We start from the raw sequence: 56,519 nt of genomic DNA, 5'->3' as shown, positions 1-56,519 counted from the left end.
GGCCGTGGGCACCGCAACTCCGGCAGCGCCGTCGTCGAGCACGGACACGCCTCCATTTAGTCGTATGCAAACCAGCGCGCAAGCTTAGCCAACTGATTTTCCCCGTGCAGTTCAATCTCGCATGATTGAGGTTTTGGTACCCTTTGATGGGCGGTAAAGCGCGAAGCGACTTTCCGTGAGTGAATACATAGCAATTAGTTCTCCTACAGCAGATGCAAAAACAGTGCGCAGAACATGTACAACGCGGTGGCCAGGCGTACCCCGGACGACTGGTCGATCCGATAATTCGGTCGGCCCCGACGCCAACGGAGATTCGCCCGGTCCGACCTAGGCTGGCGGGCCTGCTGCTTGATGCCGCAGCCACTCACCTTGACATGCGGCGTCAGCGCTTGCTGCAACCGTGCGATGGGGACGGGCGCCTTTGACTGCTGCCGACATGCTCGCACCACACCTGACGCCCGGCGGACACCTGCTCGCGGTGCCGGAGGACGCCGCGCAAATCTTGGCAGATGAAACGCGACTGCGGCTGGGAAATTCCTTTGCGCTTGGCGCGGGGCATGGCCTGCTGCATCTGGGCGCGGCGGAAATCGACCGCATTTTGCCCCCCGCATGGGCCTGGTGGCGTGATTTTGCCGCGCGCTATGTCACCGCCTTGTGCGCTACGCCCGAAGGCGGTGAGATCGAGGTCGCAACGCCTGCTGCCCAAGACCTTTATGCCCTGATCGACGATGCGCCGCCAATGATGGGCGGCGAGTATCTCACGCCCGATGTGCTGGCCACGCTGTGGGGCGAGATGGATACTGCCTTGCATCAGGAACTGGCGGCCGCCAATGTCTCGCTTCAGGATTTCCTCAAAATGCGCCACCCGGCGTGGAATCTTGTCGGCCGTGTGCATTTCAATCTCGCTGAGAACCGCAGGGATCCGGAGTCACCGTTCGCCTTCCTTGCGACGTACACCTCGCGCCTGTCGGCCCTTGGCAAAGCGCAACATCAGCCACTGTCGCAAGCCCTGGCGGAATTTTCAGGAGCCAGGAGCAAGGCGCAACTGCTGTCGTTACTGCTGCCGGTGCAGCGCGCCGCGGAACACTGCGATTGGCTTCGCGAGATGGTGGATACCGGCGAGATATACCATCCGCTGCGCTGGACGCCGCTCGATGCCTATCGCTTTCTCTCGGACCTGTCCCAACTCGAAGCCGCCGGGATTGTCGTACGCACCCCAGGCAGTTGGCAATCGGGCCGCCCTGCCCGTCCCGTTGTGAAAGCCAGCGTCGGCGCACAACCGCCTTCGCTCCTGGGCAAGGACGCGTTACTCGATTTCAACATGGAAGTCTCGCTCGACGGCGAGCGTCTCAGCGCCGCCGAGGTCAGGGATCTGCTCAAAGGCGCCGACGGCTTGCAACTCATCCGGGGCCGCTGGGTTGAGGTGGACAAGAACAAGCTCGGTCGCCTCCTGAAGCGATTCGAGGCCATGGAAAAGGCGGCACAAACCGGCCTACCCTTTAATGAGGCGCTTCGTCTTCTGGCGGGTGTTTCGCTCGACGATAGCGCCGATCCCGCTGACCGCGACTGGTCGCAGCTGGTGGCAGGGCCCTGGCTGGCCGACATCCTGCAGGAGTTGCGTCAGCCGGAGGGGTTGGCGCAGATCAGCCCGGGGCCGGAACTCAAGGCTAACCTGCGGCCCTACCAACAGGCCGGCGTGCGGTGGTTGTACCTGCTCACCCGGCTCGGACTGGGCGCATGCCTGGCCGATGATATGGGCCTAGGCAAGACCATGCAGGTACTCTCGCTGCTGCTCGTGCTGAAGCGCGAAAGCGCCGAGGTGCGGCCCAGCCTGCTGGTCGCCCCCGCATCGCTGCTGGCCAACTGGGCGGCAGAGGCCGAGCGCTTTGCCCCCAGCTTGCGCCTCCTGATCGCCCATCCGTCGGTCATGCCGGCGGCCGAATTGCGTGCGCTGGACCCCGCGCGGCTTGCGGACACCGATCTCGTCATCACCAGCTTTGGCTCGCTGCTGCGCCAGCCGGTATTGGGCACCATCCCATGGCGCGTTGCCATTGTCGACGAAGCCCAGGCGATCAAGAATCCGGGCGCCAAGCAAACGCGACAGGTCAAGCAACTCCAGGCACAATCGCGCATCGCGCTGACCGGAACCCCCGTAGAAAACCGTCTGTCCGACCTGTGGTCCATTTTCGATTTCACCCACCCCGGTTTGCTGGGCTCAGACAAAGTCTTTGCCAACTTTACCAGGCGGCTGGCGCAGGCCGAGCACTTCGGTCCGCTGCGAACGCTGGTACGGCCCTACATTCTGCGCCGCCTGAAGACCGACAAGCGGGTCATCGACGATCTTCCGGACAAGACCGAACTCAAGGCCTGGTGCCACCTGAGCCCGAGCCAGGCGGCACTTTATCAGCGTGCGGTGAAGGATCTGGCCACCGCGCTTGAAGACGCCGAAGGCATTGGTCGCAAGGGTGTAGTGCTGAGCTTCCTAATGCGCTTCAAACAGATCTGCAACCATCCGTCGCAGTGGTTGGGCGACGCGGCCTGGCACCCGGAAGACAGCGGCAAGTTCGCCCGCCTGCGCCAACTGGCCGAAGTCATTGCCGCCAAGCAGGAAAAGGTGCTGGTCTTCACCCAGTTCCGCGAGACCACTGAGCCACTGGCGGCATTTCTGGGGTCGATCTTTGGCCGCGAAGGTCTTGTGCTCCATGGCGGCACCCCGGTAGCCAAGCGCCGCGAACTGGTCAAGCGATTCCAGGAAGATGAGCTGATCCCCTTCTTCGTGCTCTCGCTCAAGGCCGGTGGGGCCGGTCTGAATCTCACCGCCGCTTCGCATGTGATCCACTACGACCGCTGGTGGAATCCGGCCGTGGAAAATCAGGCGACTGATCGAGCATTCCGTATCGGCCAGCAGAGGAACGTCCTGGTGCATAAATTTATCTGCCGTGGCACGATCGAGGACCGTATCGACCAGTTGATCGAAGCGAAGCAGCAATTGGTGAAGGATGTGCTGGAGGGCGGCGCAGAACTCCTGCTCACCGAGATGAGCGATCGCGAATTGCTCGATCTCGTGAAGCTCGACGTTCATGCCGCGCAGGAAAACTGATCGTCAGAGGAACCGCAATGGATTACGGTTACGGGGAATGGAAGCCCTATGTCTCGGCCGCCGAGCGCAGAAAAAAGGCGGAGGTGGCCGCCGCGAAGGCGAAGAAGGCTGGTGCGGTCCTGTCGCCCATTGCGTCGTATCGCGGTGCCATCGCCAAGACCTTCTGGGGCAAGGCCTGGTGCGACAACCTGGAAGGCTACAGCGACTATGCTAACCGCCTGCCGCGCGGCCGTACCTATGTGCGCAACGGTTCCGTGATCGACCTTCAGATTGCCGCCGGCGAAGTCCGCGCGCAGGTCATGGGTTCTAGCCTCTACACGGTTGCTGTGACCGTGACGGCGTGTCCTGCCAAGCAATGGCGAGCGATCGGAGCCGATTGTGCGGGGTCGATCGATTCGATCGTCGAACTCTTGCAGGGCAAGCTCTCGACAGCCGTGATGGAGCGCATCTGCCAACCTGGCACCGGTCTTTTCCCGGTACCGAAAGAAATCAGGTTCAGTTGCACTTGTCCGGACTGGGCGTCAATGTGCAAGCACGTTGCGGCCGTACTTTACGGCGTCGGCGCGCGGCTCGACCAACAGCCGGAATTGCTCTTCACCTTGCGTCGCGTCGAGGCCACTGATCTCGTCAGGCAGGCCGGCGCTGGCCTACCCAAATCCACCAGACCCACTTCCAGCAAGGTGCTCGACGACGCGCTGGTGGCCGATATGTTTGGCATCGAAATGGCCGACGCTTACCCACCGCCGAAGCCTGCTGCCGGGCGTAACAAGCCACCGGCAGGTAATGTGACAGCGAAGAAGGCGACCAGGTCGGCTGTCTCGAAAATCCGCAAGCCCCCTGCGAACGCGAAGACTGCGGAGGACAATAAATCGGTCACAAAGAAGTTACCGGTCAAGCGATCTGCTGGGCCACGCAAATCAACCTCTGGCAACGTTGTTGCCGGTAAAGCGAACGTGGCGAACTCGTCTGCAACCCCGAAAGAGACGGCAACAAGCAAGCGCGTCAGTACTCGACGGGTGAAAGGTAGCTCCCGTTAAACCCCGATTGGATCTCGCAGGGTTACTGTAGGAAACCGGAATTAGCTGGACTGCCGTGCAATTCCCCCCGAAGCTGAGCCAGGACCTGACGGTCGGCACACAGTTCAAACTCTGCTGACTAAAGCAGTGAGTGGGTCAAGATGTCGGCGAGGCGGCCGTCAATACGGGGCAACTCCATTTCCTGTCTGCGCCATGCGTAACTCCCGATCCGAAAACAGCACCAAGCTATCCTAGCCCCGGACCACGACGCTGGCGGCCGCGGGTGCAAGGAGGGTTTGACGTTGAAGGTCTCATTCGGGCATGCGTTCCGGATGCCGCCACTTGCGATCCAAGCGTTGTGGTCGACGCGATTCGGGAGTGATTCGATAGTTTCGATGACGGCATTCCGACATAGCGGCTGGCGTCGCGAGATCGATAAAAAGGCCCGCACCGGGGGCTACCACACTTGGCCCGCCGCCGCGACCGAGACAGCCTCACCGCCGCCAGCGTCGGCAACCGGCCATCTTCAGCCGTACGCCTTCGCGCTCGGACAGCCATTCAAGCGGCCGCTCCGCTCAAACAACGGACCTCCGTACTGGGGTCGTGTCGACGGGTCATCGGCCGTTTCTGCCGCTCGTCCAATCCCACGTGCAAGCGCCCGCATCGCACAAGCCTTAAGATAGATGGACCGTCGTCGGACAAGAAATGGCCGCTCATGGAAACGACCATTTCAGCCCGCTGAAGCTAGACGCCTGTAAGCACTTCTACGAGCCCCTGTAGCCGAGGCGCTTCGAAACCGCCTGCGCACAAGCATCCAATGCTTTGGCCACCGGCCCCTCCCAATCGGTATCAACAGTGCCGGTCGGTCCCATGATGGTGATCGTCAGCGCAATGTTTCCCGAATAATCGAACACCGGCGCAGAAAAGGCGACGATCCCTGGCGTGGGATGGTTGATGCTGCGAGACATGTGGCGCGCCCGCGCTTCCTTGATCATTTCCTCGACCACGGCGGCGTCCAGCGGATGCGCAATATCGGGGCCGAGCCGTATGCGATCGTCCAGCAACAGCCTTTCGGTGAACTGACGTGGGAGGAATGCCGAGAAAACCCTGCCGGTCGCCGTATTGGCGAGCGACATGACCGTGCCGGTGCGGATGTTCGTGTGGATGGGATAGGACGCATCGATCAGCCGCACGATGACCGGCCCAAGGTTTCCCCACACAGCGAGCGCGACCGCGTGCGACGTTTCTTCCGAAAGCGCTTCGGCGAACGGCGTGGCCTCGCGGATCGGATTCAGCGTCTGCAGGCTGGTCAGCCCGAGCTGGATGGCCATCGGGCCGAGCAGATAGTGACCCGTGACCGGGTCTTGGGCGACGAGCCCGATCTTGCCAAAGCTCACCAGATACGGATGGATCTTGCCGGACGGCATGTTCGCCGCCTTCACGAGATCGCGTAGCGCCATCGGCCTGGCCTCGGAGGCCAGTACCTTCAGGATTTCTCCTCCCACTTCAATCGACTGGATGCCGCGGCGCTCTCGCTCGGGTGCCTGGTCGGTCTGGTCCACGGTATGTCCCTGCTATGAGATGGATAGTGCGCGCAGTATAGCACTAGGCATTATCTAATAAACAAGTGTAGGGTTAACATGTAGATATTTTCAATCGCGCTAGTACTAATCTAGCAAACATGGTGGCACCGCTCTTGGCGTCCGTACCGCCCGCACTTGAATGGAGAAGTCGATGTCTACACTGCAACAGGAAAAATGTGATGTTCTGGTCATCGGATCAGGCGTCGCCGGCATGTCCGCGGCCATTACCGCCGCCAGCCGGGGGCTGAAGGTCATCGTGGCCGAGAAGGCAAACTATTACGGCGGCACGACGGCCCGCTCAGGCGGCTGGCTCTGGGTGCCGAACACCCATCTGGGCAAGGCATACGGCCATCACGAACTACCGGACCTGGCGCTGACCTATATCCGGAACCAGGCCGGCGCCGGGTTCGATGAGGCGCGTGTACGCGCCTTTCTGGCGAACGGCCCGAAAGCGATCGAGTTCTTCATGACAAAGACCGCCGTCCAGTTCGACATGCCGCTCACGTTCCCGGACTACCACGCCGAGGCGCCCGGCGCCGCACAGGGCGGCCGCTCGATGGTGACGCGTCCATACGACGCGCGCGAACTCGGCCCGTTGCTCAAATCCCTCGGCCCTGTGCTGCCGGAACTGACGGTCTTCGGCGTGACGATCGGCTCCGGCAAGGAGATCGTCCATTTCATGCGGGTGACGCGATCGCTGCAGTCCGCGTGGTATGTCACCAAACGCCTGACCAAACATTTCCTGGAGGTAATGAAGTACGGGCGGGGCATGACGCTGACTAACGGCAATGCGCTGGCCGCGCGGCTCGCGAAGTCGGCAGCCGACCTGTCGATCCCGGTATGGCTGTCGTCGCCTGCCGTGCAGTTGTTGCAGGAGGGGGGGCGCGTCACCGGCGCGGTGCTTGAGCGCGACGGCCAGCGGGTCAGCGTGAAGGCGCGTCACGGTGTGGTGCTGGCCAGCGGCGGATTCCCGCACAACCTCGAGCGGCGCAAGGAGACTTACCCGCACGTGAAGGCCGGGCACGGCCACTTCTCGCCAACGCCGCAGACCAATGTGGGCGACGGCATGCGAATGGCCGAAGAGGTGGGCGGTGTGTTCGACAAGACCCTGTCGAATGCCGCCGCGTGGACGCCCATGTCGCTCGTGCCGCGCAAGGACGGCACGACCGGCATCATGCCCCACTTCATCGACCGGGCGAAACCAGGCGTGATTGCCGTCAGCCTGGATGGCAAGCGATTCGCCAACGAGGCGAACTCGTACCACGATCTCGTGCAGGCAATGATCGCCGCCTCGAAGGGCAAGCCGGAGACGGCGTGCTGGCTGATCGCCGACCATGCGGCGATCCGGCACTACGGCCTCGGCTTCGTGAAGCCGTTCCCAATGCCGCTCGGGCCGCATCTGCGCAACGGCTACCTCAAGCGCGGCAAGACGATCGAGGACCTTGCGAAGCAGATCGGTGTCGATCCGGCGACACTCGCCGCCACCGTTCGCCGGTACAACGAAACAGCGCAGTACGGCCGCGATCCCGAGTTTGGGCGCGGCAGCAAAGCCTACAACCGCTATCAGGGCGACGCGCTGCACACGCCCAATCCCTGCGTCGCGCCGCTGGCCAACGGTCCGTTCTATGCGCTCAAGCTCGTACCGGGCGACCTTGGCTCATTCATGGGCATCCGTACGAACGAGCACGCCCAAGTCGTCTCCCGGGACGGCGATCCGATCCCCGGCCTCTACGCAGCGGGCAACGATGCGGCAAGCATCATGGGCGGCGAGTACAGCGGTGCGGGCATCACGCTCGGCCCGGGTCTGACCTTTGGCTATGTCGCGGGCAACCACATCGCCGATCACGTTCAGGCCACGCCCCCGAAAGCGAGCGCGGCCGCCCCGCGCGAGCCTCTGGCCATGCACTGAATTCCCTAATCGATTTTTGTCACCCACGCGGCCGCATTGCGGCGGCCGCGTGGCGGCGTTCACCCTGAATTTCCCTCGATTGCAATCATGATGATTCCTAAACTCCTGACCGGGAAGGTCGCTTTCATAACTGGCGCGGGCCAGGGCAACGGCCGGGCCATCGCCATCGGCCTCGCAGAAGCCGGCGCGACGGTCGTCGTGACCGACATGAACGAAGCCAATGCCGACGAGACGGCGGCGATGATCGATGCCCGTGGACATGCGGCACGCGCCTGCGCGCTGGACGTGACCGATGCCGCGCAATGCGGCGCCGTCGCCGAAGAGATCACCGCCTGCGTCGGCCCCGTCGACGTGCTGGTGAACAACGCCGGCATCCTCATTCGCGAGGGCATCGACAGCGAGAATGCGCTGGCCAACCTGCAGCGGGTGATGAAGGTCAACCACGAAGGGACTTTCAACGTCTGCCACGCGTGGTTGCCGGCCCTGCGGCAGACCCGTGGCGCCATTGTCAACGTTGCGTCCATCGCGTCGCTTTCGGGCCAGCCGAACACGCTCGGCTACTCGCCCTCGAAGGGCGCGGTGAAGATGCTGACCCAGTCGCTGGCAGCCGACCTCGCGCGCGACGGTGTGCGCGTCAATGCCATTGCACCGGGCGTCATCGAAACGCCCATGACCGTTTCCACGCGCACGGACCCGGCGAAGCTCGAACGCTTCATGTCCCGCATCCCGATGAACCGGGTTGGGCAACCCGAAGAGCTGGTGGGCGCGGTGCTGTTTCTCGCCTCGTCGATGTCCACCTATGTGACCGGCGTGACCCTGCCCGTGGACGGCGGGTACCTCGCCGCCTGACCCTCACAAACGAGGCAAGCGCGCACAGCGCGCTTGCCCCCCCATCCAGGAGACAACGATGAAACAGGCATCCCGCACGATCGACGTGCAGTCCTTCATCGACGCCGAACGCTTTTCCCCTTGCCAGTGGCTGGTCCTCGCCTTCTGCTTCCTCGTCGTGGCGGCCGACGGCTACGACACGGCGGCAATCGGTTTTATCGCACCGTCGCTGGCGCACGAGTGGGGCATCGGCCGCGGCGAACTCGGTGTCGTCATGAGCGCAGCACTGGCTGGCCTGAGCCTGGGCGCGATCTTCGCGGGACCCGCGGCGGATCGCATTGGCCGGAAGACGGTACTGGTGGCGGCTGTCACGTGCTTCGGAGGATGGACACTCGTTGCCGCCCATGCACAGACCGTCGGCACATTGACCGTCCTGCGCTTCCTGACCGGACTCGGGCTCGGTGCGGCCATGCCGACGACCATCACGATGATGTCGGAATACGCGCCGTCGCGTCTGCGCTCCCTTGCGGTGAATGCCATGTACTGCGGCTTCTCCGGTGGGCTGGTGGCGGGCGGCGCGGCATCGGCCTGGCTGATTCCTCATTTCGGCTGGCGAAGCGTGTTGACGGCTGGCGGCATCGCGCCGCTGATACTCGCCTTACTGCTCCTTGCGCTGCTTCCGGAGTCGGCCCAGTTCCTGGCGGTGCGCGCCGGGGCGCCCGAGCGGATCGCGCGCATCCTGAAGCGCATTGCACCTCGGCAATCGCTCGAACACTGCGTGTTCGTCGCGCCGATGGCTTCGGCAGGCAAGGCGGGAAAGGCTTCGGCTCTTGCACTCATCCTGTCGGCCGGATACCGGCGGCGCACGTTCCTGCTCTGGCTGTCGTGCTTCATGGGTCTGGTGATCTATTACCTGATGACGAACTGGATGCCGACGCTGTTCCGTGAAGCCGGATTCAGCGTGGAACGTGGCGCGTTGCTGGCCTCCCTCTTTCCCCTTGGCGGCTTGCTCGGCAATCTTGTTGCGGGCTGGCTCATGGACCGCTTCAATGCCAACCGTACCATCGTCGTAGCGTACCTGCTGGCCGCTGTGCTCGTCATCGTGGTGGGACGCGGTGTCGAACATCCGGAGTTCCTCGGCATCTCGCTTTTCCTTTGTGGCACCCTGGTCACGAGCGCGGCAACTTCGATGTCCACCTATGCCGCAGGCCTCTATCCGACCGAGGCGCGTACGACGGGCGTGGCGTGGATGCAGGGCATCGGGCGGATCGGTGGCATGGCCGGCGCCTTCATCGGCGCAGGCCTTCTCGGTCTTGGCTGGGGCTTCGGCGATGTATTCGGCCTGCTCGCCGTGCCGGCGCTGCTCGCGGCAGGGTCGGTCTTCATGATCGCGAAGCCCCGGCACGCCTATCCGATGGCAAGGGTGGCGGAGTGAGGCGGTTCGGCGCTCTCGCCATTGCGGCGGTCATGAGCATGGCGTCCATGCGCGCCTGTGACGCCTTGCTTCCGGCACTGTCGTCGGGCTTCGATGTACCCATTGGCATGGCGGCGTGGTCCATCTCCGCGTTCGCGCTGGCCTATGGCCTGATGCAGCTCGTATATGGACCGCTCGGCGACCGCTTCGGCAAACTCCGCGTCGTCACCCTTGCGCTGACAGGCTGTGCCGTTGCGAACGTCATGGCCGCCGTGGCCCCGACCATGCCCGCCCTCGCGCTGGCCCGGGGACTCTCGGGCGCAGCCGCGGCGGGTGTCATCCCCATGAGCATGGCGATGATCGGCGATACGGTTCCGGTCAGGGACCGGCAGCAGGTACTTGCCCGCTTCTTCCTCGCGACCATCGGCGGGATGATCGGTGGCCAGTGGATGTCCGGGCTGATCGCCGACTGGCTGCACTGGCGCATTGTCTTCTGGGTGCTAGCGGCGGGCTCCGGCGTCGCGGCGCTCGTCGTGCGGATGCAGGGATCGGGCATGGTCTCCGACCTGATTGCCAGGCGTTCATTCGGGGAGCAGTTCCGCAGCGTGCTGGGTCGGCCACGCGCCAGACTGGTGTTCGCAGTGACGGCGATCGAAGGCCTGTTCACCCTGACGGGATTTGCCTTTGTGCCGACCTATCTGCACGGCCGCTTCGGGCTCGGCCTGGGTACGGCCGGCGCGGTGATGGCGATGTATGGCGTCGGTGGCCTGGTATACGTGGCGCTGTCCGGCGTGCTGATTAGGCGTCTGGGCTCTGATGCGCTGGCCGCCCTCGGAGGCGCGCTCCTGGGTGCCGCCTTCGCCATCGTGGCGGTCGGACCACGGTGGGAATGGAGCGTGCCCGGATGTTTCCTCGGCGGACTCGGCTTCTACATGCTTCACAACACCTTGCAGACCCAGGCGACCGAGGTGTTCCCACCATCGCGCGGTACAGCGGTAGGGCTGTTTGCCGCGAGCCTGTTTCTTGGGCAGGCGCTCGGCATGAGCGGCGCTGCGGCCGTCGCCGGCACCCTCGGCGAGCGATGGCTGTTTGCCGCCGCCGCCGTGGCTCTTCCCCTTCTCGGCATGGCATTCGGAGGACGGCTCCGCACAGACGGTCCCCGTCACCGTCCCGGATAGCAGCCATAGATGCCTGCCACCTGCCAGCCACCGACCCAGTTTGCCCTGAAGCGATCACGACGCTGATCGCTTTTGGCCTCCACTTCCCGATTCACCTGACGACGGGCCGTTCGGCGCGTCGAGGAAATCCCCTTTTTTCAGAACCCGAACGAACACGCATCAAGACAACTGGAGGATCCAAGATGCAAGACTTGACGACAAGAGCCGGTATCACCTGCTGCGTGGCGCTCTCCCTGCTGGGTGCCACAGGATTGGCCCATTCCGAAGTGACCCTGTATGGCGTAGTTGATAGCGGCATCGAATACGCCAATCACCAGCCCGGGAATGGAGACAGCGTTTACCGCGTGACTTCCGGAAATATCGCCGGGTCCCGCTGGGGACTTCGGGGAACCGAAAACCTCGGAAATGGTGTGCGAGGCGTGTTCGTACTGGAGAGCGGGTTCGACGTCGACACCGGAAAATCCGGCCAGGGTGGCCGCCTCTTCGGCCGCATGGCCTATGTCGGACTGCAGGGATCGTGGGGCGGAATCCTGCTGGGAAGGCAGCAAAGCGCGTTCTTCGACTTCGTCGGCAACTACGATCCCATGACGCTGGCGACCAAGTATTCGATCTTTACCCAGGATCTCGCATACATCCAGCGGGCCGACAATACGGTCAAATATGTCGGCACCTTTGGCGGCCTGACCGCGTCGGCGTTCTACAGCTTCGGCGCGGACAGCAGCGTGGTCAATGGCAGTGAAGTGCCCGGCCATGCGAGCCTGGGGCGCGAGTACGGCGGCTTCCTGACCTATGACGCCGGGCCGTTTGGTGTCGCTGCCGCGTATGACGAAATCAACACCGGCACTGTCACCGTCACGCCGGATGCCAAGGTGAGGCGAGTTTCCACGGCAGCGACCTACAGGATCGGCCCGGCGAAGCTGTTTGCCGGTTATCGCTGGGCAAGAGGCTATGACGGCGGCGTCGTACTCGGGTCCGTCGCGGGCGCAGCGAACCAGGGCTCCAACCTGTACTGGCTGGGCGCCAACTGGCAACTCACGCCTGCTATCACGTTGGCTGGTGCCGCCTATTTCCAGGATTTCAGAAATACGGGTAGTGATCCCTGGCTGTTTGCCTTCAATGCCGACTATGCCTTCTCGAAGCGGACACACGCGTATACCTCTCTCGGCTATACAAAGAACAAGGGCGTCTCGAATCTCGGCTTCTTCGACTCCGGCAAGTCGTTCGGAAATGCCAATCCCGGCCAGAATCAGCTAGGAGCCGTCGTAGGGGTGCGGCACATCTTTTGAAGTCCGCAAGTAGTTCCTTCCTTCTGCCTCTGCCTGCCTCGCTCCCACGTCTGGGGAGCAGGCACGCGCCAGCGCTCGTACTCTGGCAGAGGGCTTTGCAGGCCTGAAAGTGAAGGGACTGGCCTGCTGACTGACACCTTGTCTCGCCACATTGGCGACGTCACCAAGTGGGTTCGCCGACGATCGCACGCAGCCGGCGGTCGAGCCTCTGCGAACTTCCGCAACGGCGGGGCACTTGCCGGCCGGCAGGAAGGCTCGGACGACCGCTGTAGGCTGGAAGCCGCCATCTGCCCATCCGATCAGCGAAAACTTGGCTGGACGTTCCGTCGTTACCGTGTCGATGGCAGGCGTCGCGGCCTAAGCCTCCCGCGCTTGTTGGAAGAACGCGGGAGGCACTTCCGGGCCCCATATCCACAACTGATCCTCCGTTCCCTGGACTGTGGTTGCCGGTACTGTGTTGTCGTAGAGGTCACCGTCGGCGTAATGCTCGACGCGGAAACCATCCGGGTCCCACCAATAATCGAATATCTGGCTGCCAAGAACATGGCGGCCGACACCCCAGTGGGCCTTGTAGTTCTTCGACTTCAACCACTCATGACCCATATGGACCGCGTCGAAATCCTGCACTTCGAAGGAAACATGATGGACGTTCGTTGCTTCCGCCCTGGCGATCAGAAGCGTGTGGTGATCGGTAGGCGTCACCCCCTGATCACAACGCATGAAGAATCCGAGATATTCGTCTGTGGAGCCCGGTTGCAGCATCGCGTCTGAAACAATCATGCCCAGGTTCCGAACCGCCCAGTCCCTTGCAGCCACAGGGTCGGGCACGCCCAAGGCGATATGTCCCAGGCGAAGCACCTGGCACGGTCCACGGCGGGGTCGTTGTGGCGTGTTGAAACGTGCCTTCCGGATGCCCTCATTCAGCACGGACGGCGGACAGACCGGCAACTCCGCGACGTCCTCGATACCGTGAACCAATTCGAGCTTTACGCCGCCTGGCAACTCGACGTCAACGCACAGGCCACCGCCGGGACGATCGAGCTCACGAATTCGCGATGCCCCCTCGAAACGCGTCGCATGCTTCAGATCTTCCTCACTGTCCACTTCGAGACCGATCGCCTTGAGCGCCGGTTCGGCGGACTGTTCGGCCACATACAGATAGGGACTGGACAGCGCCCCCCTGAAATAGGCGGCGTGCCCAGGCCATTCCACGGGAACAAGGCCAAAGTCAGCCATGAAACTCCGGGTCCTGGCAAGGTCGCTGACCCCATAGACGACATATTTTCCACCACGAATCTTGATCACGACGGTCTCCGGTACGCGTATTCTTCTTTGGCCTCGGCGGGCCGGAATTCAGTTCCTTGCAACGATCGGTGTCGTCACCGCCACGATACCCTGCACAGCCACCTCGATGACCGATCCGGGCCGGGCATATATACGCGGATTCCGGCCAAAGCCGACACCCGCCGGTGTACCCGTGGCAATCAGATCTCCGGGCCGCAAGGTGATCGTCCGCGTGATGAACTCGATGATCTCGGAAACGGAAAACACCATGTCGGCAGTGGTACCGTCCTGCATGACTTCGCCGTCGACCCGGGTTGTCAACCGCGTGTTCGCGAGATCCACCGAGTCTGCGGTAGCGATGACCGATCCAATCGGCCCGCTGCTGTCGAGATTCTTGCCGATGCCCCACTGGCCCGTGCTGAGCGTCATGCTCTGGAGCTGGGAAGCTCGTCCGCTCAGATCATTGAAGACGGTGTAGCCCAGTACACCGTCCAGCGCTTCGCCCTGATTCGCTTCAAGCAGCGGCTTCCCGATGATCGCCGCGAGTTCAACCTCCCAATCCACGCCGTCCGGCTCCGTCGAGGGCACTGGTACAGCGGTGCCCGACGTCACCAGCGTCGATGCCCAGCGCGCAAACAGGTTGGGGAAAGGTGGCGTCGGCAGGCCGCCCTCCTTGCCATGCTCAACATAGTTGATGGCTACGCAGATAATCTTCGCACTGGGTGGAACGGGTACCGCCAAGGTAACGTCCGCCAGCGGCAGAGAGCCCTTGCGCAGTGTCCGGGCCTGCGTCAGCCAGCCTTCCGTATCCTTGTAGAAGCTGCGCAAGGACGTCAAGGGCGCGATAAGGCCATCGGCCAGGACGCCGATGTCGGCCCCGCGTTCGACGTCGGCGTTGGAAGGGCGATAAGCGATCAAGTGCATGCTAATTCTCCAGGGGTATTGGGATTCCCCTGCTGCAATTCGACAGGGGTGCGCCGCGGTAGCGCGGCATCCGCCAATGGATGGCGGGACATAGTGAGCCTCAGGCGCTGCCACTGAAGGCGAGCGATATGGGCAACGCCTTCTGGTCTGGTTCGGGCCATCGCTGCGATACAGTCTTGAGCTTGGTGTAGAAACGTGCGGCGTCTGGCCCATAGAGATGGGATTCACCGAACTTCGAGCGCCGCAGGCCGCCGAAGTTGAAGTACCCCACGGGAAGCGGCACCGGAACGTTAACCCCGACCATGCCGGACTCGATCTCGTTCGCGAAGCGATGCGCAGACTTTCCGTCGCGGGTGAAGATGACCGAACCGTTCCCGTAGGCGTGCCGGTTCGTGATGGCAATGGCTTCGTCGAGTGTCGCCGCGCGCATGATGCCGCGCGCCGGTCCGAAGACCTCTTCCTTGTAGAACTCCATGTCCCACGTTACGTGGTCAATCAGCGTAGGGCCGAGGTAGTAGCCACGTTCATAACCGGGTACGCTCAGATTGCGTCCGTCAATGACGAGTTCCCCCCCGGCCTCCACGCAATCGCCAATGGCCCTCTCCACGGCCAGCTTGGACTGCGCCGAGATCACGGCCCCAAAATCGGCAGCGGAATCGTCATAGGCGCCCACCTTGAGCGCCTGGATCTTTGGCACGATAAGTGCACGCAGACGCTCCGCCGTTTCCATGCCGACGGGTAGCAACAACGATACGGCCATGCAGCGCTGGCTCGCCGAGCCATAGCCGGCCGAGACGAACGCATTGGCCGCAGCCTCGAGATCGGCGTCGGGCATCACCACCATGTGATTCTTGCCGCCGGCAAATGCGGCCACGCGCTTGTTATGCGAGGTGCCCTTCTGATAGATGTACTCGCCGACGGCCGTGGAGCCCACAAAGCTGACGCCTGCGATGCCAGGGTGTTCGAGCATCCCGTCGACCACCTCCTTGTCGCCCTGTACCACGTTGAAAACGCCGTCGGGCAAACCCGCTTCTTGCCACAGGCGCGCAAACTCCAGCGCAGCGCCGGGAACCTTCTCCGACGGTTTCAGGACCACGCCATTGCCAACCGCCACGGCCATCGCAGTCATCACGGCAGGCACCATGATCGGGAAGTTGAATGGCGTGATGCAACCCACCACGCCGATTGGCACGCGCATCGAGAACACGTCGATGTCGCCGCCGACATTGATGGCGTGCTCTCCTTTTGTCACGTGGGGCGCATTGGTCGCGAATTCGATCGCCTCGATGGCGCGGCCGATCTCTCCCTTTGCGTCGGCGATGGTCTTGCCGTGCTCGCGACCGATGATCTCGGCGAGCCGGTCGATATTGGCGATCATTAGCTCGCGAAGCTTGAAGATGACGGACTGGCGCGTTGCATGCGAGGCCCGGCCCCAGCGCTGGCCTGCCTCGGTGGCGGCCGCGACTGCGCGATCGAGGGTGGCGCGGTCCGCATAGGCGCAGCGCGCGATTTCCTCCCCCGTCGACGGGTTGAAGACCGCGCCGGTACGCGCGCCACTGTCCGGCTCAAGCTTTCCTGAAATGAAGTGTCCGATGGGTCTCGCCATGATTCGTGTGTCTCCGTGAGCAATAAGAGCGAATGCTACATCGACATTTATGCATTCGGTATGGCAAGATGTGCATTGACGCAATGCGTTTTTGCATAAATGGGAGGGGTGGTGAATCAGTTCAACTGGGATAACTTGCGGGTATTTCTCGCCCTGGCGCGGGCGCAATCCGCGTTGGAGGCGGCGCATGTGCTCGACATGAATCAGTCCACCATTTCCCGTCGTCTGGCGCGACTCGAAGAGGACATCGGATCGAAACTGTTCGACCGGAGTTCGCAAGGCCATCGCCTCACAAGCGCGGGGCACCGCCTGCTGGAGCATGTGGAGAAGCTGGAGAGCACGCTCGCGACCGTGGAATCCGAAGTCTTCGGAGATAGCCTGGCCCTAACCGGCGAGATTCGGCTAGGTGCGACGGAAGGGTTCGGCAGCTACTTTCTGGCGCCGCACCTGGCGCACTTCTGCACACGACATCCGGGCATCGCCGTCGACTTGCTGCCGATGCCGAGAAACATAAATTTGTCCAAGCGCGAAGCCGACGCTTCCGTTACCGTCGATCGGCCTACCACGGACACCTTTGTCACCAGCAAGCTTGCACAGTACCGACTGCTTCCATACGCCACGCAGGACTATTTGCACCGCCACCCGGCGATCCGTGGCCTGGCAGACCTTCCCGGTCAGCGATGGATCGACTACGTGGACGATCTGGTCTTCGCGGAACAGCAGTTCAGCCTGCACAAGTGGTTGCCCGCGGCAAGGCCGTTCATGCGCAGCACCAGCGTAATCGCGCAACTTCAGGCCGTCCGCTCCGGGCTCGGCATGGCCGTTTTGCCGTGTTTCCTGGGGTCCGTGACTGAAGGTCTCGTTCCCATCCTTCCCGCCGAAATCGACATCATCAGAACCTTCTGGCTAGTCGCACCGCAGGAACGAAGAGAGCTCGCGCGAATCAAGGCGCTATGGGACTACCTCCGGCAAGTTGCCGACGCAAACGCCGATTTCCTCATGGGCAAGTCCGCAAGCATTGAATGGCTGCCGCGGTAGACGCTCAACCGGGTTCGAAAGCGGCCATCCGGAGCGCCAGCATGTGAGCGAATCGCGTCCGACACTCGGCAAGCATTGCGCCTTGAAACGACGAAGCGGCGCGGATGCCTGCCGCTCAGTGGCTTGGATTGCTACTCTTCCAACGCCTCGGCTAGTAGAACCAGATCCGCGAGTGCCTTGCCACCGGCCGAAATGTGAGTACGCATGGCCTCGGCCGCGGCGTCGGATTGCCCACTCAGGATCGCTTCGACAACCAGCCCGTGCTCGCGATATGACGTCGCGATACGCGCTTCGTTGATCAGGTCTTTCTTTTGCCAGTAGATCGCCAGGCGGCGCCGAAGCTGGACGATCTGCTCCGACAGGAACGGGTTCGCCGCGGCGATATAGAGCACTTCGTGGAACGCACGATTGGCCTCCGAATAGGCCGCCGCGTCGCGCGCATGCGCAGGCACGCCCGCTGCTTCGTGAGACTGGGACAACGCCAGCTTGCCTGCGGACGAAATGCGTTGCGTAGCCAGCCGCGCGACCACGCCCTCCATTTCCGCCAGTGTCTCGAACATCGCCACCAGTTCGGCGGCACTCGGCTTGTGCACAAACATGCCGGCCCGCGGAACGATCGTCACCAGCCCTTGCGCGGCCAGCATCAGCAATGCCTCGCGCACCGGCGTGCGCGAACTTTCGAACTGGTCGGCCAGCGTCTTCTCGTCGATCTGCGCGCCGGGGCGCAAATCCCCGGCCTGAATGGCGGCGATCACGCTCTCTCTGATCCGGTCTTGTAGCGATTGCACGGGTTAACCCTCTTATTGCCGTTGGAAAATATCTGTAGCCTACATTGATATATCAAATCGGCTTTGAGATATAACGACATGGATGATACTCCACCCTCGCTGGCGGTCGACGGCCGCGTCGCCACGATCACGCTGCGACGCCCCAAGGTGGCCAACCGGCTCAGCCCTGGCGACCTGAATGCGCTGCGCGAGCAGCTTGGTGCCGTCAACGCGATGGACGATGTCCTTGTGCTACGAATCGCCGCCGAAGGCAAGTATTTCTGCAGTGGTTACGACATCGGTGCACTGGCAGGCAAGTCCGACGAAGGTGCTGTCAGTTTCGGCGACGTGATCGATGCCGTCGAAGCCGCCCGGCCCGTCACCATTGCCGCGATCCAGGGCGGCGTCTACGGGGGCGCCACCGATCTTTGCCTGGCTTGCGATTTTCGCGTGGGTGTGCCGGCCTGCGACATGTTCATGCCCGCCGCCCGGCTCGGCCTGCATTTCTATCGAGGCGGCATGGAGCGCTACGTGTCGCGGCTGGGACTCAATGCCGCCAAGCGCCTGTTCCTGACGACTGACCGCATCGAGGCCGACGAAATGCTGCGTATCGGCTTTCTTACTGAGATCGTGCCAGCCGATGCGCTTGCCGCGCGCGTGGAGGCGTTGAGCAGTCAGTTGGCCGGCATGGCGCCGATCGCGTTGCTCGGCATGAAGCATCACCTCAATGACATCGCGTGCGGCCGGCTCGACGCCGAAGCGCTGCAACGCGACATCCACCGCTCGGAGACATCCGAGGACCTGCGCGAAGGTGCCGCAGCCTGGAAGGAGAAACGGACCCCTGCGTTCCGCGGCAGGTAGCCCTCGCCGCGCCCATTCACTCAAGTGGCGACACAGCTACGGAGGAGACACAATCATGACGACCACCCCGACCTATCGAATGACCCATCGCGCCGCGCTGACCGTGCTCGGCGCAGTGCTTGTCGTCCTGCCTGCTGCCGCAGAGGCGCAGGCCAACTATCCGAACAAGCCGATCCGCCTTGTGATCGGTTTCCCGGCGGGCGGTGGCGCCGACAATACAGCGCGGCTCTATGGCGACGCACTGAGCCGTGAACTGGGCCAGCCCGTGGTGGTCGACAACCGGCCCGGCGCGGGCACCACGATTGCCGCCGAGTACGTCGCCAAGTCCGCACCCGACGGCTATACGCTCTTTATCGCGACGGCCAGTCTGATGGGCGGCGACAAGGTGCTCTACAAAAACATCCGCTACGAGCCTTCGGACTTTGCGCCGATCACCAAGTTGTCCGCCGCGCCACTGATCCTGGCCGTCAACAAGGACAGCGGCATCCGGAACGTGCAGGACTTGATCACGCGGGCCAAGGCGCATCCCGGCGCGCTGAACTACTCGTCGTCGGGCAATGGCGTGATCACGCACCTGGCTGGCGTCTATTTCAACAAGCTGGCCGGGGTACGGATGACACACGTGCCCTACAAGGGCGGTGCACCGTCGGCGCAGGCCGTGGCCGCGGGCGACGTGCAACTGACTTTCGGCACCGCGCCGTCGGTCAAGCCGATGATCGACACCCACAAGGTGCTGCCGATCGCGGTCACGTCCGCGCAGCGCTCCAACGCGAATCCACAGTTGCCGACGATTGCCGAAAGCGGCCTCAAGGGATACGACTTGTCCGCCTGGTACGGCGTCTTCGCCCCGGCCAAGACGCCCCCCGAGATCATCGACAAGCTCTTCGCGGCCACCGCCAAAGTCATGGCGGACCCCGAGCTGAAGAAGCGCTTCCTGGCCCAGGGCGACGAGATTTCGGTGTCGTCCTCGGTGGCGGAGTTTCGTGAATTCACCGCGCGCGAAGGCAAGATCGGCGTGGACCTGGCGCAGTCCAGCGGCGCAGGGATCGACTGATCCGGCATGTCCGGACCGCATTGAAAGGAGCATGGCATGACATTTCCCCAAGGCCCGCTGGCTGGCATCACCGTCATCGACCTGACCCGCGTGCTCGCGGGCCCCTACTGTACGATGATGCTGGCCGACCTCGGTGCGCGCGTCATCAAGATCGAGAACCCCGACGGCGGCGACGACTCGCGCCAAGTTGGGCCGTTCGTCGATGGCGAATCGGCGTACTTCGCATCGGTGAACCGCAACAAGTCATCGATCGCGCTCGATCTCAAGAACGCGGACGACCGTGCCGTGCTGGACAAGATGTTGGCCACCGCCGACGTGCTGGTGGAAAACTTCCGCGCCGGCGTGATGGAGAAACTCGGCTACACATGGGATACCCTGCGCTCGCGCCATCCGCGCCTTGTGTATGCATCCATCTCCGGCTTCGGACAAACCGGCCCCTATCGTAACCGGCCCGCCTACGACATGGTGGTGCAGGCGATGGGCGGGCTCATGAGCGTGACGGGCGAACTTGGCGGCAATCCGGCGCGCGTGGGCGTGTCGATCGGCGATATCGGCGCCGGGCTCTATGCCACCATCGGCATCCAGGCTGCCCTGCTCCAGCGCGCCACTACCGGCGTGGGCGAGCGCGTCGATATCTCGATGCTTGACTGCCAGGTGGCGCTGCTTGAGAACCCCATCGCGCGGTTCTCGGCCACCGGCAACGTACCGAAGCCGTTGGGCACGCGGCATCCATCGATCACGCCGTTCGACATGTTTGCCACGCGGGACGGCTTCATCGTGATCGCCGTAGGAAACGATGCGCTGTTCGCGCGGCTGTGCACGGCGCTGGACTGTCCCGAATGGATCGACGATCCGCGCTTCGTCTCAGTGCCGGCGCGCAACGAGCACCACGTCGCACTCAAGTCCTGCATGGAGGCCCGTTTGGCCGATGGCACCACGGCCGACTGGGAAGTCATCCTCGGAACGGCAGGCGTCCCGCATGGCCCACTGAATGGCGTGCCGCAGATTATGGACAACCCGCATGTGGCGTCGCGCAACATGCTGCTTGACGTTGGCATTGGCGCTGGCAAGACGCTGCGCGTATCCGGCAATCCGGTGAAGATCGGCGACAAATGGGATGCCGGTGCATTTCGCAGAGCGCCGTCCCTCGATCAAGACCGTCATCCCCTGCTCGACGAATTCACGGGACACGAGATGAGGTCGTGAGGCCCGTCGTTAGGGCCGGCGCAAGCCCCCCCTACGCCGGCACGGATACCAACTGTCCTCCACGCACTCTGGCTGTCCTCATTGCAGCCCGGCGAGTCGCTTCAGCGAGCGTTTGGGTTGCGCGTTCACGAAACAGTGAGAACGGCCTTTGGCTCGAGAAAAGCCTCGAGCCCAAACGTGCCGTACTCGCGGCCGATACCAGATTGCTTGAAGCCGCCGAATGGCGCCGCCGGTTCGTGTGTCAGCGTTTGACCAGTACTCGACCCGCTTCGATTCGCCGTGCGAGCGCACGCGCACGCTGATCATCCGCCGAAAATACGTAAGCTTGCAAGCCGTAATCGGTGTCGTTGGCGATAGCGACCGCATCTTCGGGATCGCGGTACGTGATAATCGACAGCACAGGACCGAAGATCTCTTCGCGGGCAATCGCCATGTCGTTGGCCACATCGCTGAAGACGGTCGGACGCACGAACCATCCTGCGTCGATGCCATCTGGCCGGCCTTCGCCTCCCGCGATCAGACGCGCGCCTGGGTCGATGCCGATCCGTATATAGCGCTGCACGCGTTCCCACTGCTTCTGGCTGACCATTGGACCGACAGTCGTCCGCGGATCGCGCGGATGGCCTGCCTGCGTGCGCGCAACTTCTTGCTGCACCCGCGCTTCGAATTCCGCGAGCCGCTGCTGCGGCACCAAAATACGCGTGCCCGCGATGCACGCCTGGCCGCTATTCATGAAGCCGGTCTGAATCGCGAGTGGTACCACCTCGTCGAAGTTCGCGTCGTCGAGCACGAGTACCGGCGACTTGCCGCCAAGTTCGAGCGTCACGCGCTTCAACGTCTCGGCACCCGCGCGCAGAATCGTCTTGCCGACCGCGGTCGAACCGGTGAACGACAGCTTTGCGACATCCGGATGCGAACTGACCTGCGCGCCGACCGTTTCGCCGCGTCCCGTCACGATGTTGAACACGCCCGGCGGCAAGCCGGCTTCGTGCAACGCTTCGGTGACGATGCGCGTCTGGATCGCGCTCATCTCGCTTGGCTTGATGACGGCCGTGCAGCCCGCAGCCAGCGCGGTGGCGAGCTTGCCGCAGATGAAGCCCGCGTTACTGTTCCACGGCGTAATCAGACCGGCGACACCTAGCGGCTGCATCACGACCTCAGCAGTACCCGCGCGACGCGTGAACGCATAGTCCTGCAGCACCTTCGCCGCTTCGAGCAGCACATTGCTCGCGTGCTGCGCCATCCAGCGACCGCGCGATACGCGGCGCCCCATATTCCTCCGTGATCGCTTCGTACAGCTCGTCCTCTTTAGCGACGACGGCTTCGTGCATGCGCTTGAGCATGTCAATGCGCTCTCGTTTGTTGGTGCGGGAAAACGCGGGAAGAGCGCGCTTTGCGGCGGCGATCGCATCGCGCGCGTCTTGCGCATCGGCGAGACGCACGCGGCTAATTACCTGCTGGGTCGCCGGATTGAAGAGGTTGAACAGTTCGTCCCCGTGCGGTGTAACAAACGCGCCGTCGATATAAATTTTGTCGATGATCTGCATGGCTGCTACCAGAAAATGTTCCAGACGACACAAAGATAGACCCGATCCATTGCGCTGACTAGTCGTACAATACGGCATGTGCCGTTGAAAAATTTGGGACAATGAACACATCGGGCTTGGGCGAACTGGAGGCGGTGATGGCCGTCGCGCGTCATCGCAGCTTTCGCGCGGCCGCGACGGATCTTGGCATGTCGACGTCTGCGCTCAGTCATGCGGTGGCGGCGCTCGAAGCACGTATCGGCGTACGGCTCTTCAATCGCACGACACGCAGCGTGTCGCTGTCAGAAGCCGGCGCGCAGTTCGTCGACAGCGTCGCGCCCGCACTCTCGACGATCCGCGTCGCGATCGAACAGGCGGGCAGTTTCCGCGACACGCCATCGGGCACGCTGCGCATCAATGCGTCAACCGGCGCGGCCAGGCAGGTGATGCCGCTCTTCATCGAATTCCTGCAGCGCTATCCGGAGATGAAACTCGATCTAGTCACCGAAGGGCGCCTGATCGATATCGTCGTCGAAGGCTTCGATGCTGGCATTCATCTGACCGAAACGGTGCCGCAGGAAATGATCGCGGTGCCCTTCGGTGACAGGCAGCGCTTTGCCGTGGTCGGCAGTCCAGCCTATTTTGCGCGGCAAAAGCCGCCGCGCACGCCCGCCGATCTGAACGCACACCGCTGCATCCGCTCACGCATGCCGGGCGGCGCGATATATCAGTGGGAGTTCGAGCGGCACGGCGAAACGTTGCGTATCGACGGCAAAGGCGCGCTGACGCTCGACGAGCCGGGCCTGATGCTAGCGGCGGCGCGTGCCGGTCTCGGTCTTGCATATCTGACCGAATGGAACGTCGCCGCGGATCTGGAAGCTGGCACGCTGGTTCGCGTGCTGGACGATTGGACGCCCCCGCTCGACGGCCTCTGTCTGTACTACCCGGGCCGCCGCCACGTGCCGGCCGGACTACGTGCGCTGATCGACATGATCCGCGACCACGCCAATGAGCGGCGGGCGCGCCGTCAGCGCACGTCAGCATAGGGGGCAGAGCCCGGCGCAAGGACCTGGTGCGGCGTTACGAGGTACGGACGACCGATGCGCCCCCCAAAGCTGCCATTTACCTGATGAGACGGCGAATGGCAAATGTGGGTCGGGTAGAGCCGAGCAGCGCCCTCCCCTTGCTTGACCGAGGTCCGGCCAGTTTCGGCCGTTGCCCGTCGCTATAGCGCGGGCAGTTGAGCGTCGGCTCCGTACCAGGCACCGGACGCTCGCCGCCTCAATATCCCGTCACGGTGTCGGCCATACCAGCCCTACTAGGATGCGGAGTCGATTGGCCGAAGGTGGCCATGACCTTCGGCCTTCCAAGCACACGATAGAAAGAACGGGATTCGGTGAGTTCGGCAGACTTCGCGTAAACTGCGCCCGATCCCCCGTTCGCTAATTGGTCGGCTTGTGGCGACGGTCGAAGCTCCCGTTATGCGAGGAGGCGTCACGCATGCATGCAAGGCCTTTGCCGGATAGCAGTGCCATCGACCCGCACGCAAACGCGCCCGTGCGCGACCTGCGCCGTGTGCCCATCCATCCCGATCACTGGTTTCCACTGGCCTGGTCGAATGAGGTCAAGCGGGGCAAAGCTCTCGGGGTGCATTTTGCCGGCGATCCGATCGTGCTGGTTCGTACCGAGTCCGGTACGATATTCGCACTGGAAGATCGTTGCGCACACCGGCAGGTGCCGCTGCACGCGGGCGTGGTGGAAGGCGAGTCCATCCGCTGCGGCTATCACGGCTGGACTTATGACTGCACCGGCCGCTGCGTCGATGTGCCATACCTCGGGCGTGAGCGCCTGCCCAACGGCGTGCGTGCCTATCCCTGCCGCGAGGTGCAAGGCCTGATCTTTGTCTTTCCTGGCGATGTGGCGCTTGCCAAGGAGCGGCCGCTGCCCGCTCTGCCATCGGTGGCGGACAAGGCGTACAAGACGCGTCGCTTTGGCCGCGAGGTCAAGTGCCACTACTCCTTCATGCACGAGAACCTGATGGACATGAATCACCAGTTCCTACACCGGCGGCAGATGGGGCAGATGCGCGCGCGCTCGCTGGGCCGCCGTCGCGGCACGGACTGGGTGGAAGTGGACTACACGTTCGCGCGCATGGAAGGCAAGCAGCCTGTGGGCGAGGCGCTGGTGTTTGGCGCCACCAAGAAGAACGGCGACCGGGACGACAAGGACGTGATGACGGTGCGCACCGGATATCCGTACCAGACCCTCCAGATCCGCTCGGGCGACGGCACGTTAGTGATGGACCTGTGGATCGTCTACGTGCCGCTGGATGCGGCGCAGCGCACCAACCGGACGTTTGGCCTGCTTTCCATCCGCAAGCCCGGCATTCCGTTTGCACTGGACCTGGCATGGCCGCTGCTGGTCTGGTTCACAGAACGCATCTTCAGGGAGGACCGCTGGATCGTCGAGCGCGAGCAAGAGGCCCACGACAAGCAGGGGGCCGACTGGAACCACGAGGTATTTCCGGTCATCATCGAATTGCGAGACGTGCTGCGCAACTGCGGCGGCCGCGCCATGATCCCGATCCGCGAGGTGGGCGACACGACCTGACGACGAGGCCAACGGGGACTAGGGTGTCGAGATGGCGGTTGTACTTTGGAAGCGGCCGTTCACCTGCCGGTACTCGCAACGGCTATAACGGGTCGGTAAGCGCCAGTGGGCAGCCGGGTGGCAGGTGTGTGGAATGGGGCAAATTCAGTATATAACAGTGGGCATGACGCAAATGGACTCCCTCTGGTTCAGCAACCCAACGCAGGCGTACCGGGGACCGGCAGGCTCGCGAGCGGCCGGCGCTGATCGCCGCCCCTTATCGGCACGCTCGATCATCCAGCACCAGGCGATGTTCGAGCATTTTCGTCGGCACCTGCTGGCACGAGGCACGACCATTGCCTCCTTTGGCACGGCCGACGTCGACGCGTTCTGGCAAACCCCCAATGGCCGCACATACTCCCAGGCGACCCGCATGCGGTATGTGAAGCTGCTGGACCGGCTGGCCGCCCACAAGGCTTCGGCCGTGCGCTGTGTGTCGACCCAGAGGAGTTGCTCCAGCGCCCCAGTTAGTCAAAGCCGGTGTTTGCGGGGCATGTGAGGCGGGGTCAGCCGCGCGATCGGCCTCCTGCTTTGGCTAGCCTCGCAACTGGCTCGCGGTTACGAACGAGCCACTTTGATCGGTTATTCGTTGCTCTTCCCGCGGCGGCTAGCCGATCGAGTATTGCGTGGTCTTGGCTGTATCTCAATTGAGATGCATAATGGTGCCAAATCACTGGAGGCGCCCCATGGCTCATACCTCGATGCTGCACATCCGTGTGGATGACGAACTCAAGGCCCAAGCGACCCAAAGTCTCGCCAGCGTCGGGCTCACGGTGTCAGACGCGGTCCGCATTCTCTTGACCCGCATCGCCACGGAGGGCGGCTTGCCGGCCGGGCTGACGACGGACCCAGCGGTGTACGACGCCTGGTTCCGCGCCAAGGTCCAGGAAGCGCTGGCCGACCCTTCACCGACGGCACTCCACGACCACGTCATGGACGAAGCCCAGGCCCTTATCGACAGGAAACGCCGTGCGCGCCGTTGAGTGGACGGCGTGGGCGAGGGCAGATTTGCTGGCGATCGTCGACTACATTTCCGACGACAATCCTGATGCGGCGCAGCACCTGAAGGACGAGCTCCAGGCGAAAGCGGCATGCCTGCCGGAACACCCTTGGCTCTATCGGGCCGGGCGCGTCGCAGGCACACGTGAGATGGTTGTGGGAGCGAACTACGTGGTGGTTTATCCTGCATGCCTGCCTTCGGTATGTCCATCGCGACTACATGACAAACGCGACGCTTCGGGAGCGTTTCGGCATTACCGTCCAGAACAGTACGACCGCGTCTCGCCTGATCAAGGAAGCGGTTGATGCAGGGATGTTGCGACCCTACGATGAAAGCGCCGGTCGTAAGTACATGAAATATGTGCCGTACTTGGCATAGTCTATTTGATGACCTACTCCCCGGCGCCGGCTTCGGCAGCCTATCAACAATAGGAAATTCCAATAAATTCAGTAGGTTAGTAGAAGTGCTTCTATTTGATGGTCGTTTCATGGACGATCATCACAGATGCTTCCTAAGCTTCCTAAGTATTCTTTTATGTGTCGCTACGTGACCTGAGTTCCTACAAGCCTTGGCGGATCCGGAACATCGCCAGCACGACGACTACCGAACCTGGGTCGGTGGGATTTTCGATCCCGCGGGATTCGACGTGAATGCAGTCAATGCCAGTCTGCGTACCCCGCGATAAGGGATGCGTTTGATTGGGCGGGCCCCGTGCTCCGCTTACGCAAAGAGCGCGGCAACATCATCTCACTGGGTCCCCGGCTACGGCTTACCACCGGTCCCCAGTGTGGGGTTGCTTTAGACTTGGCCACGGCCGCTAACCCGTGCATAGCGAGCGCAGCAGGGTTGCGACGTTGGCACGGCTGGTCGCTTGCACACGGGTCATGAGGTCATGACCAATTTGCCCCAATCCGTAGGTCTCAGCGATATCGTGTTGGAGGCGAGACCATAGGCCACTGGTGACCTCAGCGTCGGCCATTGCTCGGTGCGCCCGGCCGGCCATCGGCAAGTGCAGCATCTTCGCTAGCGTCGCTAGCTTGTGATTCTGTGCCTGCGGGTAAACGCGTCGCGCAACAAGCATCGTACAGGCGAACGACTGCGGTGCCGACATGCCGAGGTGAGCCAGCTCCGCCTGCCAAAACCTTCGGTCAAATCCCGCGTTGTGGGCCACCACGGGATGGTTGCCCACGAACTGTGCTGCTTCACGCATCACCGTCGATGCGGCGGGCGCCGATGCGATCATCTCGTTGGTAATGCCAGTCAGGCGCACCACCTCAGCAGGGATCCGCCTACCCGCATTCATCAAGCTTTGATAGCGGTCGACAACATTTCCGTCACGCATCAGGATGACAGCAATCTCCGTCGCTCGGTCACCTCGACTCGGCGACAGTCCTGTCGTTTCAAAATCAAGCACCGCAACGGTCTGCACGTGGCCCCTCTTGTCAGTCTGCGCACCGGGCCGCTTTTTGCCAAATGTTGGCGTGATCAGAGCGTACCAAGGAATGGCACCAGCACGGCATCCGCATTAAAGGGCATCATTCTCCCACGCTCTGGGTGCCCTGCCCCATTGGTAAGCCATGCTTTGGATACCAGGTGCGCGGATCCAGAGACGTTTGTTCGCGGCCGCGGCCTGACACAGTTATCGCGTCCGGATGTAGGCCCTGAACAGGCCCGGATGCAGGCCGCGCAGGGTCTTTCTTCGTTCGAGAAGTTCATGCTGCCGGCCTTCATGTTCGAGGCTCAACAGGTCAAGCACGATCCGCAGCCCCTGCTCTGGCAATGTATGCGTCGAGGACTCACACGCGCGCAGGAGACCCCGGTTTGTCAGTCAGTGCCCACGCTGGAAACCACGCAAGATCCTCAATGGTGCCGTCTCCGTCGAAATTCGCATCGAATCGCCGACGTAGCGCCAGCAAAGACGGATCCCCGAGCGATTGCATTAGCCCGCCAAGCCGCTTCGGCGACAGCCAGGCAAGCTCGACCAGGAGCGGCCACGCGGGTTCCAGCCCTTGGAGTCTGTAGACCGTCTCGGCCATCCATGCTAGCGGGATGGGAATACGCCGCTACGACTCGATCTGCTTGATGCTTTCGCGTGCCGCAGACCACTCCCCTGCGCGCATCCATAGCGGCGCGGCATGCCATTCCGGCATCTCGCGGTGAAATGGCAATGGTGAGGCGGCTTGCGCGGCGGCCCGCCACAGCGGTATGCACCAGGCCCTGCCCGCGACATCCCCGAATGCACGACATGCAACCGGCTCGCTCGGCGAGGGCCTCGCACGTGTCACGGAGTGCGGCATGACTGGCGATGTGATCAGGGGCTCAAGCGCGGCAAGCACGTCATTGCGAAGCATGATATCGCGGCTGTCTTCGAAGAGGTCGGGTTGAGTCGCGTGCTGCGCGAGATCGCGACTTGCGCGCTTCAGTCGCCGCACCCTAGCCCCCGCCTCTCGCAGTGGCGCAATGCCCCCCGGACTGTACTTTCACGAAAGTGAAATTATTACCCCTCGTGATGGACCGCCGTTCGTTCCTTGTCGCCGTAGTGGCAGTGGTAGCCGCAGTTGATGCTGCCAACCGCAACAAATCTCGCGCACGACAACCCCATCGGCCCAGACGTGACGACCGGCCGTCCGTGGCAACGCGATACTGCGCCGCATCGCCTCGACTTTTCAGCCGAGTCGCTACGCTGAAAAGTCCGAGAGCCCGACCACCGATGTGGAAGTTGAGGAGAGCGTTCGTGGCCGCACGAAGATCTCCGCGCGCTGGGGCAAGGATTTGCAACCACTCACGATACAGGAGGCTGCGTGACCGATCTCTATCAAACGCTTGAAGCAAAAGCCCTATTCCAGCCGTGGCACACCTGAGGCGCTGATCGCCCTGGCCCATGCCGGCTTTCGCGCCTGGGCCAAGGCGGACAATCTGAATTTCCCCGAGGAAAAGCGCTACGGCCTGCTGCATGAAGTCCTGCGCTACTGCGCCGACCGGTGCATGCTGGCTTGTTGCTTCTCCCAGGAACGACGGCTGAGTGAGATCGCCGAGATGCTGGGCGCAAGCTATCCCCGCTATGCGCTGACTCGAGCGCGCGTGTCTGCGCGGCGCAATCGCAATGGAAGACCACGCTTTTAACTCCCCTCTGCTGCAAGCAATTCCGCCTCAGCGAGGCGGCAAGGTGTTGGGGGGAAAGTCCAATTCAGTATATAACTTCGCCTATGACTGGAATGGACATCCTCTGGCTCTCGAACCCCACGCTTGCTTACCGTGACTGGCAGGCCCGCGAGGCGGCCGGCGCGGACAGGCGCCCCTTTGCTGAGCGCTCGATCGTGCAGCACCGGGCGATGTTCGAGCACTTCCGTCGGCACCTGCTGGCCCGGGGTACGTCGGTGGCCAGCTTCGGCACCGACGACATTGAAGCCTTCTGGCAGACCCCGGAGGCGAAGACCTACTCGCAGGCCACCCGCATGCGGTACGTGAAGCTGCTGGATCGCTTGTGCCGGCATCTCGTCTTCGCCGGCGTGCGCGAGGACAACCCCGCCGCAGGCCTGCTTGCCTCGGTGCGCTGGCCAGAGGAAGAGCCCACACCGCAATACCTCGATGCAACAACTGACCAGCGCCTGCAGGCCTACCTCCAATCCCCCACCGAAGACTTGGCCAGCCTGCGCAGCCGCGCCATCGTGGCAATCTTTCTCGGGACGGGTATCACGGCGGCCGAGGCGCGCGTGGCGCGTATGGGCGACCTCCATCCCGACGCCGCGCCGTCGTACCTGTTCGTCCCAGCCCAGGGTCCAAGGGAGGCGCGCACCGTGCATCTGTCGGACTTTGCCGAGCCGCTGCTGCGCGACTGGCTGGCGCGCCGAAGGGCGCTACCGATCAAGGGCGATCGCCTCTTTACCCTGCGCCCGAACGGCCAGCCGATCACCGACATGAGCCTCGGCCGGATCGTCTCGGAGATCCTCAATACGATCGGCGCCACAGATGTCGAGATGAGCCCGCGCACGCTGCGTAATACGTTCTGCCGCCGCCAGCTGCTCGCCGGCCGCCCGCGCGAAGAAGTCAGCCAGATGCTCGGGCTGGCCAGCAATCGCACGTGCGACCGGATCTTTGCCACCATCCATCAGCCTGCGATCTAGCGCAGCGGCTAACGCCCTGGAGAAACCAGCAATGCCTGCGCTGTACGAGAGTCCCTTGGACATGCCGCTGGAAACGGCCAAGGCCATCTACCGCCGCGCGATTGAACCGAACGCGTCCGACGGCGAAGGCGAGGCCTGGTGGGCCGCTGTCGCGGCAGAAGTCGTGGCCGTTGCCGGCGCGGAGAATACCGCCGCGGCGGCCATCATCGCGTGGTGGCATCACGACTGGAGCCAGGTGGGCGATACGCCGAAGGCGGCAGCCGCGCGTTTACGCCGCGCATCCCGGGCCCTTTCGCGCCGGGTCAGCAAGTGAACTGCAGGGAATTTCCCGCTTGCAAGGATGCCGGCTTTTGCTATCCTTCGCTGGTGCGCTGCATGCCAGTACCGGCCTGCAGGCGCGCATCTCCAACCCGATACGACCATGGCCACGAAAGCTAAACCCGTAGCAAAGACCGCAACGAAGACCGCTGCAAAGAAGGCTGCCCCCGCCAAGAAGGCCGCTCCGACCAAAAACGGTGCAGCGGCCGCGCCGGTCGCAAAGCCGATCAAGGACACCTTCAACAAGTCCAGCCTGCTGACACACTTGGTTGCCCAGACCGAGCTGGACAAGAAGACCGTGCAGACCGTGCTGGCTCACCTGGAAAATACCGTGCTGAGCGCGGTCCACAAGAAGGGCGCTGGCGAGTTCACCCTGCCGGGCCTGTTCAAGGTGGCGGCCATTCAAGTGCCGGCCACCAAGAAGCGTTTCGGCAAGAACCCGTTCACCGGCCAGGATCAATGGTTTGCTGCCAAGCCAGCCAGCGTGAAGGTGAAGGTGCGTCCGCTGAAGAAGCTAAAGGACGCCGCCTTGTAAGCTACCCCATCGTCCCACTGGGCAAAAGAAAGCCCCGGCATCTCGCGAGGTCGGGGTTTTTGCATGAACTGGGCAGCGCCCCATAGGGCAGCGCCCCATGAGTTGATTGGAGCGGGCTACACGTCCGCGAGGTAAGCCACGCAGCCGCTCCCGCTTTCGGTTCCGGCAATACGCTGGCCCTCGCGGCAGTCCGCGAAGTTCGACACATTGGCCTCAATCTCATTGGCCAACTGGCGCAGACAACGCGCCGCCGCTGTCGGGCCGCCAGCCCCTTGGAAGGACTGGTCAGCCAGATCGATACCGATGATCAGGTCCACCGCGCTTGCGGCCCGAAAGCCCATGCTTGACGTGGCTCAGGAAGGCCTCGCGCAGGCCAAACGTGATGTCGTCGCTCTGACCGAGCTGGCGGGCCAGCGCGACCACGTCTGGCCATGCCGTGCAGCCGCATAGTCCCTTGAGTTCCAGCGCGCTCCACTGGCTGGCGTAGAGAGCTTGACCTCGGCCGCACCGGCACACAGGGCGCCTATGGCGTCGCGATCGACGATTTGGCGGTGCTCCTCGTCCACGACCCAGCGGATACGCACGAACTTGTCGGCCGCTTCAGCTGCGACGCGAGTGAGCTGCGCCATGCGGGCGGCCCGTCGAAGTCGATGCACAGCGTCTCGCGTGCCGGCGTCACCACCGGTCTTGTCTCTGCCTGCCCTGGCGCGACGCGCCATTGTAGATAGGTCTTGTCACCGATTTCGCCGACCGATTTCGCCGTAGTGGAAGCGCCCGATCGAGCCCGGATAGCGACCAGCCGCCCCTCGCGATCCCATTGCTGGGCGCGGTGGATATGGCCGAGCATGAAGCCGTCGTATTCGGCGTCGAACAGCGCTCCAATGGTGAATTCATGATCGAATCCGGCCATCGGCACGCCGTGCTTCGTCTGGCAACCGTTGACAGTACCGTGTGAGATACCCATCGTGCGGATGCCACGCGCGCGCAGCGAGCGGTTCACGGTCCCCGCGGCGGGCAGATAGGCTGCCAGATGGTCCCCTACCGCAGTCGCCGCATCGGATGTCCCCACGGCGACGGCGAGCATCGCCCTGTTCACCGTCGGCACGCAGGTGAAGACCACGTCCGGCAGTCCGGCATGCCATCGGCCAGCAGCGCCTCGATCTCCATCGGCGTGAAGAGCGCAACTTACCGACGGGGTGAAACCGCCTTCGTGCAGCGCGACCTGGTGGATGCGGTCGGCGATATAGACCGGATAGCGGTTGCCAACGAGGCGAAACAGATCCAGCGTGCCGGCCGGCTCGTGCGAGAACGTGCCCTGCAGCATCACCACCGGCATGTGATCGGAGAGCTCACGGATATGCTCGGCCAGCACGCGCAGCGCCGGCGCGTGGGCGCGGCCTTGGTGAGAACCTTGCTACCGGGGCGGATCTTGCCAATGATGGGCGGCCGCGCGGGCCGCTCTTCTATGAGACTGCGGGGATGCCCGAAGTCGGTGTAGCCAATGGTTCGTTGCATAGTGCGCTTCTCCTGCGTTCAAGGACTTGAACGACGGCAGCGCGAATGGATGCAGCATGCTCCCGAAGACGCAGGGCTGTGTCGGCCCCGCGCCGGGTCGTTACTTGGGAAAGGAACGCCGCTTGGGCGGGCTCCGCTAGACAGGCCACATGAGCGGCTTCACACAAACTGAGCCACGTACTGGGCTGGCCGACATAGTCGGACCGCCGGCGGGCGAGCATGGCCGCAATCGCGGCACGAATCTCGGAATTCTGTTCGATGGCAGACAGCATGCTCAGCTCCTGTGTCGAGGGTTCCTACAAACAAAAAAAGCCCGCTCCGGCAATGCGGAAGCGAGCTTGTTTGCAGGAAAACCCGTTGCCACACCCCTTCCGGGGGCGTGGCAACCAGGGAGCTGTACGCCAATGCGCATGCTCTATGAGGACGTAAGAGTCGTCCTCGTGCAGCAGGGTCACGCTGCACTTTAGAACACGAGGTTGACCGCAGGATCACGGATCAGCCGACGACGGCCGTTCTGCCCAAGAGGGGCCAAGAGAGAGACGCCACTTGGTCCCGAGCTCGAATGGTGTCCACAGTCTCCGCAATTCCCGGGCCAGCCCGCAAGAGTGGCACCGCGTAAGCCTTCGCCTGGAACAAAAAGGCAGCAGTTCACGCCGGGCTAACAGGAACACAGGCGCTCGCCTGTTGGGTCAGCCGATCTTTCTTGAGAAGTCGGCGGTCGACGGATAGTAGTGCCGCTACAGGCTGCAGCATGGTCAGGTTGTGATGGCCGGATACGGCAGCCAGCGCGCGTAGCCTTGTCGCCAGCCGCATGGTCGCCGTATGCGGTAGATTGTGCCAATGGGAAGCATTCCTGGCAGCCTGTACCCTGACTGCTCCCCACCGCCGTCCTGCTATTCAGCAAAAAGGTCTGGACCAAACACTTCGTAATGGATGCATCCCTCATGGACGCCCAGCTTCTTGAGTGCATCATGCTGCATCCGCATAAACGGAATCGGACCGCAGATGTAATAGTCGGCGTCAGGCAGCAGGATCGATTTCTCGATCAGCTTCACATCGACCAATCCCGGGTAGTCGTAGTCCCGGCCTTGGACATCTTCCGATAGCGGCTGGTCATAGAACACAAAAAGATCGAAGTTTTCATACGCCTTAGCTGCTTCGCGCAGCCGGTCACGCATGGCGTGTACAGCGCTGTTGCGTGCCCCATGCACAAAAACCACTTGCCTCGGCGGTTCCTGCAATGCGTTCTTGAGCATGCTGATCATGGGTGTCAGCCCCACGCCGCCGCTGATCAATACGATGGGTGTTCTCGCATTGACATCGATATGGAAGCTCCCGTACGGTGCAGCCAGCCTGACCTCATCCCCGACATTGACGTGATCGTGCAGCAGGTTCGAAACATAGCCCGGTGGCTGCGTTCCGCCAGCTTCCCGTTTGACGGAGATGCGATAGCTGCGTCCGTTTGGCATATCCGACAGGCTGTACTGGCGAATTTGCTGCAAGCCAAGCGCGGGCACATCAATCGCGACACTGGTGAATTGGCCGGGTTCGAAGTTCAACAACGGACCACCATCGACCGGCTCAAGGATAAATGACGTGATCACGTCGCTTTCGGGGCGCTTCTCGCGAACCACAAAGTTGCGCCATCCCTTCCAGCCGCCCGGTTGTTCCGCAGAACGCTCGTATAACTCGCTTTCCATGCCCATCAGGACATCGGCCAGATTCCCATAGGCTTGCGCCCATGCGGAAATAATGTCGTCGGTTGCGGCATCGCCCAAGACTTCCTTGATCGCTGCCAGCAGGTGTTCCCCAACAATGGGGTATTGTTCCGGCCTGACGCCGAGACTCGCATGCTTGTTAGCAATGTTCTTCAATACGGCCAGTAGACTGCTCGGGTCCTCGATATTCTCGGCATATGCATAGACCGCCCGCGCCAGCGCCTGTTGCTGCTGGCCTTGTTCCTGATGAGCCATGTTGAACACATTCTTCAGTTCGGGATGCGCTTCGAACATGCGCTTATAGAAGCACTTGATGATGTCGTAACCGTGTGCGGCCAGAACCGGTGCCGTGGCCTTTACGATGTCCTTTGTCTGCTGGGTCAGCATTGCCTCTCTCCTTACGCGGGCGTGGGGGGTCGCCAAATTGGGAAGGCTAGACGGTGGCCCAATCTCGCCGCCTTGATCAAGGTCAAGTCTAGGTGAGACGTTCTAGACGGGGCAACGCGCAGTGGTTGTTGAAGGCTTGAGCGACGCCACTACCTGGCGGCGATCGAAATCGTAAGGGTCTTCCGCAATTTATGTGACGACGGCGAACTCGCGTGGACGACCTTGCCGTCGTCTCCCCCGCCCCACTACCACGATTCTTCTGCTTGTTGACAAACGTGGGCGAGCCCGCCAGCCTCGTCGAACGGCTCCAATGATTCTCTGAACTCGCTGACTTTTTATGCGCATAAATTACTTATGCAGCACTTTCATGTTGTCAGGCGGCAGTATGGTGCCCACGCCGCTTTCACCGGGAAATTTGGATTCTCATTTCCTATGCCAGAACCGCCAGGCGAGCGCTGACCAGACGGTTAATGCTGACGCCTTGCTCCGCCGCCTGAGTCGCCAAGGAACGATGCAACTCCGGCGGGATGCGAAGCGATAGGACTCCGCTATATTGCTTGTCCGCCAGCCAGCGGGATCAAGAACGATGCCCAGATTAGAGTCGGCGGTGAATCCATTACGCAGTCGCCTCGTCGCGGAGAATTAGCTTGTGGATTATCGGAGAGCGCGGGTGGGACGACCTCCCGTGCATCGATCTTCGAGGCGTAGGGCCTCCCCTCTTGTACGGTCTTGTGTTTTTGTCAACGTGATCTATTGTGAATTGGCGTCTGTGTCGGCAAGCATCCGAGGCTGGCGTAGCTGAAGAATCAACACGCACGATTTAGCACCCAAGAGAGGGAACATCATGCTTCGCGGACTATTCATACTCCTTTGCCTCTGCCTTGGAACATTGTCCGCAGCACAGACCAAGGGAGAACCTGAGAAAAGCATCGAGCAAGGCCCCCTGGAGAACCGGGTTAAGACCCTTGCGTCCATACAACCGGGGCTCGGGACTGTGATGCATGAGATGGGTTACCGTTTTACTAATATCTATTGGGCAGCCAATGGTGGCAATTGTGGCTTGGCGCAATACCAGCTCAAGGAGCTTCTTGAAGCTCAGGAAGTGGGAAAAATAACCAGACCGCAGCACGCACCAATGCTAAAGGCCAATGAGGAAACCTACCTCGCACCGCTGGCTCAAGCCATTGAAAAGCAAAACATCAACCAATTTAATCACCGTTTCTCGGCGGCGGTGAACGGTTGTAACGCGTGTCATACCGCATTGGGCTATGGCTTCATTCTGTTTAAGGTACCAAAGCTGCCGAAGCAGGAGTTTCTTGACTTTTCCCTCAAGACCGACCCCAAGCGCTGACGTTCGCTCAGCGTCAGGGCGGTTTTCACCATGGAAAACCGCATAGCGCCCTCACGGGCTTCGCCGTACCGCCGGCCACGAATGGTGAACTGGTGCAGATGTTCGTCCGTCCAGCCCATGACCGCCTGGATGACAGGCGTGTGGCTGCCCGAGGGCAATGTGCTCGGAATAGACGATAGTGCCCATCAAATTGTATTTTGGCCGCTCTCCCCGGTGAAAGACGCCTACCTGTTCTTCTAGAAGGTCGAGTAGCAGAGCGAAATTGATGTGCTCGGCATGCTATACAGCAAGTTGGTTGGCTATGGCGTGATCCACGGAAGCGGGTTAAGTTTAGTTTGCGTTTGAAGCCATATCGAACTCAAGCGCCCTTAGCAATAGTCTTCAGTCCATAGACAGGGCTGATATAGATCAATGGATTGAATCACGGAACGCTCCTTCAATGTCTTGACGCTCGGTACGAACGTCAGGGAACAGTACCAAGACATGCTGGCACCCTGGCATCATCACTGGCGAGCGTGCCTTGACCAGCGTGACGGGCCCATTCATGCAGCGGCTGGCCGCCGGCCAGCGCCGCCACCGCGCACGGCACCACGGTGTCGAAATCGATGGGGCAGACGCCGCTTTTAGCCGCTTCTTTCTTTTGGGGATCCGACACGCCCCGCTACGCAGGAATGCGGGACGACTGCCGGCCCAGGCGCCTTGGCGAATACGAAGCGCGGGCAACTCACAGCGGTTAATCGATTTTTCGTTCTACGGCTCTCTTCTACCGGATCTCGAGCTTTTTTGCACCGCGGCATCGAGGAGAACGTTGATCGCCCACGTCGCGGGCGCCGTCACGGAGTGCAGCCATTTCCGTCAGCGGATGTCCCGGCAGGCTCGTGGACGCGGCGAAAATCCTCCTTAGCCTGCCTCCCCCACGTCCTCTTCGGAGGTCCTATCAAGTCGCCGGCGCGCGTGGGGGCCCGCGTGCGACCGGTCATTCCTGCGGGATGAGGAAACGCTCGGGACGTTTGCCCAACCACGCAGGCGCCCGGCCTCGTCCGGACCAGGTTTTCCCGGTCTTGGGATCCATATACTTCGGCGGCAGCGGCTCCTTTTCCGCGGGAGCGGAGGCGGTACCGGCGGGCCTGCCCCGACGGCGCCGCGGCGCGACATCTTCCGGCGACAGACCATACTGAGACATCAAGCCGCGAATCTGTTCGATGACGCTCGCGACCTCGGTGGCGCGTGCCTCTTCGATCTGTGCTTCCAAAGCTTGTTTTTGCACAATCAGTTCTTTATACGTCGCCATCTCTTCGTCTCCAATTTTCAAGTCACGATTGACTTATACGCATTCTAAAGTCGGTCCGCAAGGTGTTCTCTAGATACTGATATGACTTCCCGTGTCAATCGGGATTGGTCTTTGGTTTCTGGTTTGTGCGTTTGATCTGAATTTCCTGAGGGCGACGTAGCAGTAAGTCTCGACGGTGGCTCACACTGGATATTCGCGGGTTGGCTACCGCATTACAGAGGTCTACCTGGACGTCCCCCGTTTGCGAAGGTTTTCGTGCGCGCTGACTGACAGGATAGGTTGCAGCTCTACATTCGGCCTTATTGCAGCCTGACGCGCTGCGGGCCCCTATGAAATCCGCTGACTCGCACCTCATTCCGCCCACGAGCTAAAAGCTCTCTCTGTAATTCAGGTTTGGCGAGCCCCGGTCCGACCTGTGTTGTCATCGCATACGATTGCCACCGCAACCTTTCAACGTGTCGTCCTGTAAAGGGTTATTGCTCTGGTACAGCACACACCGTGATCATGCCGGCTTCGTACTCACATGCTCTTTTTCATAGGGGCTGTTGTGGGCGAGAACTGCCCAGATTGTACGGGCCATCTTGTTGGCGAGCGCGACGATCGCGACGTTGGAATGCCGTCGTTTGACGAGCTGGGTACCCATGCACCCGGATCCTTCGCATTAGGTATCACCTCGCTTACTGATGCCCAGCAACACGGTCTTCCCGCCCATGCCCGTTTGTTTGGGAACCAGGCCGAGCCACGCCGCGAATTCCCGCCCGGACCTGAACGGCTTCGGATTACCCATGGTCGCGACGGCCGCGGTGGCGGTCAGGAGCCCGACGCCCGGTATGGCAGCAATCGCCTTGCATGCCTGGTCGTCTTTCAGCCATGTCTGCGAGCGCCGTTCAATGTCGGCGATCTGCCGGTCGAGCTTATCGAGGTCATTCCACTGCTCGCGCAGTGACTCGATGAGCATGCCGGGTAGTCGCCCGACGAGTTTCTCCAGAACACCGGGGATTGCCTTGTCGAGCGCCGCTCGGCTCTTGCCCATCACTTCACCATGGCCTGCAAGCCCAGTACGGCCGGGGAGAAGCCTGTTGACCACTGCCTCGCGCAGGGCCGCTTCGAGACGGCTGCATTGCGCGTTCCGGTCCTCGATAGCACGTCGATACTCGTCAAAGGCAAGTTGCTGCCACGCGCTATCGAACACAAAGGCGCTGATCCAGCGCCGGTGAGCTGTTCCCCAGTCGGCTCTGCCGCTGTAGCGGACCCCATGTGAAAGCAGAAAGGCCTTCAGCCGTTGGCGGGCGCGCTTCATATCGTCTTTGGCGTTGACCCAGGCGCGTGACAGATCCCGGAATGCTTCGTCCTCGACGCTGGGCACGTACACCGCCGACAGGTCCCCTGCACGCAACGAGCGCACCAGCTTGACCGCAGCGCGCCGATCGGTCTTGACGCGCTCTCCGGGTTTCTTCGGGATTTGCGACGGCGCGCACACCATGCATTCGAATCCCTTCCCTGCAAGCTGCCGGTAAAGGCCATATCCGCATGGGCCCGCATCGTCTACGAGGCGGGCCAGTTGGTCGCGCTCGAGCTTGCTTACCCGCTCTGCCAGATGGCACAAGTGCGGCTGTTCGTGCGCCGGACGACCACTATCGGTGGCGGCCAACCGGCTGCTGACGGAAATCGAGAAAAACTTCTCGGTGTTCCGGAATCGGCCGGCCAACGCCTCTAGCCCTTTGGATTCGCATGACCATCATCTATGATGTGATTCATGTAATCATCGTATTGCCATCTTGAGGCTCCCATGGAGCAAAAGACCGCTCGGCTTACGCTGCTCATCGATCCCAACAAGAAGGCTGCCTTCGAGCGCCTTTGCGCACAGCAGGATCTGACCGCCTCGCAGGTGATACGGCGTCTTATCCGCGACTACCTGGCCCGGCATGGCGTCCAGTACGTCCCCAGCGGCGTGGACACCGACAAAGCGGAAGCCATGGGCAAAGAGAGGCCACCGGTCGGCGCGCCGTCGCGGCGCGACGCGAAACTTCCCGCCAAGCGCCGTGCGATCCGTCGCGGAGCCTGATCCATGAGCAGCGTGCCCCCTCTTACCCAATGGCTCCATCTCGACTGGATGCTTGTTGTGGTTGGGGCCTGGCTGCTTGTCGGCGTGGCAGGGGTCCTGGTGCTGCATCGGTTTGCCCTGGTATCCCACGTGCTATTCCCCATCGGGGGACTGCTAGGGCTGGCGCTGTTCGGTCTGGCGCTCCACGCCGTATTCCGCGCGCCTGAGGCTGCCGTGCTGCCCATTGGCCTGCCCGCACTGCCGTTCCACCTCCGGCTCGACAGCCTGTCGGCCTACTTCCTGATGGTAATGGGAGGGGTGGCGACCGGCATCTCGACGTTTGCGGCTGGCTACTTCCGCAAGGGCGAAGGCACGCCACCAGGCCTCCTTTGTCTTGAGTACCACCTGTTCCTCGCCAGCATGACCGGGGTGATCCTAGCAGACGATGCCTACTCTTTCATGGTGATGTGGGAAACCATGGCGTTGTCTTCATTTTTCCTGATGACCGCCAACCACCGCATCGCCGAAGTCCGCGCCGCCGGCTATCTCTACATCACGATGGCACGCATCGGAGCGATCGCCATCCTGCTGTGCTTTGGCGTGCTGCAGGCCAACACCGGCGACTATACGTTTGCCAGCATGCGAGGCCAGGCGCTGACGCCGCTCTGGGCCTCGGTCGGTTTCCTGCTGGCGCTGTTCGGATTCGGCGCCAAGGCCGGCGTCCTACCTTTGCACGTCTGGCTGCCGGAGGCGCATCCGGCTGCGCCGTCACCGGTGTCGGCAATGATGAGCGGCGTCATGCTCAACACTGCCATCTACGGCCTGCTGCGTGTGTCCTTCGACCTGCTGCACGTGCGTCTGTGGTGGTGGGGCGGATTGCTGCTGGCCATTGGATTGGCCACCGCGCTGTTCGGCGTGGTCTTTGCCGCGGTACAAACCGACATGAAGCGGCTTCTGGCTTATTCGTCGATCGAGAATATGGGCCTACTCTTCGTTGCCATGGGCCTGACACTGCTGTTTTCAGCCTACGGCATGGCGCCAATGGCCGCCCTGGCCCTGACAGCCGCGCTCTACCATGTCGCCAGCCATGCCTTCTTCAAGAGCCTGCTCTTTCTGGGAACCGGTAGCGTGCTGCATGCCACCGAGGAGCGAAGCCTCGGCAAGCTAGGCGGATTGATTCGCTATATGCCATGGGTGGGCTGGCTGACGCTGCTGGGCGTGTTGGCTAGCGCCGGGCTGCCCCCGCTCGGCGGTTTCGTCTCAGAGTGGCTGCTGCTGCAGAGCTTCCTGTTCACGCCGGGTCTCCCGGAACCGATATTGACCATGCTGATCCCGGTGGTAGCCGCGCTGATCGCGCTGGTGGCGGCACTGGCCGGCTACACCATGGTCAAGTTCTTCGGCGTGATCTTCCTCGGCCAGCCCCGTGAGCCCAAGCTGGCCCACGCGCACGACGCCGGCCGCTGGGAGCGCGCGGGCATGCTGTGGCTGGCGCTGGGTTGTATCGCGCTTGGCCTGCTGCCGACCCAGTTCGTCCAGCTGATCGATCCGGTGACGCAGCAGCTGGTGGCGAGCGGACTCGGCGCCCGGACCGCGGCCAGCGGCTGGCTGCTGGCGCCGACCGGCCTGGCTCAGGCCAGCTATGGGCCGGTCATTTTCCTGCTAGGCATCCTCGCCAGTTTTGCGCTCGCCTACCTGCTGGTGCGCCGCTTTTACCACGGTCGGCTTCGCCGCAGCCCGCCCTGGGCTTGCGGCTTCCCATGGAGCACCGCGCGCATGCAGGACACTGCCGAGGGTTTCGGACAGCCGATCCGCCAGATCTTTGAACCGTTTTTCCTGATGCGCCGCGATCTGCCGACGCCATTCGATGAACAGCCGCACTACCGGGTCACAGTGGCGGATCATTTTTGGCGCTGGATGTATGTCCCCGTGATCGATCTGGCGTCGTATCTGGCCCGGCTGATCGGCCTGATGCAACAGGGACGCATCTCGGCATACCTGCTGTACAGCTTCCTGACTCTGGCCGCCACGCTATTGGCTGTGATGCGATGAAGGTTACATGAACCTGACCGGAATCCTGTCACAGCTACTCGAGATTGTGATCTCGATCGCGCTGGCGCCACTACTGATCGGCTGGATCAATCAGTGGCGGGCATGGCTGCAGAACAAGTCGGCACCCAGCCTCTGGCAACCGTATCGAATGCTGCACAAACTATTCAACAAGGAATCGGTGGTCGCAGATAATGCGTCGCCGCTGTTCCGCGCCACGCCCTATGTGGTGTTCGGCTGCATGGCGCTCGCTTGCTCGATCATCCCTACCGTTTCCACGGACCTGCCACTGGCACCGGCCGCCGACGCGATCGCCCTGGTCGGCCTGTTCGCGCTGGCGCGGGTCTTCATCTCGCTGGCGGCGATGGATGTCGGCACCGCGTTCGGAACGCTGGGCGCGCGGCGCGAGATGCTGATCGGCTTCCTGGCGGAACCGGCGCTGCTGATGGTGCTGTTCTCCGCCTCGCTGATCTCCAAGTCCACCTCGCTCACCACCATTGTCGAGACGATCGCTCACCGGGACCTGGCCATCTACCCGGGCCTGGCGTTTGCCGGCGTTGCGTTCACCATGGTATCTCTGGCCGAGAACGCCCGTATACCGGTCGACAATCCCGCCACTCACCTCGAGCTGACGATGATCCACGAGGCGCTAATCCTCGAATACTCGGGCCGACATCTGGGACTCCTTGAATGGGCGGCCAGCCTCAAGCTGTTCGCCTATTCCTGCATCGGCCTGGCACTGTTCTTTCCCTGGGGCGTTGCCGAAGCGCATGCTCCCCTGGCCATACTGCTGGCGCTGCCCGCGCTGCTGCTCAAGCTCATCGTGGGTGGGGTCCTGCTGGCGGCGCTGGAGACGGCGAGCGCCAAGATGCGCATCTTCCGTGTGCCGGAGTTCCTGGCCACTGCCTTTCTGCTGGCTGTGATCGGCATGCTGGTCCACTTGCTGCTGGCTCACTGAGAACACGGCAATGACTGCGCTCCTCACCCAGTTCGTCAACCTCCTTGGCGCGGTGCTATTGATCCTCGCCTTCGCCATGATCTCGCAACGACGAATCCTGTCGCTGATTAACCTGTTCACGCTGCAGGGGGCGACCTTGGCGTTGGCCACCGCCGTCGTCGGCTACGTGACGGGCCAGCCGCACCTTTATCTGTCGGCCGGGCTGACCCTGATACTCAAGGTGTTGCTCATCCCCTATCTGCTGCACCGCGTTATCGATCGTCTCCAGATACGCTGGGACGTCGAGACGCTGATCAACATTCCCACTACCATGCTGATCGGCATCATAGTGGTTATCTTCGCCTTCAACCTCACCATGCCGATCTCGCGGCTGTCGCTGAAGCTCGCCAGCGGCACGCTGGGCATCGCGCTGGCCTGCGTGCTGTTGTCCTTCCTGATGATGATCACGCGCTCCAAGGCGGTGCCACAGGTCATCGGTTTCCTGGCGATAGAGAACGGTCTCTTCTTCGCCGCCACCGCCGCAACCTACGGCATGCCGATGGTGGTCGAACTGGGCATCGCACTGGATGTGCTGATCGGCGTGCTGATCCTGGGTGTGTTCATGTTCCAGATCCGCGAGCAGTTCGACAGCTTGGACATCCGTCACCTTGAGAAGCTGAAGGAGGACTGAGTGATTTCCTTGGCCATGCTGCTCGCAACCCCGTTCGCCGGAGGGCTGGTGCTGGCGCTGGTGGGACATCGCGAGCGTGCACGCGACATCAATGTCGCGTTCAGCCTGGGCACATTCCTCGCCGCCTGCATGCTTACAGCGCAAATCGTCGCCAATGGCCCGATGCTGGCGTGGGGCCGTGAGTTCTACATCGACCCGCTGAACGTTTTTCTGGTTGCGCTCACCGCGTTCGTGGGCCTGACCACCTCGATCTTCTCGCGGCCGTACATGCGGGTGGAGCACGATCACGGTAAGATGACGCCGCCGCGGCTGCGCCTGTACCACAGCATGTACCAGCTCTTCACCTTCACCATGCTGCTGGCGCTGACGACCAACAATATGGGCATCGTGTGGGTTGCGATGGAGGCCGCCACACTGACCACGGTGCTGCTGGTCAGCGTCTACCGCACCGCCGCTAGCCTGGAGGCGGCATGGAAGTACTTCATCCTGTGCGGGGTGGGGATTGCCCAGGCACTGTTCGGCACGGTGCTGCTGTACATGGCCGCCGAGCAGGTCATCGGCCCGGAGGGTGGCGCGCTGCTGTGGACCAACCTGGACGCGGTCAAGCGCCAGCTCGATCCCAACATCATCACGCTGGCGTTCGCCTTCCTGTTTATCGGCTATGGCACCAAGGTCGGCCTGGTCCCACTGCACAACTGGCTGCCCGATGCCCACGCCGAGGGGCCAACCCCGGTGTCCGCGGTGCTCTCCGGCCTGCTGCTCAATGTGGCGCTCTATGCCGTGCTGCGCTGCAAGGTGCTGACCGATGCGGCGCTGGGCAACCATCTGACCGGCCGCCTGATGATGGGGTTCGGCCTACTATCGGTGGTCGCGGCCGTCTTCTTCCTGATCCGGCAGCGCGACATCAAGCGCATGTTCGCGTATTCGTCGATCGAGCACATGGGCTTGATGACCTTCGCCTTCGGCATGGGCGGGCCGGTCGCCAGCTACGCCGGCCTGCTGCACATGACGGTGCATTCGCTGGTCAAGTCCGCGATCTTCTTCGCTGTTGGCCACGCCGCGCAGAAAGCTGGCACGCAAATCATGGACGACATCCGCGGACTGATCCGTGTCAGTCCCACGGTCGGCTGGGGTCTGATGGTAGGGGTGCTCGCCATCCTGGGTATGCCGCCGTTCGGGGTCTTTGCTAGCGAGTTCCTGATCGTCACGACCGCCATGCGCGAGCAGCCGTGGGCCACGCCCTTCCTGCTGCTCGCACTCGGGTTGGCGTTCGCGGCGGTGTTCAGTCGGGTGCAACCGATGGTGTTCGGCGACACCACGCTCAAGCCGCTGGCGCATCCGCCAGCGCTGGTCCCGGTGTTCACGCACCTCGCCCTGGGGCTAATGTTGGGTCTTTATATCCCGCCCTATCTCAACACCTGGTACCGGCAGGCAGCCGCCATGCTGGGGAGCTGACCCGATGACACCGTCAGATCTCAGGCTCGATCTGCTGCGGCTGCCCGGGCCGCTGCCAGTCTGGCATGGTCAGGTCGGGCACGACGGCTGGTCCGCCACGGCCCGTGCGGTGGCGGACGCGGGCGGGCGCCTCGTCGCGCTGTGGGGCGTCGACCGGAGTGGCAGCCGCGGTGCGTTGACGGCATGCGTGACGTACGCCACGCCGCGGGGACTGATATGGCTCGAACTGCGGCTTGATGGTATCGCGCCCGCGGTGCCGGATCTGGCCGGCATATTCCCATGCGCGGGCCGGATGCAGCGTGCCATGACCGACCTGGTGGGTATCGCCGTGCCGGGCAACCGCGATGCCCGGGCCTGGCTGGACCACGGCCTGTGGCCGCCGGGGGCGCGGCCGCTGCAAAGCGGCGCGTCTGCGGGAGCGGCCACGGCCGGCAAACTGCCTGCCGACTATCCTTTCGTGCGGGTGGAGGGTGACGGGGTGCACGAGATCGCCGTCGGCCCGGTGCATGCCGGCATCATCGAGCCCGGCCATTTCCGCTTTTCCGTGGTCGGCGAGAAGGTGCTGCGGCTGGAAGAACACCTGGGCTACACCCACAAGGGCATTGAGCGGCGTTTCACCGATCTGGCGCCGCTTGAGGGTTTCCGGCTGGCCGGCCGGGTCTCGGGCGATTCCACCGTGGCTTATGCCTGGGCCTATTGCATGGCGCTGGAGTCCGCCTGGGGCTGCACGCCTCCACCGCGGGCGGACTGGCTGCGCGCCCTGATGCTCGAGCGTGAGCGGGTGGCCAATCATATGGGTGACCTGGGGGCGCTGGGCAACGACGCGGGGCTTGCCTTCGGCCTGGCGCAATTCTCGCGCTTGCGCGAAGACTGGCAGCGGCTGTCCGGAGAGGCTTTCGGTCACCGGCTGATGATGGACGCCGTGGTGCCGGGCGGCGTTGCGCGCGACCTGACGCCAGCGATGCTTGAGCGCCTGCGTCAGCAGTGCGACCACATTGAGCGGGAAGTACGCGTGCTGCGTGCGGTGTACGATGAGCACGCGGGCCTGCAGGACCGCTTTCTTGAGGCGGGCCGCGTCACGCCACAGCTTGCCGCCCGGCTTGGGCTGACCGGCCTCGCCGGACGTGCCAGTGGCCGCGCCGTGGACCTGCGCTGCGACCTCGCCTGGCTACCTTACGATAGCTTGGCAGTGAAAATGGCCACCCACCGCGGTGGCGATGTCGCCGCCCGCGTGGCGGTGCGATTCGATGAGCTGTTGGAGTCGCTGCGCCTGATCCGCGCTATCTGCGCAGGCCTGCCGGACGGAGCCACGCGAATCGTGCTGCAAGCGCCCGCTGGCGCCGCCATCGGGGCAGGATGGGTGGAGGGCTGGCGTGGCGAAGTCTTCGCCGCGCTCGAGCTTACCTATGACGGCCGCATCCTCCGTTGCCATTGTCACGACCCATCGTGGCAGAACTGGCCGGTGCTCGAGCACGCCATCATCGGCAACATCGTGCCGGACTTTCCGCTGATCAACAAATCCTTCAACCTCAGCTATTCGGGGCACGATCTCTGATGTGGCAAATCCTCAAGCAGATTGCCCGCACCGGCATTGTCACCGAGCCGGCGCCGCCCACCCCGGCGGGCGAGCCCGCCTCTATCCAGCGCATTCACCGGGAGCTGCTCGACATACTCGGTCAGGCGCTGACGATCCGGCAGGTCGACGCAGGCTCGTGCAATGGCTGCGAGCTGGAGATCCACGCACTCGGCAATCCTTACTACAACATTGAAGGTCTCGGCATCAAATTCGTCGCCAGCCCGCGCCATGCCGACATGCTCCTGGTGACCGGACCCGTCTCGCGTCACATGGAAGAGGCCCTGCGACGCACCTACGCGGCAACCCCGGAGCCGAAACTGGTAGTGGCGGTGGGCGACTGTGGCTGCACCGGCGGTATCTTTGGGGAGAGCTATGCAAGCTGCGGTCGTGTCGCCAATGTCATCCCCGTAGACGTAACCGTGCCAGGCTGTCCACCGCCGCCATTAGAGATCCTGCGCGGGATTCTGAGCGCCATTCGGCAGCGGCAGACCAATCCCGCATGGCGCTAGCGATGTTGCTCGCCAGGGCGCCTTGTATGCGATGCCCTGCAATTTGCCAACTTAGGCCCAGACTCGCAATCGTCGACACCGCTTGGCCCCGAAAGCACCTAACGCGCGTCGCGCCATGTGAAGCAGACCCATGCGAACGCCTGGGCAACTAGCCCTTTCCTACTACGTATCACCCACGTTCCTTCGCCGCCAAACCAGGTGCGCCGATCTTCGGTTTGGTGGCGTAGTCCACCTCGTACTGCTGCAAATAGTCGCGGATCATCTGGCGAACAATCTGAGATGGCGTCTGGTCTTGGGCGGCACAGAGCGCCTCAAAAGCCTTCTTCTTCTCCGGATCGATCAATACGGTCAGGCGAGCGGTCTTGGATTCCATGCGTTCTGGAGTGTCATGTTATGATAATAGCATTATCATTATATACAATTGCAAGGCTCACCACGTATCCCGCCGACATGAACTGTCGTGATGCCGGAGCGTAAGCAAAACTGCATGCCAAGCACGCACTCGCGGCATCAGTAGGGATGAGCGTTTTGGCTCACTTTTTTTTCGATGAGGGCACAGTGGTAGAAGTGACCATAGAGGTGGCCGCCAAGGATGGGCTTCAGGCACGGAATTCCGCGCGCTTGGCTTTCACGGCCAATCAGTTTGAGTGCGACATCCTGCTCACCAGCGGCCCCTGGGTCGCAAACGCCAAGAACGTGATGGAGGTCATGCGGCTGTCCGCTCCGGCGGGGACGTACATACGCATCCAGGCGGACGGCGTGGACGAGGCCGCCGCTGTCGTTACCATCGCGGCCTTGCTCAGGGGGGATGCACTCCCCAAGTCTCTCTAATGGAAACGGACAGATGCACGCCGACCGCTCCTCGTTCGAGGCCTATCTGAAATTCCTGGCCGAGGCGACCAGCGACGGTACGCCCCAGGTGTTGGAAACCAAGCACGCGCTGTCGCTGCATTTCGACGCACTGGCCACCCAAAGCTTCATGTCGCGCAAGGATCCCGACAAGCTCGTGCTGGGTTACACCAGAACGATGATGGGCTTCCTGCTGTTGCACCCGACTCCAACCAGAATCTCGATGATCGGCTTGGGTGGCGGTTCACTTGCCAAATACTGCTACCGGCATCTACCCAACACCAAGGTTGTGGCAATTGAGATCAATCCGGCGGTCATCGCCTTGCGCGAGCAGTTCCAGATCCCGCCGGACGACGAACGACTCGAGGTGGTTTGCGCGGATGGCGCCGAATATGTCGCGAACCAGAATGCGCGTCCGGACGTCATCCTGGTGGACGGCTTCCTGGCCGACGGCATGCCGGTACAGCTTGGCACCGCGGATTTTTATGCCGCCTGTCATGCACGCCTGGCCGACACCGGTGTGCTGGTCGCGAATTTTCTCGAAAGCGATCCCGATATCCCGCTCTATCTGGAGGAAGTCAGCGCCGTGTTCGGCAAATCAATGTCGATTTCCCTGTCCGAGGACAGTGCTAACTACACGCTGTTCGCCTGGAAAGGGGCACACAAGCTGCCCGCTCTAGAAGCACTGAAGGCGCGGGCGCGCATCCTGGAAACGGCGCACTCGCTGAACCTGACTGCAGCCGCTCACCGTCTGAAACGCGGCGAGCGCCTTGCATCGGATCGTGCCGCCTGGCCCAAGCTGGCAAGGCGGTCGGTCCGGCATTGACAAGCCTCTTCCTTGCGTGCAGGCCTTCTCACCAACGCAACCATGCCAATCCTGTACTTGCGTAAGCTGACCGGGAAGGAGCGCAGTCCCGACAGCAATCGGCAACTGGCCTGCTACCTGGCCTTTGTTGCCGGAGCAACCAACGCAGGCGGCTTCCTCGCCGTGCAGCAGTATACCTCGCACATGTCGGGGATCGTGTCCGCCATGGCGGACAACCTGGCGCTTGGCAGTTTCTGGCTGATGTTGGACGGCCTGGGGGCGCTGCTGTCGTTTTTGGCGGGCGCCGCCTGCTCAGCGGTGCTGATTAACTGGGGTCGGCGAGAGCACCTGCATAGCGAATACGCATTGCCGCTCATGCTGGAAGCCGCGCTGTTGGTGTGTTTTGGCCTGCTTGGAAGCAATCTCGAGCACCACGAATGGCTGTTCGTGCCGGCAACGGTCATGGTGCTTTGTTTCATCATGGGCTTACAAAATGCCATGATCACCAAGCTGTCAAACGCCGAAATCCGCACCACGCACGTGACCGGAATGGTCACGGACATCGGCATAGAACTGGGCAAGCTGTTTTACTGGAACTTGTCCAGAGCCGACTTGAGCAAGCCACCGGTGCTCGCCAATCGGCACAAACTGCGGGTACTCATCACGCTCATCGCATTGTTCTTCGCCGGCGGGATCATTGGTGCCCTGGGGTTCAAGCACGTCGGGTTCAGCGCCACGCTCGTGCTGGCAACCCTGCTGCTCGCCCTCGCGGCAGTCCCTGTGCTCGACGATGTGCGTCTGCACTTGTGGCGCCGGGACCTTCTGCCTCATTTGGCCTCACGCTCCCGGCGTTGGGCTCGCGCAGTCAAGGAAGATGCGCACGCGGTGTGGCTGGCCGCGCAAGATCGCCGCACGCCATGGTATGCGAAAGCGCTAGCCTTGCTGGTCGCCGCCTATGCCTTGTCGCCCATTGACCTGATTCCGGATTTCATTCCAGTGCTCGGCTATCTGGATGACGTGGTGGTGGTGCCTCTCGGCTTGTTGCTGGCAATACGATGGATTCCGGTTGAAGTGATGCGCGAGCATCGCGCAGCGGCCGCTGCAGCCATCAGCCGCCCCGTCATCCACGTCGCGGCGCTGGTGATCGTAACGCTCTGGGCCATTGCTGCGGTGTCGGCATTGATCTGGCTCGTGCAACATCTTCCCGGGCGGGGAGGCAACTGAAAGGACGGCCCGATCTGGCACAGCCATCGGCCAGCCCCACAGCGAAGTCGCGGTCTGGCTGACGCCGGGGGCAGAAATGATGCGCTTTGCGAACGCCTCAGGCGGAAGCGAGGCGCGTGAGCGCGCAATTAAATGAGCGAGAACCTACGTACAAGCCTGCTTGCGCTAATCGCCCTTGGCAAAGAGCGCGGTTTCCTGACGCGTGGTGAGCTGAGCGATCAGCTTCCGGATTGCGACGAAACATCAGGTGCCATCGACCGGACGCTGGCGATGGTGGCCGATCTCGGCATCGAGGTGGTCGACCGAGCGCCGGCGGAAGCTCCAGCATGGCTGACTCAGGATGCGGCACCCTCCGCAAATGAGGAGGATGTCGCAGAGGAAGTCGCCGCGGCCATCACGCAGAGCGACGGTCGATTGACTCGCACGACGGATCCCACGCAGATGTATCTGCGAGAGATCGGCGCGATCCCTCTTCTGACGCGCGGGGAGGAGGTGGCCATCACCCGGCGCATCGAAGACGCATTGGCGGAAATGATGGCGGCGATGGTGGCTTGCCCAGTCGTGGTTTCCGAACTCCTGGCTATGGCCGACCGGGTTGCCTGCGATGAGATGGCATTTGATGATCTGGTCGATCACATTGTGGAGCCGCAAGCCGAGGCAGGCGGTAGCCTGCAATCAGAAGCGCAGGTGCAGACCGAAACGGAGCTGGAAGGTGACGATACAGGGCTCGACGATGGCGATCCGGTGCCGATGACGTCTTCTGATAGAGAATCACTGCGATGGCGGGGCGCCTTCGAAAGGTTTGCAGCAATCCGATGCCAGGCCAATGCGCTTGCCAGTGTCGCTTGCTGCCCAAAAGCAGAACCCACCCAGTATGTCAGGGTGCTGATCACCCTCCAATCTGAGCTTGCGGCATTCCGCTTTAGCCCGCCCGCCATTGCGGAGCTCACACAGATCCTTGAAGCGTTGATCGGGGAGGTTCGTCAAACGGAGTGCCACATCGCCGAGATTCTGATCGACAAATGTGGCATCGCGCGCGAAGTGTTTCTAGAAGGATTCAGGGATCAAGCCGCAAATCTAGACTGGATGAAAGCGCTCGCCGCCGAGAACCCTGCCATTCGCGCTCACCTGACAAGATGGGCGCCTGAAGTGCGAGCGCTTCAGCAACAGTTGCGTGCCCTGGAGGCCCGCGCCGGGATGCCGCTGGGGGATCTGCGGGAAACCGCCAAACGAGTCGCGAAGGCGAAGACGAAAGCCCTGCAAGCCCGGTCCGAGATGATCGGGGCCAACCTCCGACTGGTGGTCTCCATCGCCAAGAAATACCAGAACCGTGGCTTGCCGTTGCCGGATCTCATCCAAGAGGGAAATATTGGACTCATGCGCGCCGTAGACAAATTCGATTACCGGCGCGGCTACAAGTTCTCAACCTACGCCACCTGGTGGGTTCGGCAGGCGGTCATACGTGCCATCGCCGATAAGGCGCCCTCCATTCGTATACCGATGCATCTTGTGGAGGCCATGGGCAAGATCAACCGGCATTCACGCGAGATCTTCAGGGAAACTGGCGCCATGCCAACGCCGTCCATGTTGGCTGCCCGTTTGGCGATGAGCGAGAAACAGATCAAATCCATCCTGAATCTCGTCAAGCAGCCGATCTCGCTGGAGACGCCTTTGGGGGAAAGCGGGGATGCCCTACTAGGAGACACCTTGGCTGACGAGGACACGGTATCCCCAGTGGACGCGGCGACCCGGGTGGCACTCCATCAGGAAATGGAAACCGTTCTGGCAAGGCTAACCCCGCGCGAGGCAAAAATTTTGCGCATGCGCTTTGGCGTAGGGCTGCAGACAGACTACACGCTGGATGAAATCGGCGCGCAGTTCGGTCTGACCCGCGAGCGCATCCGCCAACTGGAATCCCAGGCATTGCGAAAGTTGCGAAAACCTGAGCTGACGACACGGCTCAATGGCTTCGTAGAGAGAAAGACATGAGCGACGAACAGTATCACCGTGCCGTGGACCTGATCCACTTGCTCTACGCAGCACTGGTCGGCCGGATGACGCCCGGCGGAGGCGAGGAAGCCCGTGAGCTGGCCGAGAGCGCTATGCAAGAGGCGTCGGAATTCCTCGGACTACCGTCGAAGGAACGGTAGTTGAACGAGATCGCGGCGCACAGTTGGGTTGAACGTAGCGCACAACCTTCCGCTACCTCGGCTCGCTACTGACCTACTGCTTGATACCTGCACCAATGAATAGTCAAAAGATCAGATTTCTTCGCTCACGAATTCCCAAGTTCGAGTGCACCCCTGGATGTCATGACTGTTGTGGCCCTGTGACAACCTCAACGGAGGAAATGTCGAGGCTTCCCGTCAAGAGCGATGCTGAGCACGAAACTGCGCTGGCAAACCTAAGTTGCCCTCATCTTGGTACCACGGGATGCAGCGTGTATTCGGAGCGCCCATTGATTTGCCGCTTGTTTGGAACGACCCCAAGGCTTGCCTGCCCGAACGGAAACCGGCCGGACAAAATGATCGATCCGGACATTGAACAACAGATTCAGCGCTTCTTTCTAGAGACACGTCACGTGCTGGTCTGACTGAGGCAAGAGGCCACAGCCGGTAGGCAACAACGGGGCGCAGGCAATTCGCTATCGTAAGGCGCGCATTGCGCAACAGAGCCAACGGTGGCTGGCGGCAATGCCGGTGGTATCTGGGGCCTCGGGCCCCAGACCAAGTAGGCGCTGAATGAGACCGGGCGACAATCTGGTCTGTCGCGCGGGGCGTTCGCCAATCGAATCCGAAGCGTTGTGCACGTCGCGCGAACCGGGCACTCGACGCCTCTCGATACCTATCGCGAGCGCATCATGTGTGAACGCGCTCCTTCAAAGAACGGCTTTGAGGACGTCCGCTGCCCGGTTCGCCTCTGCCTGCGAGTCAACGGCCACGTACGCGACGAATTGCGTACCGATCACCGCCGCTGAAAAGCCACGGAGGTTGATCCCCGCTTCGGCTAGGTCCTCGGTCATTGCAACGGCAAGCCCCGGCTGATTGCTGCCCTGGACTCGAACACAGTGCTGCTTCCGCGCGATATTGAACCCTGCCACGGCCGCCGCCACCATTTCCCGATCTCCCTGCAGCGGTGTGACAAACACGAGGCATTCGCCAGGCCTGTCTGGACTGCGCCGTGCAATGATGAATTGCAGGTCGGCCCCGACATCGCGCAGGGTCGTCAAGATCGCGGCCAGGCCGCCGGGCTTGTCCGGAATGCTCGCCACCCAGACTTCCACTTGTTCCACGAGCAGTTCCATTGTCGCTTCTCCTAGCCCTTCTCGTTCGGTGCAAGCGGCCGCTTCCCGTATCGGCTGGTCATCCAGCCGTGGCGCACCATCCATTGAATGGGTGCTCAGCGAGAAGCCGTCTTCTTGGAGCAAACGGCGGACGTGTCTCGATGCCATCGCTTTAGCGGTAGACCAGCACGGGGACCTTGCTATGGGTCAGCACCTTCAGCGAAGCGTCAGTGGCAAGATGCACCACATGATGATGCACCAGAACTGGATGCAGCCGCGCCAACCTTGAGGACTACCGCGGGCGATTACGCTTGCATTTCTGCAAAAGACCGGCCCAGTCGACGACGTCGGTCAGTCTCAAGGCTACTGATTCGAAGTCAGGACCAGCGAACATATGCGTTTGCCTGTCCCCTTCATGCAAATGCTAGTGCTCCTCAGATGAAGAGAGTTGATGAAAGACAATACCTGCCTCAACTCGGACTGGTCCACGCCAATCGAGGCGTAGCTCTCATGCGCCACTCATCGGTAAGGTCGGTCACAAACCTGACTCAGATGACGTTTAGCGGGATTTTTAAATAGCGAACGCCATTCGCATCGGGCGGCGGCAACTCCCCGGCTCGGATATTGACTTGCACCGACGGCAGAAGCAGCGTGGGCATCGCCAGCGTCGCATCGCGCGCCTGGCGCATGGCCACGAACTGTTCCTCGCTCACGCCGTCATGCACGTGGTTATTGCCTTCGCGCTGAGCGCGCACCGTCGTTTCCCATGCAGGCCCGCGCCCCTCGGGCGGATAGTCGTGACACATGAAGAGCCGTGTATTACTCGGCAGGTCCAGCAGCTTGCGGATGGAGCGATACAACTCGTGCGCGTCGCCGCCCGGGAAATCGCATCGAGCCGTGCCGACGTCCGGCATGAACAGCGTATCGCCGACAAAGACCGCATCACCAATCTGGTAAGCCATGTCGGCGGGTGTATGTCCTGGCACATGAATCGCCCTGCCGGTCAGGCCGCCGACGGCAAACGTCGCTCCGTCGTCGAACAGGTGGTCGAACTGCGACCCGTCGAGCCGGAACTTCGGTTCCAGATTGAAGAGTTTCTTGAACACCCCCTGTACACGGCGAATGTTCTTGCCTATTGCTATCTGGCCACCCAGGCGGCGCTTCAGGTATGGCGCGGCAGACATGTGGTCGGCGTGCGCATGCGTCTCGAGAATCCACTCGACACGCAGTTCGTGCGCGCGCACAAACGCAATGACCTTATCAGCACTTGCCGTAGATGTCCGCCCCGCCTTGGGGTCGTAGTCCAGCACTGAGTCGATGATGGCGCACTCGGAGCGCCCCTCCTGAAAGACCACGTACGTCACGGTCCAGGTCGCAGGGTCGAAGAACGGCTGGATAGTCGGGTGCACGCTCGCCTCCTTGGATGCAGTGCATTCTATTCACATACATTCTATTGTTTTATATAATATTAACAAGCAAAATGTAACCGACCTATGGACCAACCCCACTCCACCATCGACCTCGCCAGCATGCAAGTTGCAGCGGCGCAGGCCTGCGCCCTGCTCAAGGTGCTTGCCAATCCGGATCGCCTGCTGCTGATGTGCCGCCTGTCCCAAGGCGAGCTGTCTGTCGGTGAGCTGGAGGAACAGCTCGGCATCCGGCAGCCGACGTTGTCTCAACAGCTCGGTGTGCTGCGCGAGAACAGCCTGGTGGCGACGCGCCGTGACGGCAAGAGCATCTTCTATTCGGTGGCGAGCCCCCAGGCGCTTGCCGTCATGGCGGTCCTTTATGAACAGTTCTGTGCCAACCAGGAGGCGACATGCTGATTGACCTCGCTAACTTCACGCCCGGCCTGTCACTGGTCGGCGGGCTCATCATCGGTGTGGCAGCCGCCGTGCTGCTGCTGTTCAACGGCCGCATTGCCGGCATCAGTGGCATCTTCGGCGGCCTGCTCAGCCTGCCTCGAAAGGACATGGCCTGGCGCCTGACCTTCCTCGCTGGCCTGGTTGGCGCTCCTGTGATTGCGAGCCTGCTCGGCAAGCCGGCCATTGCGGATATTCAGGCAAGCTGGGGCGAAATCCTGGCCGCCGGCTTCCTGGTCGGCCTTGGCACCCGCTACGCCAGCGGCTGCACCAGCGGCCATGGTGTGTGCGGCATCTCGCGCGGCTCCATCCGCTCGCTGGTCGCCACCCTCACCTTCATGGTGGCGGGATTCCTGACTGTTTTCGTGCAACGGCACCTGATTGGAGGGTGATATGACCGCCATGACTGCACTCCTCGCAGGCTTGCTATTTGGCATTGGCCTGATGGTCTCCGGTATGGCCAACCCGGCCAAGGTGCTGGGCTTTCTTGACCTTGCAGGAGCCTGGGATCCGTCCCTCGCTTTTGTGATGGCCGGTGCCATTGCCATTGGCTCGCTCGCCGCCCTCATCGCCAAACACCGCAAGCGCTCCTTCCTGGGGCTGCCTGTGCAACTGCCGGCCAGCACGACCGTAACGCTGCGGCTGCTCCTGGGCAGCGCCGCCTTCGGCGTCGGCTGGGGTCTGGCCGGCTTCTGCCCTGGCCCCGCGCTGGTTACCCTGGGCGCTGGCTATCCGAAGGCTATTGGCTTTGTGGCAGCAATGGTTGCTGGCATGCTCGTGTTCGAGGTCGCGGAGCGCGCCAAATCAAGCATGCAACGGGCCTAGGCACGCCAGCACTGGCAGCGATGTCCACGTACGTCGCCCCCACATGCAGCCGTGTACCAGCCGGCAAAGTGCCGTGCATCCCGATGACTTTGGGCACGAGACCCGTTCGCGACCCTACCGATATGCGCCCTCCTTCCCGAAGCACCAGCCGCCGCTCCCGTGAGTTTTGTTAAAGCGCACGCTCACCACCGGTGACTTTTGGTCCAAAGGGCGTCGGGATCCGCATCGGGCCCGCACCCGTATGGGATCGGGAAAGCGGGAGAGCGCTGTTCCTATGCCTCTCCGGTGGTGCTTCAATATTTGATCAAGAGTCAAACGCTCCTTTGATCTGGATCATTCTGGCGAGTGCCAGCCGAGCTACTTTGCAAGTAGCAAGTCAATACCTTCTCGGCGGGCGGATCGCGTCGCCGTATGATGTATGCGTAAACGCACTGATCGTCGCAGGCCCGCCAAGCTGGACCAACGGAGGATCACCATGGCGAACGAACTGATTTTAATGCTGCATCCCGCGGTGGGGGTGCTGGCTATTCTCGCTGCCGTGTGGGTGATGGCTGAAACGCTTAACATCAGCAGCAATATGCCATGCGCATCCGCAGCGCCAGTATCGCCGTGGCCTGTCTTATCTGGTCGGCCTATTTGATTGGTGGCTATTGGTATGTCCTTCATTATGCAACCGACAAGGCTTTGATCTTGGCTGGCCCATGGCCGTTTGCACACAGCTTCGTCATGGAGACCAAGGAACACGTGTTCTTGCCGCTACTACTGCTTGCAAGCTACCTGCCCATTGCGGCTTCGAATGATCTAGCGGCCAGCAAGGGGGCTCGTGTGCTTGTGTCTTGTTCAGCGGCGCTCATTGTCTTAATGGGACTGGCCATGGAAGGTGCTGGCGCGTTTGTCGCGATGGGGGCTAAGCTCATTTGATTACACACAAGTCAGTCACCCAGT

General features: G+C 62.2%; 54 protein-coding genes and 3 pseudogenes. 39 read left to right on the top strand and 18 right to left on the bottom strand.

From position 1 onward, the window contains the following. The first annotated feature begins 436 nt into the window (after positions 1-436). Positions 437-3,100 carry a DEAD/DEAH box helicase gene (locus CF68_RS29500; protein ID WP_035825973.1) on the top strand — a complete coding sequence of 888 codons (2,664 nt, stop codon included), beginning with the start codon at positions 437-439 and terminating at the stop codon, positions 3,098-3,100. A gap of 17 nt (positions 3,101-3,117) precedes the next feature. Then, the gene (locus CF68_RS29495; RefSeq protein WP_035825972.1) at positions 3,118-4,137 is read left to right on the top strand and encodes a hypothetical protein; all 1,020 of its coding nucleotides are present in this window, start codon (positions 3,118-3,120) and stop codon (positions 4,135-4,137) included. Between the two features lie 743 nt (positions 4,138-4,880). On the opposite strand, the gene CF68_RS29490 is transcribed toward CF68_RS29495, so the two are convergent. Beyond that, positions 4,881-5,678 carry an IclR family transcriptional regulator gene (locus CF68_RS29490; RefSeq protein ID WP_035825971.1) on the bottom strand — a complete coding sequence of 266 codons (798 nt, stop codon included), beginning with the start codon at positions 5,676-5,678 and terminating at the stop codon, positions 4,881-4,883. Positions 5,679-5,850: 172 nt separating this feature from the next. On the opposite strand from CF68_RS29490, the gene CF68_RS29485 reads away from it, so the two are divergent. The 5 genes from CF68_RS29485 to CF68_RS29465 all read left to right on the top strand — a co-directional run bounded on the left by CF68_RS29485 (position 5,851) and on the right by CF68_RS29465 (position 12,314). After that, on the top strand, positions 5,851-7,608 hold the full coding sequence (locus CF68_RS29485; protein WP_063832595.1) for an FAD-dependent oxidoreductase: 1,758 nt from the start codon (positions 5,851-5,853) through the stop codon (positions 7,606-7,608). Between the two features lie 90 nt (positions 7,609-7,698). Further along, positions 7,699-8,457 carry an SDR family NAD(P)-dependent oxidoreductase gene (locus CF68_RS29480; RefSeq protein WP_200872609.1) on the top strand — a complete coding sequence of 253 codons (759 nt, stop codon included), beginning with the start codon at positions 7,699-7,701 and terminating at the stop codon, positions 8,455-8,457. 58 nt (positions 8,458-8,515) lie between these two features. Beyond that, the gene (locus CF68_RS29475; RefSeq protein ID WP_035825967.1) at positions 8,516-9,871 is read left to right on the top strand and encodes an MFS transporter; all 1,356 of its coding nucleotides are present in this window, start codon (positions 8,516-8,518) and stop codon (positions 9,869-9,871) included. Next, the gene (locus CF68_RS29470; protein ID WP_035825964.1) at positions 9,868-11,028 is read left to right on the top strand and encodes an MFS transporter; all 1,161 of its coding nucleotides are present in this window, start codon (positions 9,868-9,870) and stop codon (positions 11,026-11,028) included. Before CF68_RS29475 ends, CF68_RS29470 begins: the two co-directional genes overlap by 4 nt. A gap of 182 nt (positions 11,029-11,210) precedes the next feature. Then, on the top strand, positions 11,211-12,314 hold the full coding sequence (locus tag CF68_RS29465; RefSeq protein WP_084187526.1) for a porin: 1,104 nt from the start codon (positions 11,211-11,213) through the stop codon (positions 12,312-12,314). Between the two features lie 357 nt (positions 12,315-12,671). On the opposite strand, the gene CF68_RS29460 is transcribed toward CF68_RS29465, so the two are convergent. From CF68_RS29460 to CF68_RS29450, 3 genes are all read right to left on the bottom strand, one after another. Continuing rightward, positions 12,672-13,619 carry a VOC family protein gene (locus CF68_RS29460; protein WP_051591747.1) on the bottom strand — a complete coding sequence of 316 codons (948 nt, stop codon included), beginning with the start codon at positions 13,617-13,619 and terminating at the stop codon, positions 12,672-12,674. A gap of 48 nt (positions 13,620-13,667) precedes the next feature. Further along, positions 13,668-14,522, bottom strand: coding sequence for a fumarylacetoacetate hydrolase family protein (locus CF68_RS29455; RefSeq protein ID WP_035825959.1), 855 nt, complete (start codon positions 14,520-14,522; stop codon positions 13,668-13,670). 100 nt (positions 14,523-14,622) lie between these two features. Next, complete coding sequence (locus tag CF68_RS29450; RefSeq protein ID WP_035825957.1) at positions 14,623-16,128, bottom strand: CoA-acylating methylmalonate-semialdehyde dehydrogenase; 1,506 nt, start codon at positions 16,126-16,128, stop codon at positions 14,623-14,625. A 111-nt stretch (positions 16,129-16,239) separates the two neighbouring features. Here CF68_RS29450 and CF68_RS29445 point away from each other — a divergent pair, with 111 nt between their 5' ends. Further along, a complete protein-coding gene (locus CF68_RS29445) occupies positions 16,240-17,166 on the top strand; it encodes a LysR family transcriptional regulator (RefSeq protein WP_235205932.1) in 927 nt (308 codons plus the stop codon). A gap of 131 nt (positions 17,167-17,297) precedes the next feature. Here CF68_RS29445 and CF68_RS29440 read toward each other — a convergent pair whose 3' ends face one another. Next, positions 17,298-17,954 carry a GntR family transcriptional regulator gene (locus CF68_RS29440; protein ID WP_035825955.1) on the bottom strand — a complete coding sequence of 219 codons (657 nt, stop codon included), beginning with the start codon at positions 17,952-17,954 and terminating at the stop codon, positions 17,298-17,300. Positions 17,955-18,032: 78 nt separating this feature from the next. Here CF68_RS29440 and CF68_RS29435 point away from each other — a divergent pair, with 78 nt between their 5' ends. From CF68_RS29435 to CF68_RS29425, 3 genes are read left to right on the top strand one after another with little or no spacing between them, the layout of a single operon-like run. After that, positions 18,033-18,794 carry an enoyl-CoA hydratase/isomerase family protein gene (locus CF68_RS29435; protein ID WP_051591746.1) on the top strand — a complete coding sequence of 254 codons (762 nt, stop codon included), beginning with the start codon at positions 18,033-18,035 and terminating at the stop codon, positions 18,792-18,794. Between the two features lie 55 nt (positions 18,795-18,849). Further along, positions 18,850-19,848: a tripartite tricarboxylate transporter substrate binding protein gene (locus CF68_RS29430; RefSeq protein ID WP_235205930.1), complete on the top strand. Its 999-nt coding sequence runs from the start codon at positions 18,850-18,852 to the stop codon at positions 19,846-19,848. Positions 19,849-19,884: 36 nt separating this feature from the next. Continuing rightward, on the top strand, positions 19,885-21,054 hold the full coding sequence (locus CF68_RS29425) for a CaiB/BaiF CoA-transferase family protein (RefSeq protein ID WP_035825946.1): 1,170 nt from the start codon (positions 19,885-19,887) through the stop codon (positions 21,052-21,054). 125 nt (positions 21,055-21,179) lie between these two features. Here the strand turns inward: CF68_RS29425 and CF68_RS39250 are convergent, their stop codons facing one another. Both CF68_RS39250 and CF68_RS29420 read right to left on the bottom strand, forming a co-directional pair. Beyond that, positions 21,180-21,251, bottom strand: coding sequence for a hypothetical protein (locus CF68_RS39250; protein WP_255351155.1), 72 nt, complete (start codon positions 21,249-21,251; stop codon positions 21,180-21,182). Positions 21,252-21,295: 44 nt separating this feature from the next. Continuing rightward, positions 21,296-22,601, bottom strand: a pseudogene (locus CF68_RS29420) (aldehyde dehydrogenase family protein). Between the two features lie 101 nt (positions 22,602-22,702). Here CF68_RS29420 and CF68_RS29415 point away from each other — a divergent pair. The 6 genes and pseudogenes from CF68_RS29415 to CF68_RS37310 form a co-directional block, all read left to right on the top strand. Next, a complete protein-coding gene (locus tag CF68_RS29415; RefSeq protein WP_035825944.1) occupies positions 22,703-23,626 on the top strand; it encodes a LysR family transcriptional regulator in 924 nt (307 codons plus the stop codon). Positions 23,627-24,080: 454 nt separating this feature from the next. Further along, positions 24,081-25,190 carry an aromatic ring-hydroxylating dioxygenase subunit alpha gene (locus tag CF68_RS29410; protein ID WP_035825941.1) on the top strand — a complete coding sequence of 370 codons (1,110 nt, stop codon included), beginning with the start codon at positions 24,081-24,083 and terminating at the stop codon, positions 25,188-25,190. Between the two features lie 163 nt (positions 25,191-25,353). Then, positions 25,354-25,728 carry a hypothetical protein gene (locus CF68_RS29405; RefSeq protein WP_035825938.1) on the top strand — a complete coding sequence of 125 codons (375 nt, stop codon included), beginning with the start codon at positions 25,354-25,356 and terminating at the stop codon, positions 25,726-25,728. Positions 25,729-25,915: 187 nt separating this feature from the next. Next, positions 25,916-26,212: a type II toxin-antitoxin system RelB/DinJ family antitoxin gene (locus CF68_RS29400; RefSeq protein WP_035825936.1), complete on the top strand. Its 297-nt coding sequence runs from the start codon at positions 25,916-25,918 to the stop codon at positions 26,210-26,212. Beyond that, entirely contained in the window at positions 26,199-26,534 is a 336-nt protein-coding gene (locus tag CF68_RS36685; RefSeq protein ID WP_084187524.1) for a type II toxin-antitoxin system RelE/ParE family toxin, read from the top strand. The genes CF68_RS29400 and CF68_RS36685 overlap by 14 nt, the downstream gene beginning before the upstream one ends. Positions 26,535-26,794: 260 nt before the next feature. Continuing rightward, positions 26,795-26,914, top strand: a pseudogene (locus CF68_RS37310) (plasmid pRiA4b ORF-3 family protein); the annotation flags it as partial. Between the two features lie 132 nt (positions 26,915-27,046). Here the strand turns inward: CF68_RS37310 and CF68_RS29395 are convergent. After that, the gene (locus CF68_RS29395; RefSeq protein WP_035825934.1) at positions 27,047-27,658 is read right to left on the bottom strand and encodes a PolC-type DNA polymerase III; all 612 of its coding nucleotides are present in this window, start codon (positions 27,656-27,658) and stop codon (positions 27,047-27,049) included. 1,394 nt (positions 27,659-29,052) lie between these two features. Between CF68_RS29395 and CF68_RS29390 the strand changes: the two genes are divergently transcribed. The 4 genes from CF68_RS29390 to CF68_RS29375 all read left to right on the top strand — a co-directional run bounded on the left by CF68_RS29390 (position 29,053) and on the right by CF68_RS29375 (position 31,206). Next, positions 29,053-29,352, top strand: coding sequence for a hypothetical protein (locus tag CF68_RS29390; RefSeq protein WP_235205928.1), 300 nt, complete (start codon positions 29,053-29,055; stop codon positions 29,350-29,352). Between the two features lie 83 nt (positions 29,353-29,435). Further along, a complete protein-coding gene (locus tag CF68_RS29385) occupies positions 29,436-30,353 on the top strand; it encodes a tyrosine-type recombinase/integrase (RefSeq protein ID WP_035825931.1) in 918 nt (305 codons plus the stop codon). A gap of 61 nt (positions 30,354-30,414) precedes the next feature. Then, on the top strand, positions 30,415-30,666 hold the full coding sequence (locus CF68_RS29380; RefSeq protein ID WP_235205933.1) for a hypothetical protein: 252 nt from the start codon (positions 30,415-30,417) through the stop codon (positions 30,664-30,666). 108 nt (positions 30,667-30,774) lie between these two features. Next, positions 30,775-31,206 (top strand): HU family DNA-binding protein, encoded by a 432-nt coding sequence (locus CF68_RS29375; protein ID WP_035825927.1) that lies wholly within the window; start codon positions 30,775-30,777, stop codon positions 31,204-31,206. 116 nt (positions 31,207-31,322) lie between these two features. On the opposite strand, the gene CF68_RS29370 is transcribed toward CF68_RS29375, so the two are convergent. The 4 genes from CF68_RS29370 to CF68_RS36670 form a co-directional block, all read right to left on the bottom strand. Beyond that, positions 31,323-31,523, bottom strand: a complete 201-nt coding sequence (locus CF68_RS29370; RefSeq protein ID WP_035825978.1) for a hypothetical protein — start codon at positions 31,521-31,523, stop codon at positions 31,323-31,325. A gap of 206 nt (positions 31,524-31,729) precedes the next feature. Continuing rightward, complete coding sequence (locus CF68_RS29365; RefSeq protein ID WP_200872608.1) at positions 31,730-32,578, bottom strand: hypothetical protein; 849 nt, start codon at positions 32,576-32,578, stop codon at positions 31,730-31,732. Between the two features lie 1,036 nt (positions 32,579-33,614). Continuing rightward, a complete protein-coding gene (hmpA, locus tag CF68_RS29360; RefSeq protein ID WP_035825924.1) occupies positions 33,615-34,826 on the bottom strand; it encodes an NO-inducible flavohemoprotein in 1,212 nt (403 codons plus the stop codon). Positions 34,827-35,256: 430 nt separating this feature from the next. Next, a complete protein-coding gene (locus CF68_RS36670) occupies positions 35,257-35,394 on the bottom strand; it encodes a toxin-antitoxin system HicB family antitoxin (protein WP_084187522.1) in 138 nt (45 codons plus the stop codon). 276 nt (positions 35,395-35,670) lie between these two features. On the opposite strand from CF68_RS36670, the gene CF68_RS38780 reads away from it, so the two are divergent. Further along, positions 35,671-36,177, top strand: a complete 507-nt coding sequence (locus CF68_RS38780) for a hypothetical protein (protein ID WP_035825922.1) — start codon at positions 35,671-35,673, stop codon at positions 36,175-36,177. Here the strand turns inward: CF68_RS38780 and CF68_RS39245 are convergent. From CF68_RS39245 to CF68_RS39240, 3 genes and pseudogenes are all read right to left on the bottom strand, one after another. Next, positions 36,093-36,296 (bottom strand): hypothetical protein, encoded by a 204-nt coding sequence (locus CF68_RS39245; RefSeq protein ID WP_084187520.1) that lies wholly within the window; start codon positions 36,294-36,296, stop codon positions 36,093-36,095. The two genes, CF68_RS38780 and CF68_RS39245, sit on opposite strands and share 85 nt — an antisense overlap. A gap of 857 nt (positions 36,297-37,153) precedes the next feature. Beyond that, positions 37,154-37,468 (bottom strand): H-NS family nucleoid-associated regulatory protein, encoded by a 315-nt coding sequence (locus CF68_RS29350; RefSeq protein ID WP_013959497.1) that lies wholly within the window; start codon positions 37,466-37,468, stop codon positions 37,154-37,156. Positions 37,469-37,970: 502 nt separating this feature from the next. Continuing rightward, positions 37,971-39,074 (bottom strand): annotated as a pseudogene (locus tag CF68_RS39240) (IS110 family transposase). A gap of 183 nt (positions 39,075-39,257) precedes the next feature. Here CF68_RS39240 and CF68_RS39235 point away from each other — a divergent pair. The 7 genes from CF68_RS39235 to CF68_RS29305 are packed head-to-tail and all read left to right on the top strand — an operon-like array spanning position 39,258 to position 46,726. Next, positions 39,258-39,533 (top strand): ribbon-helix-helix protein, CopG family, encoded by a 276-nt coding sequence (locus CF68_RS39235; protein ID WP_013959501.1) that lies wholly within the window; start codon positions 39,258-39,260, stop codon positions 39,531-39,533. A 3-nt stretch (positions 39,534-39,536) separates the two neighbouring features. Then, the gene (gene hyfB / locus CF68_RS29330) at positions 39,537-41,561 is read left to right on the top strand and encodes a hydrogenase 4 subunit B (protein WP_035825917.1); all 2,025 of its coding nucleotides are present in this window, start codon (positions 39,537-39,539) and stop codon (positions 41,559-41,561) included. A gap of 7 nt (positions 41,562-41,568) precedes the next feature. Then, complete coding sequence (locus tag CF68_RS29325; protein ID WP_035825914.1) at positions 41,569-42,516, top strand: respiratory chain complex I subunit 1 family protein; 948 nt, start codon at positions 41,569-41,571, stop codon at positions 42,514-42,516. Positions 42,517-42,526: 10 nt separating this feature from the next. Further along, complete coding sequence (locus CF68_RS29320; protein WP_035825912.1) at positions 42,527-43,186, top strand: formate hydrogenlyase; 660 nt, start codon at positions 42,527-42,529, stop codon at positions 43,184-43,186. A gap of 15 nt (positions 43,187-43,201) precedes the next feature. Next, positions 43,202-44,641, top strand: a complete 1,440-nt coding sequence (locus CF68_RS29315) for a hydrogenase 4 subunit F (RefSeq protein ID WP_035825909.1) — start codon at positions 43,202-43,204, stop codon at positions 44,639-44,641. 4 nt (positions 44,642-44,645) lie between these two features. Continuing rightward, on the top strand, positions 44,646-46,196 hold the full coding sequence (locus CF68_RS29310) for an NADH-quinone oxidoreductase subunit C (RefSeq protein ID WP_035825907.1): 1,551 nt from the start codon (positions 44,646-44,648) through the stop codon (positions 46,194-46,196). Then, positions 46,196-46,726, top strand: coding sequence for an NADH-quinone oxidoreductase subunit B family protein (locus CF68_RS29305; RefSeq protein WP_035825905.1), 531 nt, complete (start codon positions 46,196-46,198; stop codon positions 46,724-46,726). The genes CF68_RS29310 and CF68_RS29305 overlap by 1 nt, the downstream gene beginning before the upstream one ends. 169 nt (positions 46,727-46,895) lie before the next feature. Here the strand turns inward: CF68_RS29305 and CF68_RS29300 are convergent, their stop codons facing one another. Beyond that, entirely contained in the window at positions 46,896-47,099 is a 204-nt protein-coding gene (locus tag CF68_RS29300; RefSeq protein ID WP_013959508.1) for a ribbon-helix-helix protein, CopG family, read from the bottom strand. A 146-nt stretch (positions 47,100-47,245) separates the two neighbouring features. Here CF68_RS29300 and CF68_RS29295 point away from each other — a divergent pair, with 146 nt between their 5' ends. The 6 genes from CF68_RS29295 (at position 47,246) to CF68_RS36660 (ending at position 52,197) form a co-directional block, all read left to right on the top strand. Then, complete coding sequence (locus CF68_RS29295) at positions 47,246-47,557, top strand: HPr family phosphocarrier protein (protein ID WP_152548574.1); 312 nt, start codon at positions 47,246-47,248, stop codon at positions 47,555-47,557. 13 nt (positions 47,558-47,570) lie between these two features. Next, positions 47,571-48,401, top strand: coding sequence for a fused MFS/spermidine synthase (locus CF68_RS29290; protein ID WP_035825901.1), 831 nt, complete (start codon positions 47,571-47,573; stop codon positions 48,399-48,401). A 42-nt stretch (positions 48,402-48,443) separates the two neighbouring features. Beyond that, positions 48,444-49,604 (top strand): DUF1275 domain-containing transporter, encoded by a 1,161-nt coding sequence (locus CF68_RS29285; protein WP_035825899.1) that lies wholly within the window; start codon positions 48,444-48,446, stop codon positions 49,602-49,604. Between the two features lie 132 nt (positions 49,605-49,736). Beyond that, positions 49,737-51,593: an RNA polymerase sigma factor RpoD gene (rpoD, locus tag CF68_RS29280; protein ID WP_035825896.1), complete on the top strand. Its 1,857-nt coding sequence runs from the start codon at positions 49,737-49,739 to the stop codon at positions 51,591-51,593. After that, positions 51,590-51,754: a hypothetical protein gene (locus CF68_RS37815; RefSeq protein WP_013959513.1), complete on the top strand. Its 165-nt coding sequence runs from the start codon at positions 51,590-51,592 to the stop codon at positions 51,752-51,754. Before rpoD ends, CF68_RS37815 begins: the two co-directional genes overlap by 4 nt. Positions 51,755-51,849: 95 nt before the next feature. After that, a complete protein-coding gene (locus CF68_RS36660; RefSeq protein ID WP_084187518.1) occupies positions 51,850-52,197 on the top strand; it encodes a YkgJ family cysteine cluster protein in 348 nt (115 codons plus the stop codon). A 285-nt stretch (positions 52,198-52,482) separates the two neighbouring features. Here CF68_RS36660 and CF68_RS29275 read toward each other — a convergent pair whose 3' ends face one another. Both CF68_RS29275 and CF68_RS29270 read right to left on the bottom strand, forming a co-directional pair. Continuing rightward, positions 52,483-52,908: an amino acid-binding protein gene (locus tag CF68_RS29275; RefSeq protein ID WP_035825893.1), complete on the bottom strand. Its 426-nt coding sequence runs from the start codon at positions 52,906-52,908 to the stop codon at positions 52,483-52,485. Between the two features lie 527 nt (positions 52,909-53,435). Then, complete coding sequence (locus CF68_RS29270) at positions 53,436-54,296, bottom strand: MBL fold metallo-hydrolase (protein WP_035825891.1); 861 nt, start codon at positions 54,294-54,296, stop codon at positions 53,436-53,438. A gap of 84 nt (positions 54,297-54,380) precedes the next feature. Between CF68_RS29270 and CF68_RS29265 the strand changes: the two genes are divergently transcribed. The 4 genes from CF68_RS29265 (at position 54,381) to CF68_RS29250 (ending at position 56,495) form a co-directional block, all read left to right on the top strand. Further along, positions 54,381-54,713 carry a metalloregulator ArsR/SmtB family transcription factor gene (locus CF68_RS29265; RefSeq protein WP_035825890.1) on the top strand — a complete coding sequence of 111 codons (333 nt, stop codon included), beginning with the start codon at positions 54,381-54,383 and terminating at the stop codon, positions 54,711-54,713. Beyond that, positions 54,707-55,141: a YeeE/YedE family protein gene (locus CF68_RS29260; protein WP_035825887.1), complete on the top strand. Its 435-nt coding sequence runs from the start codon at positions 54,707-54,709 to the stop codon at positions 55,139-55,141. The genes CF68_RS29265 and CF68_RS29260 overlap by 7 nt, the downstream gene beginning before the upstream one ends. Before the next feature lies 1 nt (position 55,142). Further along, complete coding sequence (locus tag CF68_RS29255) at positions 55,143-55,574, top strand: DUF6691 family protein (protein WP_035825885.1); 432 nt, start codon at positions 55,143-55,145, stop codon at positions 55,572-55,574. Positions 55,575-56,156: 582 nt separating this feature from the next. Further along, complete coding sequence (locus CF68_RS29250; RefSeq protein ID WP_200872607.1) at positions 56,157-56,495, top strand: hypothetical protein; 339 nt, start codon at positions 56,157-56,159, stop codon at positions 56,493-56,495. Positions 56,496-56,519 lie beyond the last annotated feature (24 nt).

The sequence above is a fragment of the Cupriavidus sp. SK-4 genome, assembly GCF_000611125.1.
GTDB classification, from domain to species: Bacteria; Pseudomonadota; Gammaproteobacteria; order Burkholderiales; family Burkholderiaceae; genus Cupriavidus; species Cupriavidus necator.
The sequence above is the reverse complement of the archived record's forward strand: the minus strand, read 5'-3'. Positions and strand labels throughout refer to the sequence as shown.

Coding starts and splice junctions, on each gene's coding strand:
- CF68_RS29500 (WP_035825973.1), top strand. CDS start 437: ATGCTCGCACCACACCTGACGCCCGGCGGACACCTGCTCGCGGTGCCG.
- CF68_RS29495 (WP_035825972.1), top strand. CDS start 3,118: ATGGATTACGGTTACGGGGAATGGAAGCCCTATGTCTCGGCCGCCGAG.
- CF68_RS29485 (WP_063832595.1), top strand. CDS start 5,851: ATGTCTACACTGCAACAGGAAAAATGTGATGTTCTGGTCATCGGATCA.
- CF68_RS29480 (WP_200872609.1), top strand. CDS start 7,699: ATGATTCCTAAACTCCTGACCGGGAAGGTCGCTTTCATAACTGGCGCG.
- CF68_RS29475 (WP_035825967.1), top strand. CDS start 8,516: ATGAAACAGGCATCCCGCACGATCGACGTGCAGTCCTTCATCGACGCC.
- CF68_RS29465 (WP_084187526.1), top strand. CDS start 11,211: ATGCAAGACTTGACGACAAGAGCCGGTATCACCTGCTGCGTGGCGCTC.
- CF68_RS29455 (WP_035825959.1), bottom strand. CDS start 14,522: ATGCACTTGATCGCTTATCGCCCTTCCAACGCCGACGTCGAACGCGGG.
- CF68_RS29450 (WP_035825957.1), bottom strand. CDS start 16,128: ATGGCGAGACCCATCGGACACTTCATTTCAGGAAAGCTTGAGCCGGAC.
- CF68_RS29435 (WP_051591746.1), top strand. CDS start 18,033: ATGGATGATACTCCACCCTCGCTGGCGGTCGACGGCCGCGTCGCCACG.
- CF68_RS29430 (WP_235205930.1), top strand. CDS start 18,850: ATGACGACCACCCCGACCTATCGAATGACCCATCGCGCCGCGCTGACC.
- CF68_RS29425 (WP_035825946.1), top strand. CDS start 19,885: ATGACATTTCCCCAAGGCCCGCTGGCTGGCATCACCGTCATCGACCTG.
- CF68_RS29415 (WP_035825944.1), top strand. CDS start 22,703: ATGAACACATCGGGCTTGGGCGAACTGGAGGCGGTGATGGCCGTCGCG.
- CF68_RS29410 (WP_035825941.1), top strand. CDS start 24,081: ATGCATGCAAGGCCTTTGCCGGATAGCAGTGCCATCGACCCGCACGCA.
- CF68_RS29405 (WP_035825938.1), top strand. CDS start 25,354: ATGACGCAAATGGACTCCCTCTGGTTCAGCAACCCAACGCAGGCGTAC.
- CF68_RS29400 (WP_035825936.1), top strand. CDS start 25,916: ATGGCTCATACCTCGATGCTGCACATCCGTGTGGATGACGAACTCAAG.
- CF68_RS29385 (WP_035825931.1), top strand. CDS start 29,436: ATGACTGGAATGGACATCCTCTGGCTCTCGAACCCCACGCTTGCTTAC.
- CF68_RS29380 (WP_235205933.1), top strand. CDS start 30,415: ATGCCGCTGGAAACGGCCAAGGCCATCTACCGCCGCGCGATTGAACCG.
- CF68_RS29375 (WP_035825927.1), top strand. CDS start 30,775: ATGGCCACGAAAGCTAAACCCGTAGCAAAGACCGCAACGAAGACCGCT.
- hmpA (WP_035825924.1), bottom strand. CDS start 34,826: ATGCTGACCCAGCAGACAAAGGACATCGTAAAGGCCACGGCACCGGTT.
- CF68_RS38780 (WP_035825922.1), top strand. CDS start 35,671: ATGCTTCGCGGACTATTCATACTCCTTTGCCTCTGCCTTGGAACATTG.
- CF68_RS39245 (WP_084187520.1), bottom strand. CDS start 36,296: ATGGGCTGGACGGACGAACATCTGCACCAGTTCACCATTCGTGGCCGG.
- CF68_RS29350 (WP_013959497.1), bottom strand. CDS start 37,468: ATGGCGACGTATAAAGAACTGATTGTGCAAAAACAAGCTTTGGAAGCA.
- CF68_RS39235 (WP_013959501.1), top strand. CDS start 39,258: ATGGAGCAAAAGACCGCTCGGCTTACGCTGCTCATCGATCCCAACAAG.
- hyfB (WP_035825917.1), top strand. CDS start 39,537: ATGAGCAGCGTGCCCCCTCTTACCCAATGGCTCCATCTCGACTGGATG.
- CF68_RS29325 (WP_035825914.1), top strand. CDS start 41,569: ATGAACCTGACCGGAATCCTGTCACAGCTACTCGAGATTGTGATCTCG.
- CF68_RS29320 (WP_035825912.1), top strand. CDS start 42,527: ATGACTGCGCTCCTCACCCAGTTCGTCAACCTCCTTGGCGCGGTGCTA.
- CF68_RS29315 (WP_035825909.1), top strand. CDS start 43,202: ATGCTGCTCGCAACCCCGTTCGCCGGAGGGCTGGTGCTGGCGCTGGTG.
- CF68_RS29310 (WP_035825907.1), top strand. CDS start 44,646: ATGACACCGTCAGATCTCAGGCTCGATCTGCTGCGGCTGCCCGGGCCG.
- CF68_RS29305 (WP_035825905.1), top strand. CDS start 46,196: ATGTGGCAAATCCTCAAGCAGATTGCCCGCACCGGCATTGTCACCGAG.
- CF68_RS29300 (WP_013959508.1), bottom strand. CDS start 47,099: ATGGAATCCAAGACCGCTCGCCTGACCGTATTGATCGATCCGGAGAAG.
- CF68_RS29295 (WP_152548574.1), top strand. CDS start 47,246: ATGAGCGTTTTGGCTCACTTTTTTTTCGATGAGGGCACAGTGGTAGAA.
- CF68_RS29290 (WP_035825901.1), top strand. CDS start 47,571: ATGCACGCCGACCGCTCCTCGTTCGAGGCCTATCTGAAATTCCTGGCC.
- CF68_RS29285 (WP_035825899.1), top strand. CDS start 48,444: ATGCCAATCCTGTACTTGCGTAAGCTGACCGGGAAGGAGCGCAGTCCC.
- rpoD (WP_035825896.1), top strand. CDS start 49,737: ATGAGCGAGAACCTACGTACAAGCCTGCTTGCGCTAATCGCCCTTGGC.
- CF68_RS37815 (WP_013959513.1), top strand. CDS start 51,590: ATGAGCGACGAACAGTATCACCGTGCCGTGGACCTGATCCACTTGCTC.
- CF68_RS36660 (WP_084187518.1), top strand. CDS start 51,850: ATGAATAGTCAAAAGATCAGATTTCTTCGCTCACGAATTCCCAAGTTC.
- CF68_RS29275 (WP_035825893.1), bottom strand. CDS start 52,908: ATGGAACTGCTCGTGGAACAAGTGGAAGTCTGGGTGGCGAGCATTCCG.
- CF68_RS29265 (WP_035825890.1), top strand. CDS start 54,381: ATGGACCAACCCCACTCCACCATCGACCTCGCCAGCATGCAAGTTGCA.
- CF68_RS29260 (WP_035825887.1), top strand. CDS start 54,707: ATGCTGATTGACCTCGCTAACTTCACGCCCGGCCTGTCACTGGTCGGC.
- CF68_RS29255 (WP_035825885.1), top strand. CDS start 55,143: ATGACCGCCATGACTGCACTCCTCGCAGGCTTGCTATTTGGCATTGGC.
- CF68_RS29250 (WP_200872607.1), top strand. CDS start 56,157: ATGCGCATCCGCAGCGCCAGTATCGCCGTGGCCTGTCTTATCTGGTCG.